The organism is Streptomyces sp. CB03234 (assembly GCF_001905885.1).
Lineage (GTDB): Bacteria > Actinomycetota > Actinomycetes > Streptomycetales > Streptomycetaceae > Streptomyces.
In genome coordinates this window covers 566949-622230 of sequence record NZ_LIYH01000004.1, presented here as the reverse complement: position 1 = coordinate 622230, position 55282 = coordinate 566949, and the positions used below count along the sequence as shown (strand labels likewise).

Here is a 55282-nt window from a genome sequence, read left to right as displayed (position 1 = left end):
GCGAACGCCCCCGACGAGCGGAGCAAGGCGGCGCCGCCCGCCCCGGCGACGGCGGCGATCTCCGGTGGCACCGGGGCCACCGACCGGGCCCGGCACCAGGTGGGGCACCTCGGCGACACGGGCCCGGTGGCGTCGATCACGGCGCACCCCGCGCGGCAGGCATAGGAGGACGGGCCGGGCCGAGGCGGGGCGCGGCGGTCACGCGTCGTCGGCCGCGTACACGCGCTCACCGCCCACGTACGTGAGCGCGACCGTGGTCTCGGCGATGGCCTCCGGCGGCCCGGCGAACGGGTCGCGGTCCAGGACGACCAGGTCGGCCAGGGCCCCGGTCCGTACGCTGCCGGTGTCGTCGAGGTGGTTCACGTGGGCCGAGCCCGCGGTGTACGCGGTGAGCGCGGCGGTCAGGCCGATGCGCTGGCCCGGCAGGAAGACCGGCCCGGCGTCGCCCGGCAGGACGCGGTTGACGGCGACGTGGATCCCCTCGATGGGGTCGGGGCTGCTGACCGGCCAGTCGCTGCCCGCGGCGAGGGTCGCCCCGGCGCGCAGCAGGTCGCCGAACGGGTACTGGCGGGCGGAGCGTTCCGGGCCGAGGAACGGGATGGTCAGGTCGTCCATCTGGGGTTCGTGCGCGGCCCACAGGGGCTGGATCGTGGCGGTGGCGCCGAGCCGCGCGAAGCGGGGGACGTCGTCGGGGTGGACGACCTGGAGGTGGGCGAGGTGCGGTCGGGTGTCGCTGGGGCCGTTGTCGCCGCGGGCGGCCTCGACGGCGTCCAGGGCATCGCGTACGGCGCGGTCGCCCAGCGCGTGGAAGTGGACCTGGAAGCCGAGGGCGTCCAACTCGGTGACGTACCGCGGCAGCAGGGACCGGTCGATGAAGCTGGTGCCGCGGTTGGCGGTGGCGCAGCCGCAGCGGTCCAGGTAGGGGTCGAGCAGGGCGGCGGTCCCGTTCTCGGCCACGCCGTCCAGCATCATCTTGACGGTTCCGGCGCGGAACCGGCCGTGGCCGAGGGCGTCCCGCCGTTGGAGGAGGTCCGGGATCTGCTCGGCGCCGCGTGCGCGGTCCCACCACAGGGCGCCGGCGACGCGGGCGGTGAGGGAGCCGTCGCGGGCGGCGGCCAGGTAGGCGTCCGAGGGGTCGTCCATGCCGAGGAACGTGCCGACGAGGGCGTCCTGCCAGGCGGTGATGCCGAGGGCGTGCAGCGTGCGCTGGGCGTGCAGCAGGGCGGCCATCCGGTCGGCGGGGGTCGAGGGCGGGGTGAGGCGCCCGACGAGTTGCATGGCCCCTTCCTGGAGCATGCCGGTCGGTTCGCCCGACGCGTCGCGCTCGATGCGGCCGTCGGAGGGGTCGGGGGTGTCGCGGGTGATGCCCGCGAGGGCCAGGGCGCGGCTGTTGACCCAGGCACCGTGGTGGTCCCGGTTGGGGAGGTAGGCGGGGCGGTCGGGGACGACCGCGTCGAGGAGGCCCTTGGTGGGCATCCCTCCGTCGAACGCCTCCATGGACCAGCCGCCGCCGGTGATCCACTCCCGGTCGGGGTGGGCGGCGGCGTACGCGCGTACGGCGGCGAGGGTGCCGGCGGCGGTCCTCGCCCCGGTCAGGTCGCACCGGGTGAGCTCCAGGCCGGCCGGGACGGGGTGGACGTGCGCGTCCTGGAAGCCGGGCAGCAGGAGACGGCCGGCGAGGTCGACGACCTCGGTCTTCGGGCCGATGAGGCCGTGCACGTCGTGCGCGTCGCCGACGGCGCTGATCCGGTCGCCGGTGACGGCGACGGCGACGGGGGCGGCAACGGGGCCGCCGGTCGCGGGGGTGGCGGGAGCGAGGACGGGGCCGCCGGTGAACACCAGGTCGGCGTGGTGAGGGGTCCGCATGGGACGCATCGAAGCGGGGCGACGCACCACAGGTCAATGGCGTTGACATAAGCGCGCCCGGTCCGCGACCCTCGGTCCGGTGACCGACCGAGTCGTACCCGGCCCGGCCCGACGGCGCCGCCGCCCGACCAAGCGGGGCGTCGTCCTGTCCGAGCGGCTGATCGTCGAGACCGCCCTGCGCCTCATCGGCGAGCACGGCGCCGACGCGCTCACCGTGCGCCGGCTCGGCCTGGCGCTGGGCGCCGACCCCAGTGCCCTGTACCGCTACTTCCGCGGTACGGACGACCTGCTGCTCGCCGTCGCCGACGAGCTCATCGGCCGTTCGCTGGCCACCTGGCGCCCCACCGGCGACTGGCTCGAGGACCTCCGGAGCCTGGGGCTGCGCATCCACGCCGGCGCCCTCACCCATCCGCAGGCGGCGGTGCTCGGTGCGTGCCGGGTGACGGGGCGCGGCCATGAGATCCGGGCGGTGGAGACCATCCTCGGCATCCTGCGCGGAGCCGGGTTCCCCGACCCGGAGGCGGTGCGGCTCTACCACGCCTTCGTCGACCAGGCGCTGGCCTTCGCCGCCCTGGACGCGGCGAACGCGGCGCTCCCCCGGTCCGCGCGGGAGGCGGAGGCGGAGGTATGGCGTACCACGTACGCGCGGCTGCCCGCCGCGACGCACCCCCATATCGCCGCCACGTCCCGCCACTTGGTGACGCAGATGCCGCGCAGCGCCTATCCGCTCGCCCTCGACCTGCTGCTGTCGGCCGCGGCCGGCCGGCTGGGCCGGTGAGAGGCGGAGGACCGGAATACCGGGCCCGGTCCGGGGCAGGCGCCGGGTGTGGCATCCGTCCGCGCGGAGGAGCCGGTCACGGTCCCCATGCTGACCGCGAGGTGGCTCAGCCAGTCGTTCGTGCACTGGGCCCATGCGCCCGAGGAGGTCCAGGCGCTGCTCCCGGACGGGCTGGAGGTGGACCTCTTCCAGGACGCGGCATGGGTGGGCTTCACGCCGTTCGTCATGGACTCGGTGAAGGCGTTCGGCGCTCTTCCCGTACCCGGACCGGCCTTCTTCGAGACCAACCTGCGCACCTATGTGCGCCTGCCGAGCGGCAAGGACGGCCTGTGGTTCCTGTCCATCGAGGTGGGGAACCCGCTGATGCTCGCGGCGCGGGTGATCGGTGTGCCGTATCACCTGGGGGATCTGGAGGTCGCGAAGGACGGCCCGCTCGTGCGGTACGCGGGTGTGCGGCGCGGCGGCGCGCCCCGGCCGTCGTACCGTCTGACGGTCCGTGTCGGCGATCGGGTGGCGGAGCCGACGGAGCGGGACGTCTGGCTGACGTCACGGTGGAGGGCCGTCACGCGGCGGGCGGGCGCGCTGTGGGAGACGCCGGTCGAGCATGAGCCCTGGCCGCTGGCGCGCGCCACCGTGCTGGAGCTGGAGGAGTCCCTGACCGCCCGTGCGGGCCTCACGCCCCCGGCCGGTGATCCGGTCGTGCACTTCTCGCCGGGCGTGGGGCCCGTACGGCTCGGGGTCACCCGCCCGGTATGAGCGGGCCCACCGCCCCCGGGTCAGTCCTTCGTGGCCTTGTCCGTCAGGAGGGTGTACGCCAGTTGCAGCGCGTCGGCCCCGGCCACCGTCGCCACGGCGGCCACCGCGGTGCGGGTCGCGCGCGGCCACAGCACCCGGCATGCGGTGAACGTCGTCCCCACCCAGACGCTCATGCAGAAGGGGCAGGTCACCAGTTCCCCCGCCGTCTTCCTGCGCCCGCCCCTGGGCGTCTCGCTCAGTTCGGCCGGCCCCTGGTGGCCTTCGTACGTCGTGAAGGGCGCCCGCAGCGGGCTGGTGACCACGCCCTTCGTGAGCAGCCGGCTCAGCCGGAACGTCGCCACCGACGTGAGGGCGACGTCCCACGGCTCCGCCCGGTCCGGCAGCGCGGCGCCGCTGCGCCGGATGGCGGCCGCCCAGCCCGTCACGTAGGCGCCGTAGCCGGCCATGGCGGCCAGGTATCCGCCGAGCGGGCGGTTGCGGGCTCCGGCGTAGGCGCGGCGGGTATGTCGGAGAAGTTCGACCATGCGTGCCGACTGCCACCCGGATGTAAAAGCGGGATAAACACGTCCTACCCGGGTACGCACGATTCAGGGGGGTACGGGCGGACCGCGAGGCCGCCCCCACATGAAGGAAGCCCGATCATGAACAGTCTTCGTGGTACGACTGCGGCTCCCCGGACCCCCGTGCAGCAGGCCGCGCTGCTCGTGGGTGCCGTCTTCCTGCTGGTGGGCGTCCTGGGGTTCATCCCCGGGATCACCACCGACTACGACGCGATGAAGTTCGCCGAGCACGACTCCGAGGCGAAGCTGTTCGGCGTGTTCCAGGTGTCCATCCTGCACAACCTCGTCCATCTGGCCTTCGGCCTCGCCGGCCTGTCGATGGCGCGCGCCGTGTCGACCGCCCGGACCTTCCTCGTCGTCGGTGGCGTGATCTACCTGGCGCTGTGGCTGTACGGGCTGTTCATCGACCACGACAGCGCCGCCAACTTCGTACCGGTGAACACGGCCGACAACTGGCTGCACTTCGCTCTCGGCGCCGGCATGGTCGCCCTCGGCGTCCTGCTGGGCCGCCGGCGGCTGGTCCCGTGACCGGTCGCGGGACGCCGGCGGCCACGGCAGGGGCGGTCAGCGGCTGGTGACGTGCTTGAGCGCGTCCCTGGTGCGGTCGAGCATGGACGCGAACGGTCCGACGACCCACTGTGCCGTCGGTGAGCCGGCGGCGCGCGGGTGGGGGTGGGTCGGGGCGAGCTTCTCGACCAGCTGGAGCTGACCGCCGAGCCTCTTGCGCTTGGCCTCGGGGCACTCCTGGAGCACGGAGGGGAACTCCTCCTTCTCCTCGTGCTCCGCGTGCTCGATGACGTCCTTCTCGAACCTTCGCAGCAGCTCGTCGAACTCCGGACTGGAGACGTCCATCCTCTCCAGTTCGGCCAGGACCTGGTTGGCCGCCTTCTCCTCCCGGTTGCGGGCATCGGCTTCCGCCGCACCGGCGGTGTCGGTCGCGACGGGACGCAGGATCATCTCCTCCGCGGTCTCGTGCACCGCCAGCAGTGCCCTCAGCGCGTCGAAGGCCTCCTGCTTGGGCCGGCCGCCCTCGGCGCCCTTCACCTCCGAGAACAGGTCCCGGATGAGCGCGTGCTGGCGCAGCAGCACTCCGATCACGTCGTCGTCGGGAAGCTTCGCGGCCTCCGCTCGTTCTTGCTTCGCGCTGCTCACGGCTTTTCCTCCGTCTCGTTCCGGAACGGCGATACGTACGGGTCCCACGAAGACGACCGCCCATGCCCGGCTAGACCCGGCCGTGGGCCTTCTGGGCGCGCCGTGACAGGGAGTCGATGACCACCGCGACGAGCAGGACCCCGCCCGTGATCATGAACTGGACGGCGGCCTGGATGCCCAGCAGGGCGACGCCCGAGGCGATCGACTGGATGACCAGGACGCCGAGGAGTGCGGACCAGACCCTGCCGCGGCCACCGAAGAGGCTGGTCCCGCCGATGACGGCGGCGGCGATGGCGTTCATCAGCAGGTTGCCGCCGCCCGAGGCCTGGCTGGCAGACGTGACCCGGGAGGCCAGGAAGAGGCCGCCGGCCGCGGCCATCGTGCCCGACACCATGAACACCGAGATCCGCACCCACGCCACCTCCAGGCCGGCGCGCCGGGCGGCCTCGACACCGCCGCCGAGCGCGAAGATCATCCGCCCGTAGGTCGTGCGGCGCAGCACGTAGTCCAGACCCACCAGGACGACGATGAAGATGAGCAGGGCGAGCGGCAGCCCCTGGAACCGGTTGAGCGTGAACGCGGCGGCGAAGACGACCACGGCCAGGGCCCCGGTGCGTACGGCGATCTCGGGGAGGGTCCGGGACCGCACTCCGGCCGCGACGCGCCGCCGCGCGTCCCGCAGGGAGACGAGGAAGTAGCCGGCGGTGCCGAGCGCCGCCACGCCGTACGCGACGGCCACGTCGTGGAAGTAGTGGCCGGTGAGCATGGCGACCAGGCCCTCGGCGTCGAGGTTGATGGTGCCGCTCGACCCGAGGATGTACAGCATCAGGCCGTTCCAGCCCAGCAGCCCGGCCAGGGTGACGACGAAGGAAGGGACACCGACCTTCGCGAAGAAGAACCCGTGCACCGCTCCGATCGCCGCTCCCATGACCACGGCGATCAGCACGGCGACGCCCTCCGCCATGCCGTGATGGACGTTCAGGACGGCGAACGCGGCCGCCGCGAGGCCGCTCACGGAGCCGACCGACAGGTCGATCTCGCCCAGGAGCAGGACGAAGACGACACCGACGGCGATCAGTCCGGTGCCGACGATGTCCACGCTCAGGTTGGACAGGTTGCGGGGCGAGAGGAACTTCTCGTCGAGCATCACGAAGATGAGCCAGATCGACGCCAGGCTGAGCAGGACGGGCAGCGAGCCGAGTTCACCGCTGCGGAGGCTGTCCTTGACGGCCTCGACGCGGCGCGCCTTCCCTCCGTCCGTGCCGCCGGGGCCGCTGGTGCCGCTCATCAGCCCAGCTCCCACTCGCGGGACGCGCGCCGGGTGACGGCGTTGTCCGTGGCCCCGGTGATGGAGGAGATGATCTGCTCGTGGGAGGTCGTCGTGACGTCGAAGAAGCCGTTGTTCCGGCCGAGGCGGAGGACGGCGATCCAGTCGGCGACGGCTTTGACGTCCCCCATGTTGTGGCTGATGAGGAGGACGCCGAGGCCTCGCTCCCGCAAGCGGTCGACGAGGTTGAGGACTTGGGCGGTCTGCTCGATGCCGAGCGCGGCGGTGGGCTCGTCGAGCAGGACGAGTCGCGGTTCGCCCAGCAGCGAGCGGGAGATGGCGACGGTCTGCCGCTGTCCGCCGGACAGGGAGGCGACGGGGACGCGGACGCTGGGCATCCGGATGGAGAAGGTGTCGAGCAGGCCGAGGGTACGGCGCTCCATCTCCACCTCGTCCAGGATGCCGACCCGGTGGATCTCCCGGCCGAGGAAGAGGTTGCCGACGACGTCGAGGTTGTCGCACAGCGCCAGGTCCTGGTAGACGGTCGCGATACCGAGGGCCTGCGCGTCGTGCGGCCGGGCGATGTGGACCGGCCGGCCGTCCCACTCGATGACACCGTGGTCGGCGGGGTCCACGCCCGAGATGATCTTGATGAGGGTGGATTTTCCGGCACCGTTGTCGCCCACCAGCGCGACGACCTCACCCGCGCGGATCTCCAGGTCGACGTCCGCGAGCGCCTGGACCGCGCCGAACCGCTTGAAGACCGCCTTCAGCGCCAGCAGGGGTGGTGCTGCCATGTGAACCACTTCCGTCCCCGGGCTCATGGCGTGAGCCCCGCTCTCTCGCAGCCGGCCGCGAACTTGGGGGTGCAGATCTGGTCGATTGTGTACATGCCGTCCTTGACCACGGTCTCCTTGATGTTGCCGACGGTCACGGAGACCGGTGTGAGCAGGACGGACGGGATGCCGCGGGTGGTGGGGCTGTCCACCCTGCTCGTCGCGATCCCGTCCGGGCTCTCTCCCCGTACGAGTGCGACGGCCATCTCCGCGGCGGCGTACGCCTCCAGCCTGAACGGCTTGTAGACGGTCATGTACTGCTCCCCCGCGACGATCCGCTGGATACCGGCGAGCTCGGCGTCCTGCCCGGTCACGGGAGGCAGCGGCCGGATCTTGGCGGACTTCAGGGCCGAGATGATGCCGGCGGCGAGGCCGTCGTTTGCGGAGTACACGCCGTCGATGTTGTCGGCGCCCAGGGCGGCGATGGCTCCGGACATGTTGATGTGGGCGTTCAGCGGCCGCCACTCGGCCGTGTCGTACGCCTTGCCGATCCTGACCTTGCCCTCGAGGGCGGCGAGCGCGCCCTCCTTGAACCAGGCCGAGTTGGGGTCGGTGGCGGCGCCGTTCATCATCACGATCTGGCCGCCGCGCGCCTTGTTCCCCATGGCCTTCAGCAGCGCCTCGCCCTGGAGCCGCCCGACCCGCTCGCCGTCGAAGGAGACGTACGCCGAGATCGGGCCGTCCACGAGCCGGTCGTAGGCGACGACCTCGATGCCCGCCTCCCGGGCCCGGTCGACCGAGGAACGCAGCGACTTGGAGTCGACGGCGTCCAGGATCATCACCCGGACCCCCTTGGTGATCATCGCGTCGACCTGCTGCTGCTGGGTCGCCACATCGGCCTGCGCGCTGTTGAACTCCACGTCGCACTCGGCGCACAGCTCGGCGATCCGCCGCTCGATCAAGGGCCGGTCGAACGCCCCGAAGCGATGGGTGTCGTCCGGGAGCAACAGGCCGATCGCCCGGCCGCCGGGGGCGACCCGTGCGCCCGGCTCGGGCACTTCGGCGGCCTTCCCGCAGGCCGCGAGACCGGAGGCCAAGGCCATGGCCAGCGCCAGGCCGGCCGCCGGCAGGGCGGCGGGTGCGGCCCGGCGGCGGCGCGCGTTCACCTCGGTCACCTCCCGTCGTGTGCGCCGGGCATCAGGCGGACGGGCCGCCCGCCCGTGTCCCGGCTGTCCCGGCTGTCCCGGCTGTCCCGGCGCGGCCGCGTCCCGTCCGGCACGGCCCGCTCGCCGCTTCCCGCGCCGTCGTCGAGCCGCTCGCGTGGCGCCAGGGCGACCTCGGACCACACCTGCTTGCCGCCGCTGAGCGGCACCGACCCCCAGGCCGTGGACATCGCCTCGACGAGCAGCAGCCCGCGCCCGCCGGTCGCCTCCCAGTCCACGCTGGTGGACTTGACCGGGGTACGGGGCGAGGCGTCGTTCACGGCGATACGAAGCCGGTCCGCCGCCAGCGTCAGGTCCAGCCGTACCTCTCCCCGGGTGTGCGCGATGGCGTTCGTGACCAGCTCGGACACGACCAGCAGCGCCATGTCGACCTCCGCCGCCACGCCCCAGCCGCGCAGGGTCCGGGCGGTGAAGCGACGCGCGTGCATGACGGCGTCGGGCAGCCGCCACACCGCCCACCGGGCGCGTATCGGCCGGACCCGCATCCCGTCGTAGCGCAGCAGCAGCACCGCCACGTCGTCGTCGCGCCGGCGCGTGCCCGCGACGAGCCCGTCGGCGACCCGCCCGGGGTCGGCCGGGTCGGCACCCCGCAGCACCTCGCACACGGCGCGCATCCCGTCCTCCAGGGGGAGGCTCGACGATTCCACCAGGCCGTCCGTCAGCAGGGCGATGAGGGTTCCGGGCGCGAGGCCGAGCTCGGTGAGCGGGAACTCGGCGTCCGCCATGACCCCGAGCGGGGGTCCGCCCTCGATCTCGGTCGCCTCCGTGGTGCCGTCGGGCAGGCGCAGCAGCGGTGGCAGATGGCCGGCCCGGACGATCCAGGCCAGGCCCTCCTCCATGTCGAGGTCGACATAGCAGCAGGTGGCGAACAGGTCGGTCTCCATGCCGACGAGGAGCCGGTTGGCGTGGGCCACCACCACATCGGGCGGGTGGCCCTCCACCGCGTACGCCCGGATCGCCGTACGCATCTGCCCCATGATCGTGGCGGCCCCGGCGCTGTGGCCCTGCACATCGCCGATGACCAGCGCCACGTGCCCGTCGGAGAGCGGGATGACGTCGTACCAGTCGCCGCCCACCTCCAGGCCGACCGTCGCGGGCAGGTAGCGGGCGACGGCCACGCCTCCCGGCAGTGCCGGCAGCTTGCGGGGCAGGAGGCTGCGCTGGAGCATCGTGGCGAGTTCGTGCCCGGCGTTCAGGGCATGGGCACGTGTCAGGGCCTGGCCCACCAGACCGGCCGTCGCCGTCAGCAGGGAGCGCTCCTCCGGCCCGAAGCGGTGCTCGCCGTCCCACCCGACGAGGCACACCCCGACCATGCGGCCGTCCGCCGGCAGCGGGAGGACGGCGAGGCCGCCCGGCCCGATGCCGGCGAGGCCCGGTTCGAGCGGGGCGCCCGGCGGCCACAGGGCGACATGGCCCTCCCGCAGGGCGCTCTCCAGGGTCGGGAGGCTGTGGCAGGACGCGTCCGGCCACTCCGAGCGCCACTCCGAGCGCCACACCCCGGGCCAGGCGTCGGGCTGCGGCGGGTCGAGGAGGGTGACCACCAGCCGGTCGCCCTCCAGCTCGGCGACCGCGACGCGGGTGGCGTTCAGCGGCGTACGCAAGGAGTCGACGACCACCCGGCTGACGTCCCGGATCGTCGTGGCGCCGGCCAGCGCGGCGGACAGCCGCTGCACCAGCGACACCTCGTCGGGGGTGGGGCGCAGGTACGAGGCGTCACCCACCACGCCCAGGATGCGTTCCGGTCTGCCGTCCTCGCCGGCCAGCACGCGGCAGCGCAGGCCCAGCCAGCGCAGTTCGCCGCCCGGCCGGCGGATGCGGAACGCCAGTTGCTGGTGGCCGGCCGCCCGGTCCGGTTCGACGACCGACATCAGCGCCGGCACGTCGTCGGGGACGGCGCACTCCAGCAGCGTGGACACATGCCCGTCGAAGTCCGCCGGGGAGACGCCGAGCAGCTGCAGCACCTGCGCGTCCACGTCCATGCGCCCGGTCCTGAGCGTCAGGACGAAGGTGCCGCCGCGCAGCGGCAGCAGCGTGGGGCCCGTGGGCGAGCCGACCTCCACGGGGGCGGCGACCCGGGCCGCGGCCGCCTCCAGCCCCGCGGCCGTCTGGTCGGCGTACAGCTCCAGGAAAGCGCGCTGGTCGGCGTCGAAGCCGTCGCCGTCCATGCGCACCACGACCAGGCAGCCCAGCAGCCGGGCGTCCCCGCCGAGCGGCAGCGCGCCCAGCGACACGGGGGTGCCCGTCCCGCCGGGGGCCGGTTCCTTCGGCGTCAGCCACAGGGGCCGCCGGGCACGGCAGGCGTCGGCCACCGCGGAGCCGCCCGAGAGGGCATAGGTCTGCGGCAACTCGTACGGCGCGCGGGAGTCACCGGCCACCTCGGCCAGGCGCAGCTCCTCGCCGCTCTCGGCCGGCACGTAGACAGCGGCCAGTGCCACCCCGCAGGTCGCAAAGATCTGCCCGCTCAACGCGTGCACCGCCTCCGTACCCGGGAAGCCGCCGGCGTGCGCCGCTGTCCATCGCCTCTACCCCATGCTGCTCCTTCCCCGGCACGGGCAGCCAGTCAGGGCGTCGGTCCGCCCTCTCCGAACGCGTCGGCCCGCACGTGGGGCATAGGGCTGCTGCTCACCCGGTAGGGGTCGTCGGGCGGGCGGGTGGCCGGGGTGATGCGTACGGTCAGCGGCCCGGCCCACTCGTACCCCCGCTGCTCCCCGTGGCGCGCCAGGACGTCCGTCAGCTCCTGCCCCACGTCACCGGCGCCATGGCGCAGCAGCTCCTCGTGCACCGCGGTGTCCAGTTCGACCTCGTACGCGTTGGGCACCACCACTCTGCTCTCGCTGCACACCACGGCGTGGTCGTCGCACTCCCGGCGCAGCGCGTCCAGCAGCTCGACCGGCTCGTGGTGGCGGGCCTTGGACACCAGGGCGCTCTGCCAGCGCTCCAGGGCCCGCTCCCACCGCGTCAGGGCTCCCATGCCCATGGGCCCGCTCACCCTCCTCGTACGTCGTCATCGCCGTGTCGTCATCGCCGTGTCGTCATCGGCGCCCGCGCAGCCGGCCGAGCAGCCGGCGGGCCTGGGCGCGCTTGCGCGGGTCGGAGGCGGCGCGGCGCGCCGACGCGATCGTCCGCTGCCCCTGCGGGCTGCGGGTGAACTGCTTGATGCGTGTGATCAGTCCGGACATGGAACCTCCTCGAGAGTCTGTACGGCGCGTCTACCCGGTGGTGTCCCGAGGATGTGTGGCGGGGGCCAACAGGCGCTTCATGGACTCGGCGGCGCGTACGGCGGCGTCGGCACAGCAGTTGTTGAACAGCACGTGCAGGTGCGCGACCCGCTCGGCCAGGGCGCACAGGCGCGGCCGCCATTCCCGCAGTTCCTCCTCCGCGTAGGCGTGCCGGAACCGGTCCTCCTTGGTGCCGCTGCCCCAGGCGGCGCTGCGCCCGTGGAAGCGGACCACCGCGAGGTCGCGGGAGGTGACCGGGGTGGTGGGGGGTATGGAGGTGGGCAGGCCCTGTGCCATGTCCACGGCCACGGCGGCGGCGTCCAGGTCCCGCAGCAGGGCGGTGGTGCGCTCCCGGTGGGGATCCCGCCACCAGTCGGGGTGCCGGAACTCCACGGCCATGGGCCAGTCGGTGGCCCGTTTCCTGGTGCGGTGGAGGACGGCCTCCGCCCGGGCGCCGGGGGCGAACCAGGGCGGGAACTGGAACAGCAGGGTGCCGAGGCGGTCCGCCTGCCGCAGTGGGCGCAGTGCTTCGCTGAAGCGGTGCCACACCTCGTCGAGGAGCCCGGGGTCGCCGGTGGCGCGGTCCCGCAGGTCGGCGGGGAGGGCTGCCGGGCGGGTGGGGTGGCCGGTGAGGAGGGAGAACGCCTTGACGTCGAAGCGGAAGCCCGGCGGGGTGCGCTCGGCCCACAGACGGCTGTTGCGGGCGCTGGGGAGCGCGTAGTACGTCGAGTCGGCCTCGACCACGGGGAACTGTCCGGCGTAGTGCCGCAGCCGTCCCTCGGGGTCGCGTCGTCCCGGCGGATACCACCCGCTGCCCACAAGTGCCTTGTCCGTCCACGAACATGTACCGATCAGGATGTGACCCATGTCGGGCCGCCTACCCGCACGACGGACATGATGTCCGGGACACCTCACGAACCGTCAGCGAGGACCCACGTGACGACCGACCCCTCCGCCGCCTTCCGGCTCCACCCGGGTGCGCCCGGCTCCCCGGTGATCCTGCACGTCCCGCACTCCTCCCGTGCCGTACCCGCGGACGTCCGCGCCGGCATCGTGCTGGACGACCGGGCGCTGGCGGTGGAGCTGGACCACATCACCGACGCGTACACCGCGGAGATCGCCGCCAGGGCGGCCGAGGCGGCGCCGGTGACGCCCTGGCGGTTCGTCAACCGGCTGTCACGTCTGGTCGTCGACCCCGAGCGGTTCCCCGACGAGCGGGAGGAGATGCTGGCGGTCGGCATGGGCGCGGTCTACACCCGGACCACGCACCGCGAGGAGCTGCGCCCGGCCGGCACCGACGTACGGCCCCTGGTCGAGCGCTACTTCCACCCGTACGCGGAGGCGATGACGGCGGCCGTGGCGGAGCGGCTCGACGCGGTCGGGCATGCCGTGGTCGTGGACGTCCACTCGTACCCGGCGAAGGCGCTGCCGTACGAACTGCACGGCGACGGGCCGCGTCCGCCGGTCTGCCTGGGCACCGACGCGTTCCACACGCCCGCGCCGCTGCTGGACGCGGCGCGGCGGGCGTTCGCGGGCTTCGGCGGTACGGGGCTGGACAGTCCGTTCGCGGGCACGTACGTGCCGCTGCGGTACTACGGGAAGGAACCGAGGGTCGCCGCGCTGATGGTGGAGATCCGGCGTGACCTGTACATGAGCGAGCGGGGCGAGCCCCTCGGCCGGGGGATCGAGGCGCTGGCGGTGGCGCTGGCGGAGCTGGTCGGGCGGATTCCCTGACCCGGACCGTCACATCTTCTCGGCGCCGGCCTTGATCGCTTCGCGGATGCGGACGTACGTGCCGCAGCGGCAGATGTTGCGGATGCCGTCGAGGTCGGCGTCGGTGATCGTCCGGCCCTCTTCGGCGGCCCGGCGGACCAGGGCGACGGCGGCCATGATCTGGCCGGGCTGGCAGTAGCCGCACTGGGCCACGTCCAGGTCGAGCCAGGCCTGCTGCATCGGGTGCAGGTCGGCGTCCACCGTGGCCGGGAGGCCTTCGATCGTGGTGACCTCGTCGGTCGGCCGCAGGTCCTTCACGGGGATCGCGCAGGGGTTGACGGCCTTGCCGTTGAGGTGGCTGGTGCACGCCTTGCAGACGTTGATGCCGCACCCGTACTTCGGTCCGGTGACGCCCAGGACGTCGCGCAGCACCCACAGCAGTCGCACGTCGTCGGCGACGTCGACGGTGACCTGTTCGCCGTTGAGGCGGAAAGTGTGCTCGGGCACGGGATCTCCAAGCTGTCAGCGGACGTGGTCCAGGCCGTCGGTGGGCGAGGGCGGGATGGGCGGCACGGTCGGTTTGGGTACGAAGGAGAGTGTGCCGTGGTTGATCGGGAAGGTGGTGGGCATCGTCCCCGTGGCACGGCCGTAGGCACAGGCGACGGCGGCCGTTGACGCGGCGACGCCGAGCTCGCCGGCGCCGCCGGGTTCGCCGGTGGTGCCCGGCATGATGATGATCTCAAGCTCCGGTGGCGTGTTCCACTGCCGGGTGTAGAAGTAGTTGTCCCAGCTGGCCTCGAGGAAGTACCCGTCCCGCAGGTGCAGGCTCGAGGTCAGGGTCAGGGCGATGCCGTCCATGACGCAGCCCATCATCTGCGCTTCCAGACCGCGCGGGTTGACGGCGAGGCCGACGTCCACGGCGACGACGGCTTTGGTGACGCGCGGCCCGGCCACGCCGTCGCGGACGGGCCGGCCGACCGTCCCGGGCCGGCAGTCGATCTCCACCAGCACCGCGCTGACGGCGTGGTACTCGGAGTGGAAGGCGATGCCCTGCGCGGTGCCGGCCGGCATCGGCCGGCCCCAGTTCCCGGCCTCGGCGGCCTTCTCCAGCACCGCCCGGGAACGGTCGTCGCGGAGGAACTCGCGGCGGAACCGGAAGGGGTCCTTGCCCATCTTCGCGGCGAGCCGGTCGACGACGAGTTCCCGCGCGCAGGTGACGTCCGGGGAGTAGACGTTGCGCATGCTCCCGGTGTTGAAGCCCTTGTCGGTCTCGCTGAGGAGCCGGCTGCTGATTCCGAAGTCGTAGGGCATCGACTGCGACAGGTGGAAGAACGTCTGCGAGAAACCGATGTCACCCACCGGCAGCTTCGCCGCCATGGCGGTGAAGATCTCGCCGAGCCCATGGCCGAGGTCGGTGGAGACACTGGTGTGCCGCTGGTGGTAGCCGAGCACGGTGTTGCCTACGTACGAGGCCCGTACGCGGGAGGTGGCCATGGGGTGGGTGCGCCCTTGGCGGGAGTCGTCGGCGCGGTGCCACATGAGTTTGACGGGTTTTCCGATCCGCCGGGAGATCTCGACGGCTTCCAGCGCCGCGTCGAAGAAGAGTTTGCGCCCGAAGGAGCCGCCGCCTTCCGTGACGTGCACGGTGACCGCGCGGAGCGGCAGCCCCAGCTTGGCGGCGATGGTCTGCTGGGCGACGATCGGTGATTTCAGCGACGACCAGACCTCGGCGCGGTCGGGGCGCACGTCGGCGATCGCGCAGTTGGGTTCCAGCGCGCTGTTGCTGCGGAAGTGGAAGGTGAACGTGGACTCCACGGCCGGGGTCAGCGGCGGTGGCCCGAGCGGCAGCTCGGCGGCCCGCAGCTCCCGCAGCACGGACTCGTCGGACTTGCCTTCCGCGGTACCGGGTTTCCACGACACCCGGAGGGCGCGTACGGCGTCGATGCACTGGCCGAAGGTCTCGGCGCGCACCGCCACCCCGGTGGGGATCACCGCGACATCGGTGACGCCCGGCATGGTGCGGACCTCGCCGAGGTTGGCCACCGATCGCACCGTGCCGTTGATGGTGGGCGGACGGCACACCATGGTGGGCTTGGCGTCCGGGACGTCGAGGTCCATCGTGAACTTCTTGCGCCCGGTGACCGCGGCGAGCGCGTCGACGCGGTTGTGCGGCCGGCCGATGACGGTGAACTCCTCGCGCGGCTTGAGCTCCACGGACACCTGCCGTGTCCGTTCGCCCGCGGCCTTCTCGGAGAGCGCGCCGATGCCGATGCTCCGGCCCACGAGGTCGGTGACGACCCCGGCCTTCAGGGTGAGGTCGGTGACCGCCGCGCCCAGTTCGATCGCCGCGGCCTCCAGCAGCCGGCCCCGGGCGACGGCGGCGGCGACCCGGATCGGGACGTAGGTCGAGATGGTGGTGTTCGACCCGCCGGTGAGCTGGTTGAACACGAGTTCCGGTCGTGCGTCGGCCAGGGTGACGCGCACCTGTTCCAGCGGTACGTCCATTTCCTCGGCGATCAGCATGGCCGTCGAGGTGGTGATGCCCTGGCCGACCTCGGCCCTCGGCAGGGCGAACGACACGGTGCCGTCCCGGTTGACCTCGACCGTGATCAGGTTGGAGGTCGGCAGGGCGGCCGCGGTCATCACGTCGTTGAGGTCGAGCAACTCCGTGATGTCCGGCGAAGGGATCTGCGCCCGGGCCTCCGGCGCCGGGCCGAGTTCGGCGGCGGCCACCAGGGTCGGGGCCGCCAGTACGTAGCCGAGGAACCGGCGCCGCCCGATGTCACCCGTACCGGACTGCGGCTGAGTCGAACGATCGGCTCTGGTCATCGACGGGCGCCCTCCCCCAGTTGTTTCCGCCGGCCCGGGCGGGCCGGCGGCATGGTCGCGATACGCGACCGACCTCATGTGACCGTCTGGTGACTCGTCAGGTCAAGTGGGCTCATCCCTGAGGGCGGTTCGCGTCGGGGATCTCGATGCTGATGGGCTTCCCCTCGGACAGGAAGAGCAGGACGAACGTGCGGATCAGCTCCTCCATGGTCCAGGCGGCTTCCGGGACCAGCGGCAGGGGAATCAGGCCCTCGCGGAAGGCCACCAGCAGCGGCCAGGCGGCGCTGATCAGCGGCTCCCAGAACGGTTCCTCGGACAGCCCGATCAGGTCGCCGACCCGGTCACCGAGCGTGTACCGGGAGAACGCGCTGACCAGGGGCCGGGTCAGGCCGCCGTCGAGTTCGGCGACGATGTCGAGCAGCACTTCGGTCAGCTTGACGCCTTCGGGGGTGCGGCCCAGGGCGGGGTCGAGGATCTGCTTGGACTGGGCGTTGGCCGCGTCCCAGCTGACGGGAATGTACTCGTCCCGGACGCCGAGCATGTGCGCGGTCACCTGCCACACGTGCAGGTAGGCAGCGGACTCGGCGGGGGAGATCCGCACCTTCCATTCGAGCATCTTCCGCATGACGAAGGTGGGCAGGCTGTGCCAGGTGACCAGGATGTCAGCCTGGCTGATCGGGATCTTCTGGCCTCCGCTGGTCTGGGACCAGCCCGGGGACTGAGGCAGCAGGTGCCGTACGGCCGCGTGCACCAGCCGGGTCTTCACGGCGGTCACGACCATCGCGCCCTGGGGCTGGTACGCGTCCAGGTCCCCGACGTCGTACCCGAGCTTCGCGGTCTTGGCGACCCGGTCCTTCATGTCGGCGCCGCCCTTGGAGTAGTAGACGGCGCGCGCCTCCCTGGGGATGGCGGTGCTCATCAGACCACTGCCCAGCCCGTACAGGGCACCGACGTAGATCCCTTTGGTCTTGTTGAACCGGGCCGCGGTGTCGAGCTTGTTCCGGTCCGCCCATGACGGCAGCCGGCGCGCTCTCTCCATGAACTCCCGCAGGTCCGGGGGCAGTCCGTCCGGCAACGGCTGGTCGTTGCGGGTCCACGACCGCAGCAGCTGGTTGACCCTGGGCACGTCGCCCCGGTCGATGAGGGAGGCGAGCACCGGGTCGGCCTCCTCGTCCCACACCCAGTTCGGGTCCGTCCCCGGTCCCGACCCGGCCACCGAACCGCTCGGCGACCACGTCCACAGGGACCGCGCCTGAGCCGGCGCCGCCATGCCCAGCGCTCCGAGCGCGCCCATCGCTCCGCCGGCGATCAGCATCCTGCGCCTGCTGAGTTCGTCCATGGTGCATTCCTCCTCGAGTCGGCCGCGTACCGCGGGGGTTCAGAACGACCGGTTGGCGTCGGGGATCTCGATGTGAACGGCCCGTCCCTTGGTGAGGCAGAACATGATGTACTGGCGGGCCGCTTCGTCGATCGTCCAGGCGAGCGCCGGCACCAGCGGCAGCGGGATCAGACTCTCGCGGAAGGCCACCAGCTTGGGCCAGGCGGCCTCGATGGCCCCTTCCCAGAACGGCTCGCGGGGGATGCCGTCCCAGTCGGCGACCTGGTCACCGACCAGGTACCGGGCGAGCGCGTTGACGAGGGGCCGGTCGACACCGCCGGGGCTGGTCTGCTCGGCGAGCTGGCCCAGCAGGATGTCGGTCAGTTCCACGCCTTCGGGCGTGGGGCCCAGGACCGGGTCGAGCAGCTGCCTGGACTGGGCCTCGGCGGCGTCCCATGTGGCGGGGATGTACTCGTCCCGGATGCCGAGCAGGTGGGCGGTCACCTGCCACAGGTGCAGATAGGCCTCGGACTCGGCGCGGGTGACCGGGACCTTCCACTCGGTCAGCTTGCGCATGGCGAAGGTGGGCAGGGTGTGCCAGGTGACCAGCATGTCGGCGAGGCTGATCGGGATCTTCTGGCCTCCGCTGGTCCCGGACCAGCCCGGGGACTTCGGCAGCAGGTGTCGTACGGCCGCGTGCACCAGCCGGGTCTTGACCGCTTCCACCACGATGTGACCGTCGGGCTGATACGCGTTCAGGGCCCCGACGGCGAATCCCAGCTTGCTCGTCTTGGCGACCCGGTCCTCCATGTCGGCGCCGCCCTTGGAGTAGTAGACGGCGCGCGCCTCCCTGGGGATCGCGGTGCTCAGCATGCCGCCGCCCACTCCGTTGAGGAGATTGAGGTAGAAGCCCCTGGTCTTGTTGAACCGGGCCGCGAGGTTCAGCTTGTCCTGGTCCGCCCACGACGGCAGGCGACGTGCCCTGTCCATGAACTCCCGCAGGTCCCGGGGCAGTCCGTCCGGCAACGGCTGGTCGTTGCGGGTCCACGACCGCAGCAGCTGGTTGACCCCGGGCACGTCGCCCCGGTCGATCACGGAGGCGAGTAACCGGTCGGCCTCCTCGTCCCACACCCAGTTCGGGTCCGTCCCCGGCCCCGACCCGGCCACCGAACCGCTCGGCGACCACGTCCACAGGGACCGCGCCTGAGCCGGCGCCGCCATGCCCAGTGCTCCGAGCGCTCCCATCGCCCCGCCGGCGATCAGCATCCTGCGCCTGCTCAGTGGGTCCATTGCCCCGGACTCCTTTGGTACGGTGAAACACATCGCGTATCCGTGTATCTGCGTGTGAGCCCAGAGGAGCACAGCCGCGACATGAACGCCAGAGGCTGCACAGAATCAGGGAAGGCAACCGTGGAATCAGGGAGAGCGACCGCGCCGTCACTGCTGGAACTCGCGTTCACCGAGGCCGCCGACGGCGCCGACCAGGACGACGAGACCACCACGCGCCTGCTCGACGCCGCGTACGAGCAGTTCTGCCGCATGGGCATCAGGCGGTCCACCATGGCGGATGTGGCGCGGCTGGCCGGCGTCTCGCGGATCACCGTCTACCGCCGGTTCGCCTCCAAGGAAGCGCTGGTCGAGCAGGTCGTACGGCGCGAGTTCCGGCGGTACTTCGACCAGTTCACCGTCGACATCCAGGACGCCGGGACCGTCGCCGACCGGGTCGTCCTGGGGTTCGTGAGCTCGTTGCGGGCCATCCGCCGCAATCCCCTCATCGGCGGCCTGATGGCCGACGAGCCGGACGCCGTCGTGCCGTCCATGACCAGCGACGGGGGCCGTACGCTGGCCGCCGTGCGGCAGTTCGTCGCGGACAGGCTCCGCCGGGAGCAGCACGCGGGCCATGTCTCCCGTGACGTGGACGTGGACGTCGTGGCGGAGATGATGGTCCGGATCTCCGCGTCCTTCCTGGTCATCCCCAGTCACGTCATCGACCTCGACGACGAGGAGCAGCTGCGCACGGTGGCCCGGCAGTTCCTCGTCCCGATGCTCGTGCCACCGCGCCCCGCTCGCCCGTAGGCGCGTACTGGCTCCCTGTCAATAGCGCTGACGCACCGCCAACTGCTCATGGCCACAGGCCACAACGATCGGTACGCGCGCTATTGACGCTCGTACAACAACGGGTCCACCCTGAGCCCGCTCCAGGAGTCCGTTCACGGTTCGCGATGGAGGGAGCCCGCCCGTGGCCACAGCAGAGCAGCTGCACCAGTCCGTCGAGGGGCTGACGATCACCGGGTTGCTGCGCCGCAACGCCCGGCAGTTCGCCGACCGCCCGGCGCTCACCACCGGGACCGGCCCGGACGCGGCGACGCTGTCCTGGTCGCGGCTGCGCGGCGAGGTCGCCGCCCTCACCCGCGGCCTCGCCACGCTCGGTCTGAGCCGGGGCGACCGCCTGCTCATCGCGATGTCCAAGCGGCTGGAGCACTGGATCGCCGACCTGGCCGCGATCCACCTGGGCGCCCTGCCCTGCAGTACGTACGACACGCTGAGCACGGAGCAGATCCGCTTCGTGGCGCGGCACAGCGCGGCCACCGTCCTGGTCCTGGAGGGCGAGGAGCAGATGCGGCGCTGGCAGCCGGTCCTGGAGGATCTGCCCCACCTGCGCGCCGTCGTCGTCCTCGATCCGGGCGTCGTCCCGGCGGGCGACCGGCGCTTCGTCACCTACGCGGACCTTCGCGTACCGCCGGGGGCACCGCCCGGGGTACCGCCCGGGGTACCGCTCGACGACGACGCGTTCGAGGTGCTCACGGACGCGGCCACCGCGGACCAGCCGCTGACCGTGGTCTACACCTCGGGCACCACCGGCGAGCCCAAGGGCGTGGTGCTCACCCACCGCAACGTGATCTACGAGTCCCTGATGCAGGACCACCTCGTCACGGTCCCCGAGCATCCACGGACGGTGGCGTACCTGCCGATGGCGCACATCGCCGAGCGGGTCCTCGGGATCTACCTGCCCATTTGCAACGCCGGCCACGTCACGATCTGTCCGGACCCCGCGCAGCTCCTGCCGACGCTGCTCGCGGTGCGCCCGCACGGCTTCTTCGGCGTTCCCCGCGTGTGGGAGAAGCTCGCCGCCGGCCTGCGGGCCAAGCTCGGCACGCTCCCCGAGGAGCAGGCCGCGGCGATCGCGCAGGCGCGGGGCGTCGCACTGGAGGTGTTCCGGCTGCGTTCCGCCGGCAAGGACATCCCGGCGGAGCTCGACGCGGCACTGGAGCAGCTCGACACCCGGCTGCTGCGGCCCATCCGGGCGGCCGTCGGGCTCGACGAGTGCCACCGGGCCTTCAGCGGAGCCGCGCCGATCCCCTCCCCCGTCGTGGAGTTCCTGGCGAGCGTGGGACTTCCGGTGTACGAGGTGTGGGGCCTGAGCGAGACGACCGGGGCGGCGACGGTCAGCACACCGGAGGTGTTCGCCCTGGGCGCGGTCGGACGCCCAGGGCCGGGCGTCGAGGTCAGGGTGGCCGCCGACGGGGAACTGTTCGTGCGCGGGCCCGTGGTCTTCTCCGGATACCTCCGGGCCGACGGCGGCACCGAGGCGGCGACCGACCCGGACGGCTGGCTGCCCACCGGCGACATCGGCGCGGTCGACGAGCGGGGCATCCTCTCCATCACGGACCGCAAGAAGGAGATCATCATCACCGACGGGGGCAAGAACATCGCCCCCACGAGGATCGAGTCCCTGCTGCGGGCGCACCCCCTGGTCGCGCACGCCGTCGCCATCGGCGACCGGCGCCCGTACGTCACCGCGCTGCTGGTGCTCGACGAGGAGGCGGCCCCGCTCTGGGCGCGCGCGAACGGGATCGCCACCGGGGACCTGGAGGAACTGGCACGCCACCCGGAGGTGCTCGCGGCGCTCGACAAGGCGGTCGCGGAGGCGAACACGGCGCTCTCCCGCGCGGAACAGGTGAAGAAGTACCGGGTGGTGGCCGGCCCGTGGACCGCGGAGTCCGGGGAGCTGACGCCGAAGCTCAGCCTGCGGCGCAAGGCCATCCACACGCTGCACGCCTCGGTGATCGCGTCCATGTACGCATGACGAGAGGGGTCACGGGCATGGGCGGTCGGCGCCAGGCACAGCGACGCAGGATGGAGCCGGACGCCCGGCGCGCCGAGATCCTCGGTGTGGCGCGCGGGCTCTTCGGGGCGAACGGCTACACCGCGGTGTCCGTCTCGGACATCGCGGCCGAGGCCGGCGTGGCCCGGGCGCTGATCAACCACTACTTCGGCGGCAAGCGGCAGCTCTACCTGGAGGTGGTGCGGCAGATGATGGTCGTACCGGCCTCCGTCTCGCAGCGGCTGCCCCCGACCACCCCCGAGGAGCGGTTGTCGATCTGTGTCGACCGGTGGCTCGACGTCGTCGAGCGCAACCGGGAGATGTGGCTGTCCGCGATCGGGCTGGAGGCCGTCGGCAACGACCCGGACATCGACCGGATCATGCTGGAGGCGGACGAGATCGCGACCGACCGCGTTCTGGAGGCCGCGATGATGACCGGCGTCACCGAGGGACGGCACAAGCTCCGGGCGATGATCCGCGCTCACGGCGGCATGCTCAAGGCGGCCTCCCGGGAATGGCTGGTACGCGGCACGCTCAGCCGCGGCGACCTGCACGTGATGCTGACGCGCACCGTGCTCCACCTGCTGAACACCGTCTACCCCGCCGTACGGGACGACTAGCCATGCGTCACCGACGATGCCTCAGGGAGGAACGCGCGTCATGCCCCGAGTCCTGACAGACGAACGCCGCGACCTGGTCAAGGCGGTGGGCGACTTCTGCCGCCGCGAGTGCGGCACCAAGGAGCAGCGGGACAAGCTGACGGCCGACGGCCGGGATCCGCACAACCAGCAGCTCTACGAGAGGATGGCGGAGCTGGGCTGGCTGGGCATCGTCGTACCCGAGGAGTACGGCGGCGCGGGCCGGGGCATGACGGAGCTGTGCCTGTTCCTTGAGGCGACCTCCTACGGGCGCGCGCCGATCAGCGGTTTCGCGACCACGGTCATCGCCGCGGCGGCGTACGAGAAGTTCGGCACCGAGGAGCAGAAGCGCGTCGTGCTCGGCGGCGTGACCAGGGGCCGGGTCGAGGCCGTCTCGATGTCCGAGCCGGGCGCCGGGTCGGACGTGGGCGCGCTGACCTGCCGCGCGGAACGCACCGACGGCGGCTACGTGATCAACGGGCAGAAGACCTGGTGCTCCAACGCGCACTTCGCCGATCACATCCTGCTCATCGCCCGTACGTCACGGGAGGAGTCCAAGCACCGGGGGCTCACCCAGTTCATGGTGGACACCGACGCCGAGGGCCTGGAGGTCAGGGGCATCGACACGATGGGCGGCCGGGAGGTCAACGACCTGTACTTCACCGACTGCTTCGTACCGGACGCGGCGGTCGTCGGCACGCCCGGCGAAGCCTGGGCGCAGCTGATGGCCGGGCTGAACCTGGAGCGGATGATCCTCGCCGCGCTGATGCTGGGCGTCGCCCGGCGCGCGTTCGACGACACCCTGGCGTACGTGCGGCAGCGGGAGCAGTTGGCCGGCCGATCGGCTCCTTACCCTGCTGCGTTCGACCGTCGTGTCCACGGTGTACGGCGGGACGAGCGAGATCCAGCGGGACATCATCGGCAGGACGTACGGCCTGTAGCCGGGCCGGCCCGGCCGCCCTCCGTCACCAGCCCGGGTGGGAGCGGCCCTGCCAGGGTGTGCCGGGCCGCGCCCGCCGGCCCCACAGCAGCCCCTGCGGCTCGGGGGGCGCGGGAGTGCCCCGGCGCAGCGGCCAGGCGATCAGCGCGCCCGCCACGAAGCCGATCACATGCGCCACATAGGCCACCGTGCCGGCGTGGGAGACGCCCGCGCCGTACGAGTACACCGCCTGAAGGCCGAACCACAGCCCCAGCACCGACCAGGCCGGAAGCCGCAGGGGCAGGAAGATCAGGAACGGCACCAGCACCCACACCCTGGCCCTCGGGAACAGCACGAGGTACGCGCCGAGGGCACCGGCGACCGCACCCGAGGCACCGATCAGCGGAGCCGCCGAGCCGGCGTTGAGCAGCGCGAACCCGTACGTGGCGGCGTAACCGCAGACGCCGTAGAACAGCAGGTAGCGCACGTGGCCGAGGCGGTCCTCGATGTTGTCGCCGAAGATCCACAGGAACAGCATGTTGCCGAGCAGATGCAGCCAGCTGCCGTGCAGGAACATCGCCGTCAGGACGGACAGCGGCGGTGACTTGTCGTAGACGGGCGGGCCGACCAGGCAGCCCGGTCCGGCCGGGCCGATACCCACCTGGCCCGTGGGCACCAGGTGCGGCAGACGGTCATGGATGAGCTCACTTGGCACGGCCGCCCACTGGTCCAGGAACGCCTCCAGGCGGCACAGCTGCGCCAGGCCGCTCTCGCCGGCCACCGAACCGGCCAGGCCGGGGGTGCGCAGGAAGACCACGAAATTGGCGACGATCAGCGCGTACGTCACCCAGGGGACGCGCCGTGCCGGATTCACGTCATGAACGGGGATGACCACAACAGATCACTTCCCGGTCGCCGCTGCCCGAATCCGGCGGTTCCGCGGGGGCGCTACTCGCGCATCCGGGCGTGCGGTCGCCGACAATGGAAGGGCGCGCGTCTCCGGGCTCGTCTCCTCCGGTGTGGAGTGTGATGGAGAAATTGGCCAGTCGTGGTTCGAGGTCGGGAATGCGCTCCCTGCTGGGCCCGCGCACCGCCGCCGGGCAGGTGTTCCTGTTGCAGGTCGTGATCGTGCTGCTGGTGGTCGCGGCCGCGGTGACGGCCGTGGTGGTCCAGGCCAACCGGGCCGGTGAGAGGGAGGCCGAGCGCCTGTCGGTGACGGCGGCCCACTCCTTCGCGAACGCCCCGGGCACGGCCGAGGCGTTGGACAGCCGCGATCCGACAGCCCTCCTGCAGCCGCGTGCCGAGGCGGCGCGCGAAGCGGCGGGCGTCGACTTCATTCTCGTCATGACCACCGACGGCATCCGCCTGACGTACCCGGACCCGCGCCAGATCGGGAAGAAGTTCGTGGGCACCATCCAGCCGGCGCTGGAAGGCCGCACCGTCGTGGAGCGGGCCGGCGGGCCGCCGCTGCCCGCCGGCACCGGCATGGCCGTGCAGGCCGTGGTCCCGGTGACGGGTGCCGACGGTTCCGTCGTCGGTCTGGTGTCCGCCGGAATCACCGTGGAGAACGTGGGGGACCTGGTCGAACGGCAGCTGCCGCTCATCCTCGGCGCCGGTGCGGCCGCGCTGGCGCTGTCCACCGCCGGGACGGCCCTGGTGTCCAGGCGGCTCCGGCGGCAGACGCACGGCATGGGCCCGGCGGAGATGACCCGGATGTACGAGCACCATGACGCGGTGCTGCACGCCGTACGGGAAGGCGTGCTGATCATCGCCGCGGACGGCCGGGTGCTGCTGGCCAACGACGAGGCGCGGCGGTTGCTGGACCTGCCGGTGGACGCGGAGCCGGGGCGGGTTTCGGACCTGGGGCTGGACGGGGAGACGGCGCGGCTGCTGGCATCGGGCGAACCGGTCACGGACACCGTGTGCCTGGCGGGAGACCGGCTGCTGGCCGTGAACAAGCGGCCCACGGCGCCGTACGGGGGCCGGGCGGGCAGCGTGGTGACGCTGCGGGACACCACCGAACTGGCGACGGTCACCGGGCGCGCGGAGGTCGCACGGGAGCGGCTGAAGCTCCTGTACGACGCGGGGGTGCGGGTGGGAGCCACGCTGGATGTGACGCGCACCGCCGAGGAACTCGCCAAGGTGTCCGTACCGCGGTTCGCCGACGCCGTCACCGTGGAGCTGCTGGACGCCGTCCTGCTGGGCGAGGAGCCACCGCCCGGGACGAGCGCCGAGTTGCGCCGCGCCGCCGTCCACGGCGCGGGAGCGGACCGGTCCCTGCGCCCCGTCGGCGAGCTGATCCGGTTCGCGCCCACCGGTCCCGTCGCCACCGCGATGGTCACCGGCCGCGCGGTCCTGGAGACCGACGTCCCGGAGCAGGGCTTCCGCTCCGTCGTCGCGGTGCCGATGCGGGCGCGGGGTGTGCTGCTGGGCGTGGCGAACTTCTGGCGGGCGAGCGCCTCCGCGCCCTTCGAGGAGGAGGACACAACGTTCGCCGAGGAGCTGGCCGCCCGGGCGGCGGTCGCAATCGACAACGCCCGCCGCTACACCCGCGAGCACACCCTGGCCGTCACCCTGCAGCGCAGCCTCCTGCCCCGGGGCGTACCCGAGCAGAACGCCCTCGAAGCGGCGTACCGCTACCTGCCCGCCCGCGCCGGGGTGGGCGGCGACTGGTTCGACGTCATCCCGCTGTCCGGCGCCCGGGTGGCGCTGGTCGTCGGCGACGTCGTCGGCCACGGGCTGCACGCCGCGGCCACCATGGGCCGGCTGCGTACCGCCGTACACAACTTCTCCACCCTGGACCTGCCTCCCGACGAGCTGCTGAGCCATCTGGATGAGCTGGTGGCCCACATCGACACCAACGAGGACGCCCCGGAAGACCGGGACGGTCAGGGGATCACCGGGGCCACCTGCCTGTACGCCGTCTACGATCCCGTCTCCGGGCGGGTGGCCGCCGCCACCGCCGGCCACCCGCAGCCCGCGGTGGTCCACCCCGACGGGACCGTGACCTTCCTGCGCATGCCGGTCTCGCCGCCGCTGGGCCTGGGCGCCGGAATGCCCTCCGAGAGCGCCGAGCTGACCCTGGCCGAGGACTCCAAGCTGGTGCTCTACACCGACGGGCTGATCGAGGGCCGCGGCCACGACCTGGACGCCGGCATGGAAGCCCTGCGTACTGCCCTGGCCGGGACCGACCGCACACCGGAGTCCACCTGCGCCGCGGTGATCGAGGCCATGCTGCCCGCCCAGCCGATCGACGACATCGTGCTGCTGATCGCCCGCACGCGCCGCCTCGACCCCGAGGACTTCGCCGAGTGGGAGGTGCCCCGTGACCCCGCCGCGGTGGCCCCGGTCCGCACCGCCTGCGCCCGCCGCCTGGCGGACTGGGGCCTGGACGACATCGGCTTCAGCACCGAACTCATCCTCAGCGAGCTGATCACCAACGCCATCCGCTACGGCGGCGCCCCGATCACCGTCCGGCTGCTCCACGGCCGCAACCTGATCTGCGAGGTCTCCGACGGCAGCAGCACCTCACCCCACCTGCGCCGGGCCAAGGCCACCGACGAGGGCGGCCGCGGCCTGTTCCTCGTCGCCCAGTACGCCGAACGCTGGGGCACCCGGTACACCCCCGAGGGCAAGGTCATCTGGACCGAACAGTCCCTCCACGGCCGAGCGGTGGAACCCACGGGACTCGACGACGCCCTGCTCGACCAGTGGAGCGACGAGGCCCTTTGACCCGCCGGCCGGCCGGCCAGGGGCCGCTCACTGTGCGGAGTCGGGAGCATGAAGTTCATGGGCGTGGGAAATACGTACGGCACCCCGGTGTGTCGTTGGAGGGCTGCGATCGTGCTGAATCCGGACCCGCGCTACGTGAGAACGCTGCTCGCCCGATACGCGAGTGCCCGCATCGCACTGGCGGAGAAAAGCGAGCCGGCGTGGCAACGAGAGCTGGACGACGTCACCTACACGCTGTGTGTGGTGACCGGGAGCCGCTCGATCGCCGACGCGCTCGCGGCTGCCGACGCGCTCCTGGCGAAGCCCGCGGCATCAGGCACCACACAAACGTCCCTGGCGGCTTGAAACGCCACGGCACAACTGGGAGATATCGTTGAGAATGCTCATCAACGTGCCCGAGAGCGTCGTCGCCGACGCCCTGCGCGGCATCGCGGCCGCGCATCCCGAGCTCACCGTGGACGTGGAGAACCGGGTCGTCGTACGGCGGGACGCGCCCGTCGCCGGGCAGGTGGCGCTGGTGTCGGGGGGCGGGTCCGGGCACGAGCCGTTGCACGCCGGGTTCGTCGGGCCCGGGATGCTGGCGGCGGCCTGTCCGGGCGAGGTGTTCACGTCGCCGGTTCCGCAGCAGATGGTGCGCGCGGCGGCCGCCGTGGACAGCGGGCGCGGGGTGCTGTTCGTCGTCAAGAACTACACCGGCGACGTGCTGAACTTCGAGATGGCGGCCGAGCTCGCCGAGGACGAGGGCGTGCAGGTCGCCAAGGTCCTCGTCGACGACGACGTGGCCGTGTCCGACAGTACGTACACGGCCGGGCGGCGCGGAACCGGGGCGACGCTGTTCGTGGAGAAGATCGCGGGCGCGGCCGCCGAGGAGGGCGCGCCGCTGGAGCGGGTGGAGGCGATCGCCCGGCGGGTGAACGCGAGTGCGCGGAGCTTCGGCGTGGCGCTGAGCGCCTGCACCACGCCCGCGAAGGGCAGCCCGACGTTCGACCTGCCACCCGGCGAGCTGGAGTTGGGCATCGGTATCCACGGCGAGCCCGGCCGGGAGCGGCGGCCGATGATGACCTCGCGGGAGATCGCCGACTTCGCGGTGGACGCCGTGCTGGAGGACCTGAAGCCCAGCGGGCCGGTGCTGGTCCTGGTGAACGGCATGGGCGCGACGCCCCTGCTGGAGCTGTACGGCTTCAATGCCGAGGTCCAGCGCGTGCTGGGCGAGCGGGGCGTCGCCGTGGCCCGTACGCTCGTCGGCAACTATGTGACCTCGCTCGACATGGCCGGCTGCTCGGTGACCCTGTGCCAGGCCGACGAGGAACTGCTGCGACTGTGGGACGCGCCGGTGCGGACCGCCGCCCTGCGGTGGGGAATGTGAGGCCGGCGATGCTCGACGCGGAGTTCTTCCGGCGCTGGATGACCGGCGCGGCCGCCGCCGTGGACCGGGAGGCCGACCGGCTCACCGAGCTCGACTCCGCCATCGGTGACGCCGACCACGGCGCCAATCTGCAACGCGGCTTCGCCGCCGTGGTCAAGGCCCTGGAGGGCGAGCCGGCCGGGACGCCGGGGGCCGTCCTCACGCTGGCGGGGCGACAGCTGATCTCGACCGTCGGCGGGGCGTCGGGCCCGTTGTACGGGACGCTGCTGCGGCGCACCGGCAAGGCACTGGGCGACGCCGCCGAGGTGGCGCCCGTGCAACTGGCCGAGGCGCTGCGCGCGGGCGTGGCCGCGGTGGCGCAGCTCGGCGGGGCGAAGGCCGGGGACAAGACGATGCTGGACGCGCTGGAGCCGGCCGTCGAGGCGCTGGCCGAATCGCTCGGCGAGTCCTTCGCGGCGGCCGCGGAGGCGGCGGACCAGGGCGCCCTCGCGACCGTACCCATGCAGGCCCGCAAGGGCAGGGCGAGCTATCTCGGTGAGCGCAGCATCGGACACCAGGACCCGGGCGCCACGTCCTCGGCCCTGCTGATCGCCGCCCTCGCGGGGGCGGAGGGGGCCCGGTGAGCGCCCCGGTGGGCATCGTGCTCGTCTCGCACAGCGCGGCGGTCGCGTCCTCGGTGGCCGAGCTGGCCCGCGGCCTCGCGGGCGGCAGGGCGACGGCGACGGTGGCGGCGGCGGGCGGCACGCCGGACGGCGGGCTCGGCACCAGCGCGGAGCTGATCACCCAGGCGGTGACGACGGTCGACGGCGGGGCGGGGGTGGCCGTCCTGGTGGACCTCGGCAGCGCCGTCCTGACGGTGAAGGCCCTGCTCGCGGAGGGCGACGAACTCCCCGAGGGGACCCGGCTGGTCGACGCGCCGTTCGTGGAGGGCGCGGTGGCGGCGGTGGTCACCGCGTCGGCGGGCGGTGACCTGGACGCGGTGGTGACGGCCGCGTCCGAGGCGTACGGCTACCGCAAGGAGTGAGGCGAGGCGCTGCCGAGGAGGGACGGCGGCCCCGTGGCCTCTCGCGCGCGCACGGGCCCGCACTCCCCTCCGCGCGACCGGCAAGCCGCGCCTGGCGACAGCGAAGGCAGCCGGCCCTCAGCACGGCCCGCCCGGTCCCGGCCGCCAGGGTCTCCGCCGCGTTCGCCGCTGCAGAAGAAGCGGCCTTTCCGGCGCGGAATATGACTTGCCGGAAGGTAATTCATCATTCCAATGGGGCTCCGGCGGGCTCATCGGTCGGCCACGAGCGACAAAAGGGCGAGTTACTGGCGTGTCCGAGACACGCCACAGTCCGATAAAAGACCCGTCGAAGCACCCATATGCCCCAATGACGTCACCCGAGTGACGCGCATCCGGATCATGATCGAAGGCGTTAGGGGGACTATGACCACCGCACCAACACCTGTCTCGTCTCCTCGCGGCTACCTCGGAGGAGGTTGGGACAACCGGCCTCGGGCCACTCGGGCAGGTAAATGGACATTGACCCAGAGGCTCGGCGCATATCCCGTCGGCAAGAGCGCGACTTTGCACAATGACACTCAGTGCATCGAATTGCATTACTCCTCCTCGATCCTGGAGGACTTCTTGATGGCGATGAGCCGCATTCAGGCGGAGTTCGACCGCCGGTCGCAGGCTCTTGAGCCGGTCGTCCTCCGCGGCGGCGAATTCCCGGGACAGCGCTGTCATGTATGAGACGCACAGTCGCCGTGACCAGCCCCCATCTCGCTCACCGTCGGATTTCCCGGCCGCTCCGCCTCCCGAGAGCCCGCCCTATTGGCAAGCCGGCCGCCGGCCGCTTCCTCCCCTCGGTCCGCTGGACCCCCTCTGGGACCCGGCGGAGGAACTCGCCTGTCTCCTCCAGGAGTCCGTGCCGCCCGAGCACCTCGACGCGTTCGCGTCCGCGGTACCGGTGCGAGAGACCGCCCATGACGCGTGCGAAGCCGACCAGTCGCTGGCCGGCCTGGAACAGATCACCGCCCAGCTGTCACCGGTGCGGCCCCCCACCCCGAGCCACCGCCGTGTCTCCCCGAGGAAAGGCGCACTGACTCCGCTCCAGACAGGGAGCTTCTTCACCGCGGCGCTCGCCGCTGTCATCGTCTCCATGGTCAGCGTCTACGGCGGCATGGTCACCTACGACCCGTTGCGCCACGTCGCCGAACCGCGCACTCCCCGCCATGTGGTGGGCTGGTGGCCTCTGCTCGTCTACGGCCCCTGGATGGTCGCGTCCCTCTCCATTCTGAGAGCGGCCCTCCACAGGCGTCGCGCGGCCCATTCCTGGTGCGTCGTACTGCTGTTCTCGACCATCGCCGTCATACTTTGCGTGGCGCAGGCCCCACGGACCATCACCGATGCGGCGGCAGCCGCCCTGCCCGCCGTCGCGGCGCTGGCCTGTTTCCAGCAACTCGTCCGCCAGATCACCCTGACGCGCCCCCCTCGCCAAGCAGCGCCCCGGCACCGCAATGTCACACCCTCACCACCCCCACCACGGCGCGACGAATCGACTCCTCCGATCCAGTGACACCGCGCATGCGGCCCCATCGGCGCGGGGATTTCCTCCCGCGACCGGAACCGAATCGACAGGAGGCACGATCATGCAGGCCAGTGTGGGTGACAGGCTGCTCGTCCACGGGCGGATCGTCGGGCAGGGCGACCGTACGGCAGAGATCGTCGAGGTACTCGGACCGGACGGCACCCCGCCTTACCGTGTGCGCTTCGAGGACGGGCACGAGACCGTCATGTCGCCCGGCCCGGACACCGTGGTGAAACCCTTCCACGGCTGAGGCTTTCGAGCCTCCGCCGTGCCCGAAGGCCCTGCCGGGACGTCCCGGCAGGGCCTTCGCGCTGTCCGGGCGGCCGAGCACCGCCGTGGCCCCGCCCGGCCCGTCCCGGACCCGGCCGGGCCGGCGCCGGCCGGGTGCGACCGGACGCCCACGCCGCCGGCCTCGCGGACGCCCGTACTGGTGCGCGGGTTGTGATGTACCTGGTCAACGCACTACTGTCGCAGGGCCTTGGTGTACGGGAAACCGGTGCGGTACCGGTGCGGCCCTCGCCACTGTGATCGGGAAGTCCGGCTCCACTCCCTGGGAAACCACCCCGGGAAAGCCACTGGAACACCGCGGGAGACCGCGGGGACCGGGAAGGCGGAGTCGCGGCGGCATACCCCTTGCCATCCCGTCAGCCAGGAGACCGGCCAAGGCGCGTTGTCCATCCACGAGGTGCTGGAGAGGGTCTCCCAACCATGCATATTGCCGAGGGGTATCTACCCCCTGCACACGCGGTCGCCTGGACCGTCGCGGCCGCTCCCTTCGTCGCCCACGGCGTACGGGCCCTGACCCGGGAGGTCAAGGCCCATCCCGAATCGACTCTCCTGCTCGGTGCGTCCGGTGCCTTCACTTTTGTCCTGTCCGCCCTGAAGATCCCGTCGGTGACGGGCAGTTGCTCGCACCCGACCGGTACGGGGCTGGGCGCGATCCTGTTCCGGCCGCCGATCATGGCGGTGCTGGGCACCATCACCCTGCTCTTCCAGGCGCTGCTGCTGGCACACGGCGGTCTGACGACCCTTGGTGCCAACGCCTTCTCGATGGCGATCGTGGGCCCATGGGCCGGGTTCGGGGTGTACTGGCTGCTGCGCCGCTTCGACGTGCCGCTGATGGTCAGCGTGTTCTTCGGGGCGTTCGTCGCCGACCTCTCCACGTACTGCGTCACCAGCGTGCAGCTCGCGCTGGCGTTCCCGGACCCGAGCAGCGGTGTCGTCGGTTCGCTGGCGAAGTTCGGCTCCATCTTCGCGGTCACCCAGATCCCGCTGGCGGTCAGCGAGGGCCTGCTCACCGTGCTGGTGATGCGGCTGCTGACGCAGTCCAGCAAGGGCGATCTGGCCCGGCTCGGCGTCCTGCCGATGAAGAAGGAGGCCGTGGCCCGATGAGCCGTAACGCCAAGATCAATACGCTGCTGCTGCTCGTCGTGGTCGCGCTCGCCGTCCTCCCGCTCGCGCTGGGGATGGGCGACCACAAGGAGGAGCCCTTCACGGGCGCGGACGGCCAGGCCGAGACGGCGATCACCGAATCGCATCCGGACTACGAGCCCTGGTTCAGCCCGCTGTACGAGCCGCCGTCCGGCGAGATCGAGTCGGCGCTGTTCTCCCTCCAGGCCGCCATCGGTGCGGGGGTGCTGGCGTACTACTTCGGGCTGCGGCGCGGGCGCCGGCAGGGCGAGGCACGGGCGCGCGCGGAGGGCGCGGACACGGGCCCATCGGGCGCGGCCGAGGTGGCCGGGGCCGGCGGCCGACAGCCGTCCGTCTAGCCGCCGATGCTGCCGATCGACGCGGCGGCGCACAGCAGTCGCTGGCGCCGCCGTCACCCGTGTGAGAAGGCCGTGCTGGGCTTCGGCCTGACGGCGCTGGCCGTGTGCCTGCCGCCCTGGCCGGGCGCCGTGCTCGTCGCCGCCGCGGCCCTCGTGGTGCTGCTCGGCCCGGCCGGCGTCCCGCCCCGGCAGCTGTGGCGGGCGTGGCGCATCCCGCTCGGCTTCTGTGTGACGGGCGCGGTGCCGCTGCTGTTCCAGGTGGGCGGGGCGGGCGGGTTCGTCACGCTCGCGCCGGACGGGCCGGTGCACGCGGGGCAGTTGCTGCTGCGTACGTCGGCGGCCTCGCTCGGCGTGCTGCTGTTCGCGTTCACCACGCCGGTGTCCGACGTGCTGCCCCGGCTGGTACGGGCCGGGGTGCCGGCGCCGGTCGTCGATGTGGCGCTGGTGATGTACCGGATCAGCTTCCTGCTGCTGGACGCGGTCCGGCGGATCCGGGAGGCGCAGGCGGCGCGGCTCGGGCTGACGAGCCGGGCGGCCACCTGGCGGTCGCTGGCGGGCCTGGGCGCGACGGCGTTCGTGCGCGCCTTCGACCGGGCGGCGCGGCTCCAGACAGGGCTGGCCGGGCGCGGTTACGACGGGACGCTGCGGGTGCTGGTACCGCAGGTGGCGGTCTCCGGGCGGTTCCTGGGCGCCAGCGCGGCGCTGCTCGCGGGTCTCGTCGCCCTGACTCTCGTACTCGAAAGGTTCCTGCCATGAATCGTGACGCCGTCGTGGAACTGGTCGGTGCGGGGTACGCCTACGAGGACGGCCCCGCCGTGCTGCGGGGCGTCGACTTCGCCGTGCCCGAGGGGCGGTCCATCGCGCTGCTCGGCCGCAACGGCAGCGGCAAGACGACGATGCTGCGGCTGCTGAGCGGCGGCCTGCGGTGCGCGAGCGGGCAGTTGCGCCTGGAGGGGCGGGACGTGTCGTACGACCGGGCGGGGCTGACCCGGCTGCGTACGACGGTGCAGCTGGTGGTGCAGGATCCGGACGACCAGCTGTTCGCGGCGTCGGTGGGCCAGGACGTGTCGTTCGGGCCGATGAACCTGGGTCTGGCGGAGGCGGAGGTACGGGAGCGGGTGCGCGAGGCCCTGGAGGCGCTGGACATCACGGCGCTGGAGGACCGGCCGACGCACCTGCTGTCGTACGGGCAGCGCAAGCGGGCCGCGATCGCGGGCGCCGTCGCGATGCGACCCCGGGTCCTCATCCTCGACGAGCCGACGGCCGGCCTCGACCCGCACGGCCAGGAACGGCTGCTGGCGGTCCTGGACCGGCTGCGCGCCTCCGGGACGACGGTCGTGATGGCCACGCACGACGTGGACCTGGCCCTGCGGTGGGCGGACGACGCGGCGGTGCTCACCCCGGACGGTCTGCGCACCGGCCCGGTCGCCGAGCTGCTGGCGGACGGCGCGCTGCTGGACGCCGCCCGCCTGCGCCGCCCATGGGGCATGGCGGTGGCGCGGGTGCTCCGGGAGCGGGGCCTGCTGGGCGCGGGGGAACCGGGCCCGCGTACGCCGGAGGAGCTGGAGGAGTGGGCGGCGGCGGTACGGGGGGCGTAGAGCGGGTGCCGACGGGCGGCGAGTAGGGTCCCACCGTACGGTTGTCGGTGCGACGGGGACGGGGACGATGCGGCGCTGGGTGAAGGTCTCGGTGGCGGCCGCGGTGTTCCTGGGCGTGGGCGGTTACGTCGCCGAGCCGTACGCGCAGGACTGGAGGCTGGCCCGCAGCGCCTGTGACGGCGCCCTGCCGCCGGACGCGGTGGAGCAGCTCACACCCGATGACGCGCATCTGCGCAAGGAGACGTCCCGACTGCACGAGGGGCTCGGCTCGTACTCCTGCCGCCTCACCGCCGATGGGGGGATCAGGGACGACGGGCGGCTGGTCGTCGGCATGGAGGCGTACACCCGGCGCGACGACCGGGACCGGGAGTTCATGACCATGTTCCCGGAGGAGGGGTTCCCCCCACAGGCCCCGCTGCCCGAAGGGTTGCCCGGGTTCATCGACCGGCACAGCACCATCAGTCTCGTCCTGCCCTGCCCCGGTCTCGGCAAGGACACCGACGGCAGGCAGCGCAAGCTCCTGGTACGGGTGTCGATGGGGCGGGACGCCAAGTCAGGGGTGCCCGGCGCCGCGTACCGGACGGCCGTGGCGCTCGCGAACGGGGCGTCCGAGAGGCTGGGCTGCGGCGCGGAGCCGCTCAAGGCGCCGGCCGGTGGCGCCGTACCGGCCGACCCCGAGGGTGACGCGGAGACCGTGCCGCTGTCGGAATCGAAGGGCACCTCGTGCGGGTGGATGGCCGGGGCGGGCCTACCGCAGGACCAGGGGCTGCGGGTCGCGGCGGGCGTGAACGACGCCGCCCCCACGGGGCGCTGCGACCTGACGGACAGGGACGGGAAACCGGAGGTGTCCTTGGTGGCCTGGTACGGCGACTGGAGCAACCGGCTCACGTCCGAGGACGGCGTCCGGCACTCCAGGACGGCCACCGCGCGCTGCGACGGCGAGGCCGCCAACTTCGCGCTCGGCGGGTCCGACGACATTCCGGGCGTCGGCGAGGCCGTACAGCGGCGGCTGCTCAAGGAGTTCGCCGAGGACCAGGTGCGCCGGCGCGGCTGTTCGGACCTGCGGTTCTTCTGACGTCAGAACGTCATCCACAGTCCCCGGACGTACCCGTCGTCCATCAGCTGACGCATGCCGGTGGCGCGTTGTGCCGGTACGCCGCGTTCCTTCGTCCACTGGTCGAGCACCGTGAACAGCTGGTGCCGTCCGTCCATCGGGTCGCCGCGCAGCGGTCCCGCGACGGGCCGGTCGGCGATGTCGCCCATGGGCGGGCGGGTGGTGAGCTGCCGGGGCGCGGCGCGGAAGGTTCCCCGGGTGTGGTCCCGTACGGTCCTGTCGAAGGCGGCGAGATCGGAAATGGTTCCGTCGGTGGCGTAGTTGGTGCGGTGCTTCATGAGGGCGCCCACACGGTCCGCCAGATTCCTCAGGTCGATGTCGGGCCAGGTCGTCGCGGCGTCCTCGTCCTCTCCCCGCGAGAGGCGGTCGGCCGGGTCGCCGCCCTGGTTGGTCAGCCGCTCCAGGTAGTACGCGAAGTAGGCGCGCTCGGCGTCGTAGAGGATGGCGAACGCTTCCGGGTCCTTGGCGAGTTCGGCGACCAGGTCCTCCACGTCTGCGTTCGCGTCCGCCGCCTTGTCGGCGTACGGGAAATCGACGTGCGCTTCACCGGGAGCGAGGAAGCGGCCGAGCCACACGTACCCTCCCTCGTCGGGCACGCTCCGGCCGGGCGGTACGGCGGGCCCGAACGACGTGGCACGGTACGCGTGACGCCCCGCGTCCACGACGTACTCGGCCACCATCCGGGCGACACCAGGTGCGAGCCCTTCGGGGAGTTCCACGCCGTCGAAGGCGGCGGCGAGCGCGTAGGCGCTGCGGGCCTGTGCCAGGGTGTGGGGCTTGCCGGGGCCGGACGAGCGGGTGGCGGCTTCGACGACACGGCCCAGGACGCGGGCGCCGTCGCCGCAGAGCCGTTCGTGGACGAGCAGCTTCCTCACGGCTCCGAGGCGGGCCAGGTCGTCGCCCGGGTCGAGGGCGCGAGTGGCGGCGGCAGGGTCGTCGGCGAGGGCGCGCGTCGAGGCGGGCACCTGCCGGCAGGGCGGCCCTTCGTCGTCGGAGCCGCCGACGGCCAGGGGTATCGCCACCCCGGCCGCCAGCACCACCACGGCGATCACCGAGGCGAGGAGCCGGTGCTCCTCCAGCCGCCGGAACCTGCTGCTTCCCCCATCACGCATCCGGGCAGCCTAGCGAAGCGCCTGTCGGCCACGTAGCGCAGGTCACGCCCGGATCCTTATGCAACTTGTTGCACAAGGTGCCGGGCGTCGTCTACAACTGGGGCGACGACATCGCGCGAGGAGGCGCCCCCATGACTGCGACCCCGGCCCCCACCCCGTACCCGCACCTGCTCAGCCCCCTGGACCTCGGGTTCACCACCCTGCCCAACCGGGTGCTCATGGGGTCCATGCACGTCGGGCTGGAGGAGGCCGAGAACGGCTTCGCGCGCATGGCCGCCTTCTACGCCGAGCGCGCCCGGGGCGGCGTCGGGCTGATCGTGACCGGCGGCATCGCGCCGAACGACGCGGGACGGCCGTACGAGGGCGGGGCGAAGCTCACCACCGAGGAGGAGGCCGCGAAGCACCGCGTCGTGACGGACGCGGTGCACGCGGCGGGCGGGCGGATCGCGATGCAGATCCTGCACTTCGGGCGGTACGCGTACCACCGCGACCTGGTCGCGCCGAGCGCGCTCCAGGCGCCGATCAGCCCCTTCGTACCGAACGAGCTGACCGACGCCGAGGTCGAGCAGACCATCGAGGACTACGCGCGCGCCGCGGAGCTGGCGAAGTCGGCCGGCTACGACGGCGTCGAGATCATGGGCTCCGAGGGCTACCTGATCAACGAGTTCATCGCCGCCGCGACCAACCGGCGTGAGGACCGCTGGGGCGGTTCGCACGAGAACCGGGTCCGCTTCCCGCTGGAGATCGTGCGCCGCACACGGGAGCGGGTGGGCGAGGACTTCATCCTGATCTACCGGCTCTCCATGCTCGACCTGGTGCCGGGCGGCTCGTCGCTGGAGGAGGTCGTCACGCTCGCCAAGGAGATCGAGGCGGCCGGCGCCACGCTGATCAACACGGGCATCGGCTGGCACGAGGCCCGTATCCCCACCATCGCCACCTCGGTGCCGCGAGGCGCGTACACCTGGGTCACCAAGCGGCTGATGGGCTCGGTGTCCATCCCGCTGATCACCAGCAACCGCATCAACACCCCCGAGGTGGCGGAGGCCCTGCTGGCCGAGGGCCGCGCGGACATGGTCTCGATGGCCCGCCCCTTCCTTGCCGACCCCGAGTTCGTCGCCAAGGCCGCGAGCGGCCGGCCGGAGACCATCAACACCTGCATCGGCTGCAACCAGGCCTGCCTCGACCACACCTTCAGCGGCAAGATCACCTCCTGCCTGGTCAACCCCCGCGCCTGCCACGAGACCGAGCTGGTCCTCTCCCCCACCCGGCTGCGCAAGCGGATCGCGGTCGTCGGCGCGGGCCCGGCCGGCCTCGCCTGCTCGGTGAGCGCGGCCGAACGCGGCCACGACGTCACGCTGTTCGATGCGGCCGACGAGATCGGCGGGCAGCTGAACATCGCCAAGCGCGTACCGGGCAAGGAGGAGTTCGACGAGACGCTGCGCTACTTCCGCACGCAGCTCCAGCTGCGCGGAGTGGACGTGAGGCTCGGTACGTACGCGACGGCCGAGTTGCTCGCCGGGTACGACGAGGTGGTGGTCGCCACCGGTGTCACCCCGCGCACGCCCGCCATCGAGGGCGTCGACCACCCGTCCGTGGTCAGCTACCTGGACGTGCTGCGGCACGGCGCGCCGGTGGGTGGGCGGGTCGCGATCATCGGGGCGGGCGGCATCGGCTTCGACGTGGCGGAGTTCCTGACGGACGGCGGGGAGGGCGCGAGCCAGGACGCCGAGACGTACTTCCGGCAGTGGGGCGTCGACACCTCGTACGGCGAGCGCGGCGGGCTGCGCGCGCCCGAGCGGCCGAAGCCGCCGCGCACGGTGCACCTGCTCCAGCGCAAGACGTCCAAGGTCGGCGCGGGCCTCGGCAAGACGACCGGCTGGATCCACCGCACGGAGCTCAAGCACCGGGGCGTGACCATGGTCGCGGGCGCCACGTACGAGCGGATCGACGACGAGGGCCTGCACATCACCGTGGACGGTGAGGCCCAGACCGTACCGGTCGACACGGTGGTGCTGTGCACGGGCCAGGAGCCGCGGCGCGAGCTGTACGAGGAGCTGACGGCGGCCGGGGTGTCGGTGCACCTGATCGGCGGCGCGGACGTGGCGGCGGAGCTGGATGCCAAGCGCGCGATCGACCAGGGGACCCGGCTGGCGGCGACCCTGTGACGATCTCCCGTCCCTAGGATGCGGTCATGTCACTCCCGCACGCGATCCTCACCGCTCTGCTCGAAAAGCCCTCCTCGGGCCTGGAGCTGACCCGCCGCTTCGACCGGTCGATCGGCTACTTCTGGTCGGCCACGCATCAGCAGATCTATCGCGAGCTGGGAAAACTGGAGCGGGCGGGGCACATCCGGGCCCTGCCCGCCGAGGTTCCGTCCCGAGGGCAGAAGAAGGAGTACGAGGTGCTGCCCGCGGGCCGCGCGGAGCTGACGGAGTGGGTGCGGCGCAGCGAGGACCCCAAGCCGATCCGGGACGCGCTGCTGCTGCGGCTGAGGGCTGCGGCTGTGGTGGGCACGGAGGGCTTCGCGGACGAGCTGCGCCGCCATCTGAGCCTGCACCGGGCGCAGTTGGAGGAGTACCTGGGGATGGAGGAGCGGCAGTTCCCGCCGGAGCGCGACTCCGAGGCGGACCGGCTGCGCCATCTGGTGCTGCGCGGGGGGATCGAGCTGGAGCGGTTCTGGACGGCGTGGCTGACGGAGGCGCTGGCGGAGCTGGACCCCGACCGCGATTGTTAACGGTAATCATTTTCAGGTAGCGTGACCGCCACCGTACCGACGATGGAGGTCCCGCAGTCATGGCCGTACCCAAGCGGAAGATGTCCCGCTCCAACACCCGCCACCGCCGCGCCCAGTGGAAGGCGTCCACGCCCCAGCTGGTGCCCGTCACGGTCGACGGCGCCGTCTACCAGGTGCCGCAGCGCCTGGTGAAGGCGTACGAGCGCGGCCTGATCCACCCGGAGGGCTGAGCGCGATGACGACGGCCACGGCGACCGGCTCCGATGCCCGCCTTCCGGTCACGGTGCTCTCCGGCTTCCTCGGTGCCGGCAAGACGACCCTGCTCAACCACGTCCTGAGCAACCGGGACGGCCTGCGGGTCGCCGTGATCGTCAACGACATGAGCGAGGTCAACATCGACGCCGCCCTGGTGCGCGGCGGCGAGGCGGCGCTCTCCCGCACCGAGGAGCGGCTGGTCGAGATGACCAACGGGTGCATCTGCTGCACCCTGCGCGACGACCTCCTGGAGGAGGTGGACCGGCTGGCCCGCGAGGGCCGCTTCGACTACCTCCTCATCGAGTCCAGCGGCATCAGCGAGCCGATGCCGGTCGCCGCGACCTTCGCCTTCCCGCGCGACGACGGCGCGACGCTCGGCGACCTGGCGAGGCTCGACACCATGGTCACGGTCGTCGACGCGGCGAACTTCCTGCCCGAGCTGGAGGGCGGCGACGGGCTCGCCGAGCGCGGGCTCGACCAGTACGAGGACGACGAGCGGACCGTCAGCGACCTGCTGATGGACCAGATCGAGTTCGCGGACGTCATCGTCGTCAACAAGCTGGACCTGGTCGGCGAGGCGGACGCGGCCCGGCTGACGGCCGCCGTCACCCGCCTCAACCCGGCCGCGCGGATCGTGACCGCCGTACGCGGCCGGGTGGACCCGAGGGACATCCTCGGCACCGGCCTGTTCGACCTGGAGCGCGCCCAGCAGGCGCCCGGCTGGGTCATGGAGCTCAACGGCGACCACGTCCCGGAGACGGAGGAGTACGGCATCTCCTCCACCGTCTTCCGGGCTCCCGACCGGGCCTTCCACCCCGAGCGGCTGTGGCGGTTCGTCACCGAGGGCCTGGACAGCGGGGAGTTCGGCCGGGTACTGCGCTCCAAGGGCTTCTTCTGGCTGGCCGGCCGCGACCGGGTGACCGGCCTGTGGTCCCAGGCCGGCGCGGTGGCCCGCTTCGAGCCGTCCGGCACCCGTGAGGACGGCGGCCAGGGCCAGGAGCTGGTCTTCATCGGAACCGGCCTGCGCGCCGACGCCCTCCACCGGGCGCTGGACGCCTGCCTGGTGGCGGAGGGCGAGAACGGCCCGTGGGACGACCCGTTCCCGGCCTGGGACGTCCACGGCACGGAGGACGTCTGCGACCACGAGGCGGTGTACGCCTGACGGGCCGTGCCCGAACCGGGCACGGCCATGCCCCGGTCACGGCACTGTGAACCAGCAGACGTCCCCGGAGTCGGGCAACCGGGAATGCGGCTGGACCTCTGCCGCGATCCGCGCCGGCATCTCGGCTCTGTCCATTCGCCACGGCACGAAAGGATCCCCGGCCGACTCCGTCGGCTCGCCCGCTCGCGCTCCCGCGTCATACAGGTCGCCGACGATCGCCAGGAGCAACGTCAGCTGGTCCCGGAACGAGGCGCCGCGTCCGAGGAGGCTGCCCACGGACCCGTTGATGACCGAGAACCCGAGCCAGTCGTCGTTGGCGTACCGCGTCAGATACCCCAGCTCGCGGCGGTATGCGTCCTGGTTCGCCATGGCTCGCCCGGCAGCCCGACGGCTCAGCACGTCGCCCTGCGCCAGGCCGACTCGCGCAGCAGGCGCAGCCCGTTGAGGCCGACCAGGACCGTGGAGCCCTCGTGGCCCGCCACGCCGAGCGGCAGCGGCAGGTGCCCGGCCAGGTCCCAGATCACCAGGGCGCCGATGCAGACCCCGGCGATCACCAGGTTCTGCACGACGAGCCCGCGGGCGCGCCGGGAGAGGGCCACGACGGCCGGGACGGTGGCCAGTTCGTCGCGTACGACGACGGCGTCGGCGGTCTCCAGGGCGAGGTCGGAGCCGGCGCGGCCCATCGCGATGCCGCTGTGCGCGGCGGCGAGCGCGGGCGCGTCGTTGACGCCGTCGCCCACGACCAGGGTGCGCAGGCCGGCGCGTTCCCAGTCCCGTACGGCGGCGACCTTGTCCTCGGGCAGCAGCCCGGCCCGTACGTCGGTGATCCCGGCGTCGGCGGCGAGGCGGTGCGCCGCGCGTTCGTTGTCGCCGGTCAGCAGGGTCGGCGCGGTGCCGGTGAGCCGGGCGAGGGCGGCGACGGCGGCCGGGGCGCCGTCCCGGAGCCGGTCGGCGATGCCGAGCACGGCGACGGGCGCGCCGTCGACGGTCACCACGACGGCGGTCCGGCCGTCGGCCTCCAGCTCCCGCACGGCGAGGGCCGGCCCTTGGCCGGGCTCCGGGCCGGGCTCCAGGCCGGGCTCCGCCGGGGCGGGCATGCCCTCCCGATCGGCCGCGCCCCGGCCGGCGACGGCCGTCCCGGCAACCGCCGCGGTGGCGGTCTCATCGGCGTCGGCCACCTGCCGCGCGGCGGCGCCCTTTGGGCCCGCGGTCCGCTGGGCGGCGGCGGCGCCGTCGGCGGGGAAAGCCGGGCGGCCCACCGTCACCTCCCGGCCGTCGACGAGGGCGCGGACGCCGACGCCCGGGACCGAGGCGAAGCCCCGGGCGGCAGGCACCGGCAGGCCCCGCTCCCGGGCGGCGGCCACCACCGCGCGGCCGAGGGGGTGTTCGCTCGGCAGCTCGGCCGCGGCGGCCAGGCCGAGGACCTCGGGCTCCGCCAGGGCGCCGGTCAGCCGTACCTCCACGACGCGTGGCGCGCCCTCGGTCAGGGTGCCGGTCTTGTCGAGCGCGACCCGGTCCACCTGGCCCAGCCGCTCCATCACCACGGCCGACTTGACCAGGACACCGTGCCGGCCGGCGTTGGCGATCGCGGAGAGCAGCGGCGGCATGGTGGCGAGGACCACCGCGCACGGTGACGCCACGATCATGAACGTCATGGCGCGCAGCAGCGTCTCGGTGAAGTCCGCGCCGAAGGCGAGGGGCAGCGCGAACAGCGCGAGGGTCGCGACGACGACACCCACGGAGTAGCGCTGTTCGATCTTCTCGATGAAGAGCTGGGTGGGCGCCTTGGTGGCGCTGGCCTCCTCCACCATGGCGACGATCCGGGCGATGACGGACTCCGAGGCGTCCTTGCCGACCCGTACGCGCAGCGCCCCGGTGCCGTTGAGGGTGCCCGCGAAGACGTCGTCGCCGGGTGCCTTGGGGACGGGCAGGGGCTCGCCGGTGATGGTGGCCTGGTCGACGTCGCTCGCGCCGTCGAGGACGGTGCCGTCGGCCGGCAGCCGCTCCCCCGGCCGTACGAGGACGGTGTCGCCGACCCGCAGGTCCGCCACGTCCACCGGCTGCTCGTCGGAGCCGTGCAGCCGGACGGCGCGCGCGGGCGCGAGGTCCAGCAGGCCGCGTACGGAGTCGGCGGTGCGCCTGGTCGCGAGGGCCTCCAGGGCGCCCGAGGTGGCGAAGATGACGATGAGCAGCCCGCCATCCAGGTACTGCCCGATCGCGGCGGCGCCGAGCGCGGCGACGACCATCAGCAGGTCGACGTCGAGGGACTTCTCGCGCAGCGCCTGGAGTCCGGCCCAGCCGGGCTCCCAGCCGCCGGCGGCGTAGCAGACGGCGTAGAGCGGGCCCCAGGCCCACGCGGGGGCTCCGGCCAGGTCGAGCGGGAGCGCGGCGAGGAAGGCCACGGCGGACAGCGCGGCCCAGCGGACCTCGGGCAGGGCGAACAGCCTGGTCCGGCGGGCCGGCGGGACGGCCTGGGCGGGCGGGGCCGCGGGCCTGGTGTCGAGCACCGGGGAAGCCATGGGCGTGCACCTCTTCTCGGGGCGGCAGGGACGGGCACCACAATAGCGGAACGCATGAAGAGGTCTTCATCTGTACGGCTGTACACGCGGTTACGATGACCTGCATGGGACATGGAGTGAACGGTGAGACGACCCCGGCGGCCCTCCTGGACGCGGAGTCCGCAGCCACCATCGCCGCCACGCTCCAGGCCCTCGCCACGCCGTCCCGGCTGATGATCCTGACCCGGCTGCGCCAGGGGCCGTGCGGGGTGACCGAGCTGGCCGAGTCGGTCGCCATGGAGCAGTCGGCGGTCTCGCACCAGCTGCGGCTGCTGCGCGCCCTGAGCCTGGTCACCGGCGTGCGGCAGGGCCGGCGCATCGAGTACAGCCTCTACGACAACCATGTCGCCCAGCTCCTCGACGAGGCCGTCTACCACATCGAGCACCTCCGGCTCGGCGCACGCGACTTCCCCCAATCCGCCGTGGATACTGGTCAGTCGTAGACCGACGAGGCGAAGGGGCCCGCATGGCCGACCAGTTGGGAACGAGTCGCGGGACACGGCACGCCGTGGTCATCGGCGGCAGCATCGCGGGACTGCTGGCGGCCCGGGTGCTCGCCGAGCACGCGGACCGGGTCACGATCGTCGAACGCGACCGCTTCCCCGACGAGCCCGAGCCCCGCGCGGGCGTGCCGCAGGGGCGGCATCTGCACGTCCTGATCGACGGGGGCCGGCTCGCGCTGGAGCAGCTGCTTCCGGGGGTCGTCGACGAGCTGCGGGAGCAGGGGTCGCCGAGGGTCGGCATGCCCGAGGACATGGTGCAGTGGCAGGGCGGCTGCTGGTACCGCCGCACTCCGGCCACCGCGTACCTCTACACCGGTTCCCGGCCCCTGGTCGAGCAGGTGCTGCGCCGCCGTGTCCTGGCCGATCCCAGGATCGGGACAGTGGAGGGTACGGAGGCCGTGGGCCTGGCCGGCGACGCCGCCCGCGTACGCGGGGTGGTGTTGCGCGAGCGCGGCGCGGGGCGGAACAAGGAGCCCCGCACCCTGGAGGCGGATCTCGTCGTGGACGCGTCGGGACGTGGTTCCCGCGCCCCGGACTGGCTGGCGGCGATCGGGGCGGAGCCACCGCGGGAGGAGGTCCTCGACACGGGCCTGGCGTACGCGACCCGGATCTACCGGCCGGGCCCGGCACAGGACGGCGCGGACTTCATCGGCCAGTACATCGTCCCCAACCCCGCTCAGACGTACGCCGGCGTGGCGCTGCCCATCGAAGGCGGGCGGTATCTGGTCACCCTCTCCGGACTGCGCGGCGAGGAACCACCGACGGACGGGGACGCGTTCGAGAAGTTCACGGAACGGCTGCCGCACCCGGTCCTGCGGGACTGGCTCGCCAAGGCCGAGCCCGCGTCGGCGGTGCACGGCTTCCGCCAGACGGCCAACGTCCGGCGCCGGTACGACCGTCCTGGGCGCCGCCCCGCCGGGTTCCTGGCCACGGGCGACGCCCTGTGCACCTTCAACCCCATCTACGGGCAGGGCATGTCGGTCGCGGCGATCAGCGCGGTGGCGTTGCGCGACGCGCTGGCCCACCCGCGGCGCACGCCGACGACACGCCGCGTCCAGCGGGCCCTGTTCCACGCCGCCGAGCAGGCGTGGAACATCTCCGCCGGCGCGGACAAGAACATGCCGGGCGCACAGGGCGACGCCGTACGGACCCGGGTGGCCGACCGGCCGGCCGCCTGGTACCTGCAGCGGGTCCAGGACCGCGCCCCGGGCGACCCGGTCGTGGGCGCCGCCTTCCGGTCGGCGCTGTCGCTGGCCGAGCCGCTGACCGCCCTGTTCGCCCCTCGGGTGCTCGGGGCGGTGCTGTTCGGTCCGGTGCGCGAGGCCCCGGCGGAGCCGCCGCTGCGACGGGAGGCGGACACCGGCTGACCCGGCTCAGGGCCGCATGACGACCTTGACCGCGCCGTCCTGCTTCTGCTGGAACATCTTGTACGCGTGCGGGGCGTCGGCGAGCGGGACGTGGTGGGTGGCGAAGCCGTCCACGCCGAGCGGGTCCTCGTCGGTGAGGAGCGGGAGGATGTCGTCGACCCAGCGGCGGACGTTGGCCTGACCCATGCGCAGCTGGATCTGCCTGTCGAACAGCGTCATCATCGGCAGCGGGTCGGCCGCGCCGCCGTAGACGCCGCTCAGCGAGACGGTGCCGCCGCGCCGCACCAGGTCGATCGCCAGGTACAGGGCGGCCAGCCGGTCGGTGCCGGCCTTCTGGTGCAGGCGGGCCGCCCACGCCTTGGGCAGCAGCCCGGCGGCCTGCTGCTGGGTGCGGGCGAGGGGGCTGCCGTGGGCCTCGGTGCCCACCGCGTCGATGACGGCGTCCGGGCCGCGCCCCGAGGTCCGGTCCTTGACGGCGTCGACGAGGCCGTCGTGGCTGTCGAAGCCGTTCAGGTCGAACACCTCGACGCCGCGCTCCCGGGCGCGCTGCAGGCGTTCGGGTACGAGGTCGACGCCGACGACCTGGGCGGCGCCCTGGTGGAGGGCGATGCGGCAGCACATGTCACCGATCGGGCCGAGCCCGAGGACGGCGACCGAGCCGCCCGGGGGGACGTCGGCGTACCGGACGGCCTGCCAGGCGGTGGGCAGGACGTCGGAGAGGTACAGGAAGCGGTCGTCCGGCGGGCCTTCGGGCACCTTGATGGGACCGAACTGGGCCTGCGGGACGCGGAGGTACTCGGCCTGGCCGCCGGGCACGGAGCCGTACAGCTTGGAGTAGCCGAAGAGCGCGGCGCCCATGCCCTCCTCCCGCACTTGCGTGGTCTCGCACTGGGTGGGCAGCCCGGAGGCGCACATCCAGCAGTGCCCGCAGGCGATCTGGAACGGCACGACGACGCGGTCGCCCGGCTTGAGCCCCGGGACCTCGGAGCCGGCCTCCTCCACGATGCCCATCGGCTCATGGCCCAGGATGTCGCCGGGCGTCATGAACGGGGTGAGGACCTCGTAGAGGTGCAGGTCCGAGCCGCACAGGCCGGTGGAGGTGACCTTGATGACCGCGTCCGTGGCCTGTTCGATCTTCGGGTCCGGCACCGTCTCCACCCGTACGTCGCGCTTTCCCTGCCATGTCACGGCCCTCATCGTGCGTGTCCCTTCACCGGCTCCTGCGGGGGTGCGGGCCGGGTACCCGGGCGCCGCGCCGGTGAATCCGTTTCAGCCAGAGTGCGGCGGAATGACGGACAGCCCCTTCCTAAAAGGTTTAGACCAATGATAGGGATTGATCACCCACACGGCACGCTCGACTACTGTGAGCGAAGGAAATTGAGGGTTGAACATGGCTGAGCCCCAGACCCCCGCGGCACTTCCGCTCTACCTCCGGGTCGCCGCCGCGCTGCGCGACGACCTCACCCAGCGGCGCATCGCCCCCGGAACCAGGCTGCCGTCCGAGCGCTCCCTCGTGCACCGCTTCCGGGTCAACCGGCACACCGTACGCAACGCGCTGCAACTGCTGCGCGACGAGCGGCTCGTGGTGACCGAGCGGCGCGGCACGTTCGCCGCGGCCGCCGCGCCCGAGGCTGCGGGCCCCGTCCTCGCGCCGAGCCTGCTGCGGTTCCCGTGCGGCACCGGCACCGGCACCCCCGAGGCGTCCGCCGTGACCCGGCTCGCCTGGGAGCCGACGCCGACCGGGCTCGCCGAGCGGCTGGGCCTGCTGCCCGGCGAGCCGTCGCTCGTCCACCACCACGAGGTTCCGGGCGCCGCCGGCACGCCCGTACAGGAGGCGCTGTCCCGGTTCTCCCGGTACGCGCTGGCCGAGGTGCCCGAACTCGCCCGGTACCGGCGGCCGGAGGCCTGGCCCGCGCGGCCCGACCTGCGGCTGCTGTACCACTGGATGCACCGCGCCGGGCTGCGGCTGACGCGCCGGGAGTCGATCGGCGTCGGCCACGGTCCGGTCGCCACCACGTGCCTCACCGTGCACCGGGTCGTGAGCGACCAGCACGGCCATGTGCTGGAGGTCACGGACATCCGGTTCGCGCCCGAATCGGCCTCGTGGACGTACGAGTTCACGAGCTGATCACGTCGTCAGACGATGCCCTCGGATATCTCCGCCCGCTCCCGGGCGTTCCCGTACGGGGCCGGCGTGCCGTAGGAGCCGCGGGCGACGTACCACCACACGCTGGCGAGGACCAGGACCACCGCGAGCGCGATCTCGGCGTAGTTCATGGAGTCGATGGTCACCGGCGACTTCTGCGGCAGGCAGAACAGCACCGTGACCACCGCCACCCAGACGACCGCCGTCCAGCCGATCGGCTTGCTCCAGCGGCCCAGGGACCAGGGGCCCGGCCGGAACCGGTCGCCCGCGCGCAGCCGCAGGTAGATCGGGATGGCGTACGCGGGGGTGATGCCGATGACGTTGATGGCGGTGACCGCGCCGTAGGCGGTGGCCGAGTACAGCGACGGGACGGCGAGCACGCCGGCGACGGCGACCGACAGCCAGACGGCGTTGACGGGGGTCTGGGTGCGGCTGCTGACCTTCCGCCAGAGCGCCGAGCCGGGCAGGGCGTTGTCCCGGCTGAAGGCGAACACCATGCGGCTGGCGGCGGCCACCTCGGCGTTGCCGCAGAACAACTGCGCCACGATCACGACCAGGAGCAGGGCGGTGGCGCCGCCGGAGCCGAGCGCGTCGAGCAGGATCTGCGCGGGCGGCACGCCGGTGGCGCTGTTCTGCGTGCCGGCATAGTCCTGGATGGCGAAGGTCAGCCCGGCCAGCAGCGCGAAACCGGCGATCCAGGAGACCCAGATGGCCCGGACGATGCCCTTGGCGGCCGAGACGGACGCGTTGGACGTCTCCTCGGAGAGGTGGGCGGAGGCGTCGTACCCGGAGAAGGTGTACTGCGCGAGCAGCAGGCCGACCGCCGCGACGTAGAACGGGTTGGCCCAGCCGGTGTCGTTGACGAACTCGGTGAAGACGAACTCGGCCGACTGGTGGTGGTCGGGGACGATCGCGAGCGCCCCGACGATCACGGCGACACCGGTCAGGTGCCACCACACGCTGATGGAGTTGAGGACGCTGACGAGGCGTACGCCGAACAGGTTGAGCACGGCGTGCAGCAGCAGGATGCACAGGAAGATGACGAAGGTGGAGCCGGGCGTGGGCTCGAAGCCGAACCGCAGGTTGAGGAACGCGCCGGTGAACAGGGCGGCGCCGTAGTCGATACCGGCGATCGCGCCGAGCAGGCCGAGCAGATTCAGCCAGCCCGTGTACCAGCCCCACCGGCGCCCGCCGAGCCGGTCGGCCATGTAGTACAGGGCGCCGGAGGTCGGGTACGCGCTGGTGACCTCGGCGAGCGCCAGGCCGACGCAGAGCACGAACAGGCCGACGCCCGCCCAGCCCCACATCATCACGGCCGGGCCGCCGGTGCCGAGGCCGAAGCCGTAGAGGGTCATGCAGCCGGACAGGATGGAGATGACGGAGAAGCTGATGGCGAAGTTGCCGAAGCTTCCCATCCGGCGGGCCAGGACCGGCTGGTAGCCGAGTTCCCTCAGCCTCTCCTCCTCGTCCGTGGGCCGGGACGACTGCTCCGGGCCGGCCCATAGGGTGCGGGACATGGCGCTACCTCCGAGGTGGTGGGTGGGGTGGGTGCGGGTCAGCGGGGGGAGGACAGGCAGCGGGCGCGGGCGCGGGTGAACAGCTCCTCGGCCAGGGCCTGGTCGGCGGGGTCGCGGGTGCGGTACGCCCAGGGCTGCGGGGTGTAGTAAGGGCCCAGCGCCGTGAAGACGCGGGCGGCGGCGTCGAACCGGAGGGCTCCCCACAGGGCGTGCGCCAGGTGGTTGAGGTCGAGGAGAGACTCGGCGGCGGGGTCCGTGTGGTCGAACCAGGCGTGCAGGGCCCGCTGGGCGTCACGGGCCGCGTCCTCGGTGACCCAGTGCAGGTCCAGGGCCTTCTCCTGGCCGCGCTCGCGGCGGTACCGCTCGACCCTGGCGTACAGCGGCAGGGCGTGCAGCGCGGAGCCCGCAGGCGCCGAAGCGGCGGCCCACTGGACGAAGTTGACCGCCTCCGACAGCGAGCCGCTGCCCGAGTGGCGGGCGTACAGGAACTGGAGCATCCGGTGGTACGCCTCGCGGTTGTACGGGTCGCGCTTGTCGGCCTCCGCGAGCAGGCCCCATGGTCCGGGCGGCAGCATCGGCCCGGGCGGCCGCACCCGGTGCTGCTCCATGCGCTGTTCCTCGTCCAGGACGGCGAGGGCCAGCAGGCACACCCAGGGCACCGGGTCGGCGGGGGCCGCCTGGGCGGCGGCCGAGCACGCCTCCCAGGCGAGCCGCCACAGTTCGCCGGTGCGCGGGTGCCCTTCGCGGTGGGCGCGCAGGGCGCGTTCCACGGCGACCCTGGCGTGCATGACGGTCGCGGCGGCGCTGTGGGGCTGCTCGGCGCGCCAGGCGCGGACGACGTCGGAGCCGGCGGCGACGGCCGCCAGCACCTGGGTGCGCCGGGTCCACAGGGACCGGTCGCCGGCGGTGTCCGCCAGGAGCTGGGCCATCGAGAGCCATCGTCCGGTACGCAGGTCCTGCAGCACTCCGCGCAGGGCGGCGTCGTGGCCCGCCGGGTGGTACACCGGCCGGAAGTCCTGGCCGGACATCACCCCGTCCCCGTCGGTGGGCAGGCCGGTATCGGTGTGCTGGTGGTCATGGGTCCTCTGAGCGTGCGGCGGGGGTCCGGGACGCCACGGAGAGTGGTCGGACTGCTCCATGACTACCGGCCGTTGATCGGCGATCACTATAGGGCTCCATGGACGATCCCGGTCCACTTTTGCGCAGGAAGCGAAACGATCCGAAAAAATAGGCACGTTGACGGATCATCAGGTGGCAGCGCCTCCGGTGCGTGTCCGTCCGATCACGGACGGATCTTGACGCCGGCCCCCGGGCTGGACCAGGCTTCCGTTCGACGATCTTCACCTTTCTGAGCGACATGAGCGGACGGGAGTGGGCGATGACGGGCCCCGTACTGGCCGTCGATCAGGGCACGTCGGGCACCAAGGCCCTGGTGATCTGCCCGGACCGCGGTGTGATCGGTTCCGGTACGGCACCGGTGCGCCCCCGCCACCTGCCGGACGGCCGGGCGGAGGCCGACCCGCGCGAGCTGCTCGACTCGGTCGTCGGCGCCGGGCGCCGCGCGCTGGCCGCCGCCGGGGAGCCGGTCGCCGCCGTGGGCCTGGCCAACCAGGGCGAGACGGTGCTCGCCTGGGACCCGGCCACCGGCGCGCCCCTGACGGACGCGATCGTCTGGCACGACAAGCGGGCGGAGGACATCTGCGCCGAACTCGCCCCGCACGCCGACCGGTTGCGGCAGACGACCGGGCTTCCGCTCGACCCGTACTTCGCCGCGCCGAAGATGGCCTGGATACGCCGCCATCTCACCCGGGACGGGGTGGTGACCACGAGCGACGCCTGGCTGGTGCGGCAGTTGACCGGTGAGTTCGTCACGGACGCGGCGACGGCCGGGCGCACCCAGCTCCTGGATCTGGACGCGGTCGCCTGGTCGCCGGAGGCGCTGGAGGTCTTCGGGCTGTCCGGCGAGCGGCTGCCGCGGATCGTGGACGCGGCCGGGCCCGTGGGGAGTACGGGCGTCTTCGGCGCCGACGTACCACTGACGGGGCTCCTGGTCGACCAGCAGGCGGCGCTGCTCGCCCAGGGCGCCACCGAGCCGGGAGCCGCCAAGTGCACCTACGGCACCGGGGCGTTCCTCCTCGCGCAGACCGGCGACCGGCCCCGGCGCGGCGCCTCGGGGCTGGTCGCCTGCGTGGCGTGGCGGCTCGGCGGGCGGACCAGCTACTGCCTGGACGGGCAGGTGTACACGGCCGCCTCCGCCGTGCGCTGGCTCACCGGCCTCGGGGTGATCGGCGGGGCCGCCGACCTCGACCGGGTGGGGTCCACCGTGCCGGACGCGGGCGGCGTCACGTTCGTACCGGCGCTGGCCGGGCTCGCGGCGCCGTGGTGGCGCGGGGACGTACGCGGGTCGGTGACCGGGCTCGGGCTGGACACGACGGCCGGGCACCTGGTGCGGGCCCTGTGCGAGGGCATCGCCGCCCAGGTGGTGGAGCTGGCGTCGGCGGCCGGCGCCGACCTGGGCGCGCCGCTCACCTCGCTGCGCGTCGACGGCGGGCTGACCCGGTCGGCGCTGCTGATGCAGACCCAGGCGGACCTGCTCCAACGGCCCGTCGAGGTGTCGGCGCTGCCGGACGTCACCGCGCTGGGCGCCGGCGCCCTGGCCCGCCTGGGCCTCGACCCGCTGCTGCCGCTCAAGGACGCGGTCCCGCCGTGGCGGCCGTCCACCGTGTACGAGCCGCGCGTCACGGCCGCCGAGGCCGCCGAGCGGATGGGCGCGTTCCGCGCGCAGGTCGCCGCGCTGCTGGACCGTACGCCGTGACCCCCTTCCCCGGGAAACCGTACGACGTGGTGGTCGTGGGCGCCGGAGTCGTCGGCTCGGCCATCGCCCGCGAGCTGGCCCGCTTCCCCCTGCGTACCGCGCTCGTGGACGCCGCCGCCGATGTCGGCGAGGGCACGTCGAAGGCCAACACCGCGATCCTGCACACCGGTTTCGACGCCGTCCCCGGTTCGCTGGAGGCCCGGCTCGTACGGGAGGGGCAGCGGCGGCTCGCCGCGTACGCCGCGGAGGCGGGCATCCCGGTGGAGCCGGTGGGCGCGCTGCTCGTGGCCTGGGACGAGGAGCAGCTCGCCGCGCTGCCGGGCCTGGCCCGCAAGGCGGAGGCGAACGGCTACCGGGAGGCCCGGATCATCGGCCCCGACGAGCTGTACGCGCGCGAACCGCGTCTCGGGCCGGGCGCGCTCGGCGCGCTGGACGTACCGGGCGAGAGCGTCATCTGCCCGTGGACGACGACGCTCGCGTACGCGACCCAGGCCGTGCGCGCGGGTGTGGACCTGCACCTGAACTGCCGGGTTCAGGACATCCGGCCGGGCCACGAACTGGTCACGAGCCGGGGCGTGCTGCGCACCCGGTACCTGGTCAACGCCGCCGGTCTGTACGCGGACGAGCTCGACCGGCGGCTCGGGTACCGCGACTTCACGGTGACGCCCCGGCGCGGTCAGCTGATCGTGTTCGACACGTTCGCGCGCGAGCTGGTCCGGCACATCCTGCTGCCGGTGCCGACGGCCCTCGGCAAGGGCGTGCTGATCGCCCCCACCGTGCACGGCAAGGTGCTGCTCGGGCCCACCGCCGAGGACCTCGGGGACAAGGCGGCGACCGGATCGACGGCCGAGGGGCTGGCGTTCCTGCGGGAGAAGGGCCGGCGGATCCTGCCCGCGCTGCTGGAGGAGGAGGTCACTGCGGTGTACGCGGGGCTGCGGGCGGCGACCGCGGAGGACGACTACCGGATCGTCTGCCACCCGGAGCGGCGGTACGTCACCGTCGGCGGCATCCGCTCGACGGGGCTGACGGCGTCGATGGCGATCGCCGCCCATGTGGTGGAGCTGCTGGCGGACGCGGGCCTGGAGCGGGGGCCCGCGCGGGAGCTGCCGGCGGTGCGGATGCCGAACGTGGGAGAGGCGTTTTCCCGTCCGTACACGGACGCGGAGCTGATCGCGGCGGACCGCGCGTACGGGGAGATCGTGTGCCACTGCGAGCGCGTGACGCGCGGCGAGATCCGCGACGCGCTCGCCTCCACCATCCCGCCCGCCTCGCCGGCCGGGCTGCGGCGCCGGACCCGGGCGGGCGGCGGGCGCTGCCAGGGCTACTACTGCGGGGCGGCGGTCCGGGCGCTGTTCGAGGGGGCGCGGTGACCGCCACCCGTACGGTCGATGTGCTCGTCGTCGGGGCGGGACACGCCGGGCGCGCGGCGGCCGCGCGGCTGGCCGCCCTGGGCGCGGGCACCGTGGAGGTGCTGGAGCGGGAGGCGGGCGGCGCGCCACGGCCGTCGGGAGGTGCGGTGATCCGGACGGGTGTCACCGTCACCGGCTGGGCGGGGCCGCTCACGCTCGACACGACGAGCCCGGCCGGCCTCGCACGCGTCACCGCGCGGGCGGTGATCCTGGCGACCGGGGCCCGGGAGCGTCCGCGCGCCGCACGGCTGGTGCCGGGGACGCGGCCGGCCGGTGTGCTGACCGGCGGGGAGCTGCGGCGCGCGGTGTACGGGTACGGGCAGGCCGTCGGTACGCGCGCGGTGGTCGTCGGGGCGGACGCGGCCGCCTTCGGCGCGATGCGGGCGCTGCGCCATGCGGGTGTGGAGGTGGCCGCCATCGTCACGGAGGAGGTGGGGCGGACATCCCATGGGTGGCGGCCCGCCCCCGTGCTGAGCGGGACGACGGTGACCGAACTGCTGGGCCGGGGGAGGCTGTCGGGCGTACGGCTGCGCCACCACGACGGGCGGGAGGCGACCGTGGCGTGCGACACCGTCGTCTTCACCGGCGACTGGGTCCCGGAGCACGAGCCGGCGCGGCTCGGCGGGGTGGTGCTGGACCCGGGGACGCGCGGCCCGGCGGTGGACGGCGCGTTCCGTACGTCGGTGGCGGGCGTGTTCGCGGTGGGTGACGTCCTGCACGGGGGCGAGCCGGCCGGTACGGCGGTCGCGGAGGGGCGGGCGGTGACGGGGCCGGTGCTGTCGTTCCTGTCCGGTGCGGTGTCCTGGCCGGAGCGTTCGGTTCAGGTCGTGGTGGACGCGCCGCTGCGGTGGGTGACGCCCAGCCGTATCGGTGGGCCGGCCGGCGGCGGCTTCCTGCTGCGTGCCGCTGAGCGGCTGGTCCGGCCGGTAGTGACGGTACGTCAGGAGGGCGCGGTGCTGCACCGGCAGCGGGTGTGGCGCACGGCCACCCCGTCGCGGTCGGTGGTGCTGGCGGGCGGCTGGACGGGCCGGGTGGATCCGGACGGCGGGCCCGTCCGGATCACGGTCGCAGGCCGGCCGCCAGGGCGGCACGGCTCAGCACGTCCGTCAGCATGGTGGGGGTGAGGCGGCCGGTGAAGGTGTTGCGCTGGCTGACGTGGTAGCAGCCGAACAGTTCCAGGTCCGGGCCCCCGTCGGTAGCGACCAGGGTGACGTGCGCCCCGTGCGCGAACGCGGGCCGGGGCCTGGGCACCGACCAGCCGGCCGCGGCCAGTGCGGGCAGGACGGCCTGCCAGCCGAAGGCGCCGAGGACGACGAGGGCGCGCACGGTGGGGCGCATCAGGCGCAGTTCGCCGGCCAGCCAGGCGCGGCAGGTGTCGCGTTCCTCCGGTGTGGGTTTGTTGGCGGGCGGGGCGCAGTGGACGGGGGCGGTGACCCGTACCCCGTACAGGCGCAGTCCGTCGTCGATGTGGGTGGCGTCCGGCTGGTTGGCGAGGCCGATCCGGTGCAGGGCGGCGTAGAGGACGTCGCCGGAGCGGTCGCCGGTGAACATGCGGCCGGTGCGGTTGCCGCCGTGGGCGGCCGGGGCCAGGCCGACGACGAGGAGCCGGGCGTCGTCGGGCCCGAAGCCGGGCACGGGCCTGGCCCAGTAGTCCCAGCCGGCGTAGGCGCGGCGCCCCTCGCGCGCCACCTGCTCCCGCCAGTCGACCAGGCGCGGGCAGGCCCGGCAGTGCGTGAGACGCTCGTCGAGCGCGGGAACGGAAGGGGCGCGGGCGGCCTCCCGTACGGGGTAGTCGGGCGCGTCGGGCCGCCGCTCGGCCGGCTCCGGTCCCTCTGGCCCTTCGGACACGGACATGTGACCTCTCGCTCCCTCGCTCGGGGTGATCGTTCCGACTGCCGACGCTAACCCGGGGGCGGGTGGGCACACTTTCCGGCATGACGGTGAAGCGAAGCGCGGGTCTGCTGCTGTTCCGCACCTCGGGCGGGACCCTGGAGGTGCTCATCGCCCATATGGGCGGCCCCGCCTGGGCGTCGCGCGACGCGGGGGCCTGGTCGGTCCCGAAGGGCGAGTACGAGGCCGACGAGACGCCCGAGGCCGCCGCGCGGCGCGAGTTCGTGGAGGAGCTGGGCCTGCCGGCCCCGGACGGGGAACCCGTGCCGCTCGGCGAGACCCGCCAGGCCAGCGGCAAGATCGTCACGGTGTGGGCGGTGGAGGCCGACCTGGACCCGGCGGCGGTGGTGCCGGGGACGTTCACGATGGAGTGGCCGCGCGGCTCGGGGCGGTCGCGGGAGTTCCCGGAGGTCGACCGGGTGGCGTGGTTCACGCCCGAGGAGGCGGCGCCCCGGCTCGTATCGGGACAGCAGGTGTTCCTGGAGCGGTTGGCGGAGTACGTGCGGGGGCGCGACGAAGGCTGATTGTCAGTGCCGTGCGGGAC

The 55282-nt window shown here is 72.9% G+C and carries 53 protein-coding genes, 1 pseudogene and 1 riboswitch (1 of these 55 running past the window's edge); of the genes and pseudogenes, 32 read left to right on the top strand and 22 right to left on the bottom strand.

What is annotated here, in order from left to right; translation table 11 throughout:
• Positions 1–165 carry the end of a hypothetical protein gene (locus tag AMK26_RS19860; RefSeq protein ID WP_073756017.1) on the top strand. 192 nt of this gene lie to the left of the window's left edge, so the window shows 165 of its 357 coding nt (coding positions 193–357); its start codon lies beyond the left edge, outside the window; the stop codon is at positions 163–165.
• Between the two features lie 33 nt (positions 166–198).
• Here AMK26_RS19860 and AMK26_RS19855 read toward each other — a convergent pair whose 3' ends face one another.
• The gene (locus AMK26_RS19855) at positions 199–1866 is read right to left on the bottom strand and encodes an amidohydrolase (RefSeq protein ID WP_073756016.1); all 1668 of its coding nucleotides are present in this window, start codon (positions 1864–1866) and stop codon (positions 199–201) included.
• Between the two features lie 79 nt (positions 1867–1945).
• On the opposite strand from AMK26_RS19855, the gene AMK26_RS19850 reads away from it, so the two are divergent.
• Complete coding sequence (locus tag AMK26_RS19850) at positions 1946–2644, top strand: TetR/AcrR family transcriptional regulator (protein ID WP_073756015.1); 699 nt, start codon at positions 1946–1948, stop codon at positions 2642–2644.
• 87 nt (positions 2645–2731) lie between these two features.
• Positions 2732–3400, top strand: coding sequence for a YqjF family protein (locus AMK26_RS19845; RefSeq protein WP_198944133.1), 669 nt, complete (start codon positions 2732–2734; stop codon positions 3398–3400).
• A gap of 20 nt (positions 3401–3420) precedes the next feature.
• Here the strand turns inward: AMK26_RS19845 and AMK26_RS19840 are convergent, their stop codons facing one another.
• On the bottom strand, positions 3421–3924 hold the full coding sequence (locus AMK26_RS19840) for a DUF1360 domain-containing protein (protein WP_073756013.1): 504 nt from the start codon (positions 3922–3924) through the stop codon (positions 3421–3423).
• A gap of 117 nt (positions 3925–4041) precedes the next feature.
• Between AMK26_RS19840 and AMK26_RS19835 the strand changes: the two genes are divergently transcribed.
• Positions 4042–4488 (top strand): DUF4383 domain-containing protein, encoded by a 447-nt coding sequence (locus tag AMK26_RS19835; protein ID WP_079277689.1) that lies wholly within the window; start codon positions 4042–4044, stop codon positions 4486–4488.
• A 36-nt stretch (positions 4489–4524) separates the two neighbouring features.
• Here AMK26_RS19835 and AMK26_RS19830 read toward each other — a convergent pair whose 3' ends face one another.
• The 8 genes from AMK26_RS19830 to AMK26_RS19800 all read right to left on the bottom strand — a co-directional run bounded on the left by AMK26_RS19830 (position 4525) and on the right by AMK26_RS19800 (position 12463).
• Positions 4525–5112, bottom strand: a complete 588-nt coding sequence (locus tag AMK26_RS19830; protein ID WP_073756011.1) for a hemerythrin domain-containing protein — start codon at positions 5110–5112, stop codon at positions 4525–4527.
• Positions 5113–5182: 70 nt separating this feature from the next.
• Positions 5183–6400: a sugar ABC transporter permease gene (locus tag AMK26_RS19825; RefSeq protein ID WP_073756010.1), complete on the bottom strand. Its 1218-nt coding sequence runs from the start codon at positions 6398–6400 to the stop codon at positions 5183–5185.
• Complete coding sequence (locus AMK26_RS19820; RefSeq protein ID WP_073756009.1) at positions 6400–7185, bottom strand: ATP-binding cassette domain-containing protein; 786 nt, start codon at positions 7183–7185, stop codon at positions 6400–6402. The genes AMK26_RS19825 and AMK26_RS19820 overlap by 1 nt, the downstream gene beginning before the upstream one ends.
• A 14-nt stretch (positions 7186–7199) precedes the next feature.
• Positions 7200–8321, bottom strand: coding sequence for a substrate-binding domain-containing protein (locus AMK26_RS19815; protein WP_241838002.1), 1122 nt, complete (start codon positions 8319–8321; stop codon positions 7200–7202).
• Positions 8322–8326: 5 nt separating this feature from the next.
• Positions 8327–10843 (bottom strand): SpoIIE family protein phosphatase, encoded by a 2517-nt coding sequence (locus AMK26_RS19810; RefSeq protein ID WP_079277688.1) that lies wholly within the window; start codon positions 10841–10843, stop codon positions 8327–8329.
• A 95-nt stretch (positions 10844–10938) separates the two neighbouring features.
• Positions 10939–11349: a DUF3662 domain-containing protein gene (locus AMK26_RS19805; RefSeq protein WP_073756299.1), complete on the bottom strand. Its 411-nt coding sequence runs from the start codon at positions 11347–11349 to the stop codon at positions 10939–10941.
• A gap of 61 nt (positions 11350–11410) precedes the next feature.
• Complete coding sequence (locus tag AMK26_RS37355; RefSeq protein ID WP_179166714.1) at positions 11411–11557, bottom strand: hypothetical protein; 147 nt, start codon at positions 11555–11557, stop codon at positions 11411–11413.
• Between the two features lie 30 nt (positions 11558–11587).
• Positions 11588–12463, bottom strand: a complete 876-nt coding sequence (locus tag AMK26_RS19800) for a DUF72 domain-containing protein (RefSeq protein WP_073756008.1) — start codon at positions 12461–12463, stop codon at positions 11588–11590.
• Positions 12464–12532: 69 nt separating this feature from the next.
• Between AMK26_RS19800 and AMK26_RS19795 the strand changes: the two genes are divergently transcribed.
• On the top strand, positions 12533–13330 hold the full coding sequence (locus tag AMK26_RS19795; RefSeq protein WP_241837973.1) for an N-formylglutamate amidohydrolase: 798 nt from the start codon (positions 12533–12535) through the stop codon (positions 13328–13330).
• A 9-nt stretch (positions 13331–13339) separates the two neighbouring features.
• On the opposite strand, the gene AMK26_RS19790 is transcribed toward AMK26_RS19795, so the two are convergent.
• The 4 genes from AMK26_RS19790 to AMK26_RS19775 all read right to left on the bottom strand — a co-directional run bounded on the left by AMK26_RS19790 (position 13340) and on the right by AMK26_RS19775 (position 18746).
• Entirely contained in the window at positions 13340–13816 is a 477-nt protein-coding gene (locus tag AMK26_RS19790) for a (2Fe-2S)-binding protein (protein ID WP_073756007.1), read from the bottom strand.
• Positions 13817–13831: 15 nt separating this feature from the next.
• Complete coding sequence (locus tag AMK26_RS19785; RefSeq protein ID WP_073756006.1) at positions 13832–16138, bottom strand: molybdopterin cofactor-binding domain-containing protein; 2307 nt, start codon at positions 16136–16138, stop codon at positions 13832–13834.
• 112 nt (positions 16139–16250) lie between these two features.
• On the bottom strand, positions 16251–17477 hold the full coding sequence (locus tag AMK26_RS19780) for an oxygenase MpaB family protein (RefSeq protein WP_073756005.1): 1227 nt from the start codon (positions 17475–17477) through the stop codon (positions 16251–16253).
• Between the two features lie 39 nt (positions 17478–17516).
• Positions 17517–18746 carry an oxygenase MpaB family protein gene (locus AMK26_RS19775; RefSeq protein ID WP_073756004.1) on the bottom strand — a complete coding sequence of 410 codons (1230 nt, stop codon included), beginning with the start codon at positions 18744–18746 and terminating at the stop codon, positions 17517–17519.
• A 120-nt stretch (positions 18747–18866) separates the two neighbouring features.
• Between AMK26_RS19775 and AMK26_RS19770 the strand changes: the two genes are divergently transcribed.
• From AMK26_RS19770 to AMK26_RS19755, 4 genes and pseudogenes are all read left to right on the top strand, one after another.
• Entirely contained in the window at positions 18867–19532 is a 666-nt protein-coding gene (locus AMK26_RS19770; protein WP_241837972.1) for a TetR/AcrR family transcriptional regulator, read from the top strand.
• Positions 19533–19695: 163 nt separating this feature from the next.
• A complete protein-coding gene (locus AMK26_RS19765; protein WP_073756003.1) occupies positions 19696–21543 on the top strand; it encodes an AMP-dependent synthetase/ligase in 1848 nt (615 codons plus the stop codon).
• Positions 21540–22181, top strand: coding sequence for a TetR/AcrR family transcriptional regulator (locus tag AMK26_RS19760; protein WP_241837971.1), 642 nt, complete (start codon positions 21540–21542; stop codon positions 22179–22181). The genes AMK26_RS19765 and AMK26_RS19760 overlap by 4 nt, the downstream gene beginning before the upstream one ends.
• Before the next feature lie 40 nt (positions 22182–22221).
• Positions 22222–23140, top strand: a pseudogene (locus AMK26_RS19755) (acyl-CoA dehydrogenase family protein).
• 24 nt (positions 23141–23164) lie between these two features.
• Here AMK26_RS19755 and AMK26_RS19750 read toward each other — a convergent pair.
• On the bottom strand, positions 23165–24013 hold the full coding sequence (locus tag AMK26_RS19750) for a rhomboid family intramembrane serine protease (RefSeq protein WP_073756001.1): 849 nt from the start codon (positions 24011–24013) through the stop codon (positions 23165–23167).
• A 170-nt stretch (positions 24014–24183) separates the two neighbouring features.
• On the opposite strand from AMK26_RS19750, the gene AMK26_RS19745 reads away from it, so the two are divergent.
• The 12 genes from AMK26_RS19745 to AMK26_RS19685 all read left to right on the top strand — a co-directional run bounded on the left by AMK26_RS19745 (position 24184) and on the right by AMK26_RS19685 (position 35231).
• A complete protein-coding gene (locus tag AMK26_RS19745; RefSeq protein ID WP_073756000.1) occupies positions 24184–26850 on the top strand; it encodes a SpoIIE family protein phosphatase/ATP-binding protein in 2667 nt (888 codons plus the stop codon).
• 48 nt (positions 26851–26898) lie between these two features.
• A complete protein-coding gene (locus AMK26_RS19740) occupies positions 26899–27195 on the top strand; it encodes a DUF5133 domain-containing protein (RefSeq protein WP_338015584.1) in 297 nt (98 codons plus the stop codon).
• Between the two features lie 28 nt (positions 27196–27223).
• Positions 27224–28216 (top strand): dihydroxyacetone kinase subunit DhaK, encoded by a 993-nt coding sequence (dhaK, locus tag AMK26_RS19735; protein ID WP_073755999.1) that lies wholly within the window; start codon positions 27224–27226, stop codon positions 28214–28216.
• An 8-nt stretch (positions 28217–28224) separates the two neighbouring features.
• Positions 28225–28839 (top strand): dihydroxyacetone kinase subunit DhaL, encoded by a 615-nt coding sequence (gene dhaL / locus AMK26_RS19730; protein WP_073755998.1) that lies wholly within the window; start codon positions 28225–28227, stop codon positions 28837–28839.
• The gene (gene dhaM, locus AMK26_RS19725) at positions 28836–29240 is read left to right on the top strand and encodes a dihydroxyacetone kinase phosphoryl donor subunit DhaM (protein WP_073755997.1); all 405 of its coding nucleotides are present in this window, start codon (positions 28836–28838) and stop codon (positions 29238–29240) included. The genes dhaL and dhaM overlap by 4 nt, the downstream gene beginning before the upstream one ends.
• Positions 29241–30126: 886 nt before the next feature.
• On the top strand, positions 30127–30777 hold the full coding sequence (locus AMK26_RS19715; RefSeq protein ID WP_338015583.1) for a DUF2637 domain-containing protein: 651 nt from the start codon (positions 30127–30129) through the stop codon (positions 30775–30777).
• 73 nt (positions 30778–30850) lie between these two features.
• Positions 30851–31039: a DUF1918 domain-containing protein gene (locus tag AMK26_RS19710; RefSeq protein ID WP_073755995.1), complete on the top strand. Its 189-nt coding sequence runs from the start codon at positions 30851–30853 to the stop codon at positions 31037–31039.
• 212 nt (positions 31040–31251) lie between these two features.
• A riboswitch (cobalamin riboswitch) is annotated at positions 31252–31468 on the top strand.
• 29 nt (positions 31469–31497) lie between these two features.
• Positions 31498–32181, top strand: coding sequence for an energy-coupling factor ABC transporter permease (locus AMK26_RS19705; RefSeq protein WP_073755994.1), 684 nt, complete (start codon positions 31498–31500; stop codon positions 32179–32181).
• On the top strand, positions 32178–32558 hold the full coding sequence (locus tag AMK26_RS19700; RefSeq protein ID WP_073755993.1) for an energy-coupling factor ABC transporter substrate-binding protein: 381 nt from the start codon (positions 32178–32180) through the stop codon (positions 32556–32558). The genes AMK26_RS19705 and AMK26_RS19700 overlap by 4 nt, the downstream gene beginning before the upstream one ends.
• A 6-nt stretch (positions 32559–32564) precedes the next feature.
• Entirely contained in the window at positions 32565–33314 is a 750-nt protein-coding gene (cbiQ, locus tag AMK26_RS19695) for a cobalt ECF transporter T component CbiQ (RefSeq protein ID WP_073755992.1), read from the top strand.
• Positions 33311–34156: an energy-coupling factor ABC transporter ATP-binding protein gene (locus AMK26_RS19690; protein ID WP_073755991.1), complete on the top strand. Its 846-nt coding sequence runs from the start codon at positions 33311–33313 to the stop codon at positions 34154–34156. The genes cbiQ and AMK26_RS19690 overlap by 4 nt, the downstream gene beginning before the upstream one ends.
• 67 nt (positions 34157–34223) lie before the next feature.
• On the top strand, positions 34224–35231 hold the full coding sequence (locus tag AMK26_RS19685; RefSeq protein WP_073755990.1) for a hypothetical protein: 1008 nt from the start codon (positions 34224–34226) through the stop codon (positions 35229–35231).
• 2 nt (positions 35232–35233) lie between these two features.
• Here the strand turns inward: AMK26_RS19685 and AMK26_RS19680 are convergent, their stop codons facing one another.
• Complete coding sequence (locus tag AMK26_RS19680; protein WP_143608564.1) at positions 35234–36382, bottom strand: hypothetical protein; 1149 nt, start codon at positions 36380–36382, stop codon at positions 35234–35236.
• 131 nt (positions 36383–36513) lie between these two features.
• Between AMK26_RS19680 and AMK26_RS19675 the strand changes: the two genes are divergently transcribed.
• Genes AMK26_RS19675 through AMK26_RS19660 form a run of 4 tightly spaced genes read left to right on the top strand, consistent with a single transcriptional unit; the run spans position 36514 to position 40533 of the window.
• Positions 36514–38547: an NADPH-dependent 2,4-dienoyl-CoA reductase gene (locus AMK26_RS19675; protein WP_073755988.1), complete on the top strand. Its 2034-nt coding sequence runs from the start codon at positions 36514–36516 to the stop codon at positions 38545–38547.
• A 26-nt stretch (positions 38548–38573) separates the two neighbouring features.
• A complete protein-coding gene (locus AMK26_RS19670; protein WP_073755987.1) occupies positions 38574–39116 on the top strand; it encodes a PadR family transcriptional regulator in 543 nt (180 codons plus the stop codon).
• A gap of 59 nt (positions 39117–39175) precedes the next feature.
• Positions 39176–39346: a 50S ribosomal protein L32 gene (gene rpmF / locus AMK26_RS19665; protein WP_073755986.1), complete on the top strand. Its 171-nt coding sequence runs from the start codon at positions 39176–39178 to the stop codon at positions 39344–39346.
• 5 nt (positions 39347–39351) lie between these two features.
• Entirely contained in the window at positions 39352–40533 is a 1182-nt protein-coding gene (locus tag AMK26_RS19660; RefSeq protein WP_073755985.1) for a GTP-binding protein, read from the top strand.
• A gap of 36 nt (positions 40534–40569) precedes the next feature.
• Here the strand turns inward: AMK26_RS19660 and AMK26_RS19655 are convergent, their stop codons facing one another.
• A complete protein-coding gene (locus AMK26_RS19655; protein WP_073755984.1) occupies positions 40570–40902 on the bottom strand; it encodes a hypothetical protein in 333 nt (110 codons plus the stop codon).
• 23 nt (positions 40903–40925) lie between these two features.
• Complete coding sequence (locus tag AMK26_RS19650) at positions 40926–43052, bottom strand: heavy metal translocating P-type ATPase (protein WP_073755983.1); 2127 nt, start codon at positions 43050–43052, stop codon at positions 40926–40928.
• A gap of 104 nt (positions 43053–43156) precedes the next feature.
• Here AMK26_RS19650 and AMK26_RS19645 point away from each other — a divergent pair, with 104 nt between their 5' ends.
• Positions 43157–43534, top strand: a complete 378-nt coding sequence (locus AMK26_RS19645) for an ArsR/SmtB family transcription factor (protein WP_073755982.1) — start codon at positions 43157–43159, stop codon at positions 43532–43534.
• 23 nt (positions 43535–43557) lie between these two features.
• Positions 43558–44961: an NAD(P)/FAD-dependent oxidoreductase gene (locus tag AMK26_RS19640; protein WP_073755981.1), complete on the top strand. Its 1404-nt coding sequence runs from the start codon at positions 43558–43560 to the stop codon at positions 44959–44961.
• Positions 44962–44967: 6 nt separating this feature from the next.
• On the opposite strand, the gene AMK26_RS19635 is transcribed toward AMK26_RS19640, so the two are convergent.
• Positions 44968–46158 (bottom strand): zinc-dependent alcohol dehydrogenase, encoded by a 1191-nt coding sequence (locus AMK26_RS19635; protein WP_073755980.1) that lies wholly within the window; start codon positions 46156–46158, stop codon positions 44968–44970.
• A gap of 193 nt (positions 46159–46351) precedes the next feature.
• Here AMK26_RS19635 and AMK26_RS19630 point away from each other — a divergent pair, with 193 nt between their 5' ends.
• A complete protein-coding gene (locus AMK26_RS19630) occupies positions 46352–47089 on the top strand; it encodes a GntR family transcriptional regulator (protein WP_073755979.1) in 738 nt (245 codons plus the stop codon).
• An 8-nt stretch (positions 47090–47097) separates the two neighbouring features.
• Here AMK26_RS19630 and AMK26_RS19625 read toward each other — a convergent pair whose 3' ends face one another.
• Together AMK26_RS19625 and AMK26_RS19620 are read right to left on the bottom strand one after the other, a co-directional pair.
• Entirely contained in the window at positions 47098–48624 is a 1527-nt protein-coding gene (locus AMK26_RS19625; protein WP_073755978.1) for an amino acid permease, read from the bottom strand.
• A 38-nt stretch (positions 48625–48662) separates the two neighbouring features.
• Positions 48663–49652 carry a hypothetical protein gene (locus AMK26_RS19620; RefSeq protein WP_107421008.1) on the bottom strand — a complete coding sequence of 330 codons (990 nt, stop codon included), beginning with the start codon at positions 49650–49652 and terminating at the stop codon, positions 48663–48665.
• Between the two features lie 350 nt (positions 49653–50002).
• Between AMK26_RS19620 and AMK26_RS19615 the strand changes: the two genes are divergently transcribed.
• Genes AMK26_RS19615 through AMK26_RS19605 form a run of 3 tightly spaced genes read left to right on the top strand, consistent with a single transcriptional unit; the run spans position 50003 to position 53972 of the window.
• Complete coding sequence (locus tag AMK26_RS19615) at positions 50003–51439, top strand: FGGY family carbohydrate kinase (RefSeq protein ID WP_073755976.1); 1437 nt, start codon at positions 50003–50005, stop codon at positions 51437–51439.
• The gene (locus AMK26_RS19610; RefSeq protein WP_073755975.1) at positions 51436–52809 is read left to right on the top strand and encodes an FAD-dependent oxidoreductase; all 1374 of its coding nucleotides are present in this window, start codon (positions 51436–51438) and stop codon (positions 52807–52809) included. Before AMK26_RS19615 ends, AMK26_RS19610 begins: the two co-directional genes overlap by 4 nt.
• Positions 52806–53972 carry an FAD-dependent oxidoreductase gene (locus AMK26_RS19605; protein WP_073755974.1) on the top strand — a complete coding sequence of 389 codons (1167 nt, stop codon included), beginning with the start codon at positions 52806–52808 and terminating at the stop codon, positions 53970–53972. The genes AMK26_RS19610 and AMK26_RS19605 overlap by 4 nt, the downstream gene beginning before the upstream one ends.
• On the opposite strand, the gene AMK26_RS19600 is transcribed toward AMK26_RS19605, so the two are convergent.
• On the bottom strand, positions 53908–54702 hold the full coding sequence (locus tag AMK26_RS19600) for a uracil-DNA glycosylase (RefSeq protein ID WP_073755973.1): 795 nt from the start codon (positions 54700–54702) through the stop codon (positions 53908–53910). The two genes, AMK26_RS19605 and AMK26_RS19600, sit on opposite strands and share 65 nt — an antisense overlap.
• 80 nt (positions 54703–54782) lie before the next feature.
• Between AMK26_RS19600 and AMK26_RS19595 the strand changes: the two genes are divergently transcribed.
• The gene (locus AMK26_RS19595; protein ID WP_073755972.1) at positions 54783–55262 is read left to right on the top strand and encodes an NUDIX domain-containing protein; all 480 of its coding nucleotides are present in this window, start codon (positions 54783–54785) and stop codon (positions 55260–55262) included.
• The last annotated feature ends 20 nt before the right edge of the window (positions 55263–55282 follow it).

Excerpts from the sequence above, each read along its gene's own strand:
- AMK26_RS19680 (WP_143608564.1), bottom strand. The coding sequence starts at position 36,382 with ATGCGTGATGGGGGAAGCAGCAGGTTCCGGCGGCTGGAGGAGCACCGG.
- AMK26_RS19780 (WP_073756005.1), bottom strand. The coding sequence starts at position 17,477 with ATGGACGAACTCAGCAGGCGCAGGATGCTGATCGCCGGCGGAGCGATG.
- AMK26_RS19630 (WP_073755979.1), top strand. The coding sequence starts at position 46,352 with ATGGCTGAGCCCCAGACCCCCGCGGCACTTCCGCTCTACCTCCGGGTC.
- AMK26_RS19635 (WP_073755980.1), bottom strand. The coding sequence starts at position 46,158 with ATGAGGGCCGTGACATGGCAGGGAAAGCGCGACGTACGGGTGGAGACG.
- AMK26_RS19825 (WP_073756010.1), bottom strand. The coding sequence starts at position 6,400 with ATGAGCGGCACCAGCGGCCCCGGCGGCACGGACGGAGGGAAGGCGCGC.
- AMK26_RS19690 (WP_073755991.1), top strand. The coding sequence starts at position 33,311 with ATGAATCGTGACGCCGTCGTGGAACTGGTCGGTGCGGGGTACGCCTAC.
- AMK26_RS19600 (WP_073755973.1), bottom strand. The coding sequence starts at position 54,702 with ATGTCCGTGTCCGAAGGGCCAGAGGGACCGGAGCCGGCCGAGCGGCGG.
- AMK26_RS19785 (WP_073756006.1), bottom strand. The coding sequence starts at position 16,138 with ATGACCAGAGCCGATCGTTCGACTCAGCCGCAGTCCGGTACGGGTGAC.
- rpmF (WP_073755986.1), top strand. The coding sequence starts at position 39,176 with ATGGCCGTACCCAAGCGGAAGATGTCCCGCTCCAACACCCGCCACCGC.
- AMK26_RS19640 (WP_073755981.1), top strand. The coding sequence starts at position 43,558 with ATGGCCGACCAGTTGGGAACGAGTCGCGGGACACGGCACGCCGTGGTC.
- AMK26_RS19625 (WP_073755978.1), bottom strand. The coding sequence starts at position 48,624 with ATGTCCCGCACCCTATGGGCCGGCCCGGAGCAGTCGTCCCGGCCCACG.
- AMK26_RS19840 (WP_073756013.1), bottom strand. The coding sequence starts at position 3,924 with ATGGTCGAACTTCTCCGACATACCCGCCGCGCCTACGCCGGAGCCCGC.
- AMK26_RS19775 (WP_073756004.1), bottom strand. The coding sequence starts at position 18,746 with ATGGACCCACTGAGCAGGCGCAGGATGCTGATCGCCGGCGGGGCGATG.
- AMK26_RS19740 (WP_338015584.1), top strand. The coding sequence starts at position 26,899 with ATGAAGTTCATGGGCGTGGGAAATACGTACGGCACCCCGGTGTGTCGT.
- AMK26_RS19655 (WP_073755984.1), bottom strand. The coding sequence starts at position 40,902 with ATGGCGAACCAGGACGCATACCGCCGCGAGCTGGGGTATCTGACGCGG.
- AMK26_RS19675 (WP_073755988.1), top strand. The coding sequence starts at position 36,514 with ATGACTGCGACCCCGGCCCCCACCCCGTACCCGCACCTGCTCAGCCCC.
- AMK26_RS19700 (WP_073755993.1), top strand. The coding sequence starts at position 32,178 with ATGAGCCGTAACGCCAAGATCAATACGCTGCTGCTGCTCGTCGTGGTC.
- AMK26_RS19660 (WP_073755985.1), top strand. The coding sequence starts at position 39,352 with ATGACGACGGCCACGGCGACCGGCTCCGATGCCCGCCTTCCGGTCACG.
- AMK26_RS19710 (WP_073755995.1), top strand. The coding sequence starts at position 30,851 with ATGCAGGCCAGTGTGGGTGACAGGCTGCTCGTCCACGGGCGGATCGTC.
- AMK26_RS19615 (WP_073755976.1), top strand. The coding sequence starts at position 50,003 with ATGACGGGCCCCGTACTGGCCGTCGATCAGGGCACGTCGGGCACCAAG.
- AMK26_RS19650 (WP_073755983.1), bottom strand. The coding sequence starts at position 43,052 with ATGGCTTCCCCGGTGCTCGACACCAGGCCCGCGGCCCCGCCCGCCCAG.
- cbiQ (WP_073755992.1), top strand. The coding sequence starts at position 32,565 with ATGCTGCCGATCGACGCGGCGGCGCACAGCAGTCGCTGGCGCCGCCGT.
- AMK26_RS37355 (WP_179166714.1), bottom strand. The coding sequence starts at position 11,557 with ATGTCCGGACTGATCACACGCATCAAGCAGTTCACCCGCAGCCCGCAG.
- AMK26_RS19645 (WP_073755982.1), top strand. The coding sequence starts at position 43,157 with ATGGGACATGGAGTGAACGGTGAGACGACCCCGGCGGCCCTCCTGGAC.
- AMK26_RS19805 (WP_073756299.1), bottom strand. The coding sequence starts at position 11,349 with ATGGGAGCCCTGACGCGGTGGGAGCGGGCCCTGGAGCGCTGGCAGAGC.
- AMK26_RS19835 (WP_079277689.1), top strand. The coding sequence starts at position 4,042 with ATGAACAGTCTTCGTGGTACGACTGCGGCTCCCCGGACCCCCGTGCAG.
- AMK26_RS19620 (WP_107421008.1), bottom strand. The coding sequence starts at position 49,652 with ATGTCCGGCCAGGACTTCCGGCCGGTGTACCACCCGGCGGGCCACGAC.
- dhaL (WP_073755998.1), top strand. The coding sequence starts at position 28,225 with ATGCTCGACGCGGAGTTCTTCCGGCGCTGGATGACCGGCGCGGCCGCC.
- AMK26_RS19705 (WP_073755994.1), top strand. The coding sequence starts at position 31,498 with ATGCATATTGCCGAGGGGTATCTACCCCCTGCACACGCGGTCGCCTGG.
- AMK26_RS19595 (WP_073755972.1), top strand. The coding sequence starts at position 54,783 with ATGACGGTGAAGCGAAGCGCGGGTCTGCTGCTGTTCCGCACCTCGGGC.
- AMK26_RS19685 (WP_073755990.1), top strand. The coding sequence starts at position 34,224 with ATGCGGCGCTGGGTGAAGGTCTCGGTGGCGGCCGCGGTGTTCCTGGGC.
- AMK26_RS19670 (WP_073755987.1), top strand. The coding sequence starts at position 38,574 with ATGTCACTCCCGCACGCGATCCTCACCGCTCTGCTCGAAAAGCCCTCC.
- AMK26_RS19855 (WP_073756016.1), bottom strand. The coding sequence starts at position 1,866 with ATGCGGACCCCTCACCACGCCGACCTGGTGTTCACCGGCGGCCCCGTC.
- AMK26_RS19760 (WP_241837971.1), top strand. The coding sequence starts at position 21,540 with ATGACGAGAGGGGTCACGGGCATGGGCGGTCGGCGCCAGGCACAGCGA.
- AMK26_RS19845 (WP_198944133.1), top strand. The coding sequence starts at position 2,732 with ATGCTGACCGCGAGGTGGCTCAGCCAGTCGTTCGTGCACTGGGCCCAT.
- AMK26_RS19745 (WP_073756000.1), top strand. The coding sequence starts at position 24,184 with ATGCGCTCCCTGCTGGGCCCGCGCACCGCCGCCGGGCAGGTGTTCCTG.
- AMK26_RS19800 (WP_073756008.1), bottom strand. The coding sequence starts at position 12,463 with ATGGGTCACATCCTGATCGGTACATGTTCGTGGACGGACAAGGCACTT.